Source organism: Pseudomonas sp. WS 5051 (genome assembly GCF_012985715.1).
GTDB classification, from domain to species: domain Bacteria; phylum Pseudomonadota; class Gammaproteobacteria; order Pseudomonadales; family Pseudomonadaceae; genus Aquipseudomonas; species Aquipseudomonas bubulae.
This window is the reverse complement of the sequence record NZ_JAAQWV010000004.1, coordinates 396,854-454,524: the sequence shown is the minus strand read 5'-3', so window position 1 is coordinate 454,524 and position 57,671 is coordinate 396,854. Positions and strand designations below refer to the sequence as shown.

General features: G+C 52.8%; 50 protein-coding genes, 1 tRNA gene and 5 pseudogenes (1 of these 56 cut by a window edge). 33 read left to right on the top strand and 23 right to left on the bottom strand.

Annotation, left to right across the window (positions count from 1 at the left end; translation table 11 throughout):
• Positions 1-182: 182 nt before the first annotated feature.
• A complete protein-coding gene (locus tag HBN79_RS09330) occupies positions 183-833 on the bottom strand; it encodes a GntR family transcriptional regulator (RefSeq protein ID WP_169916615.1) in 651 nt (216 codons plus the stop codon).
• Between the two features lie 84 nt (positions 834-917).
• Positions 918-1,376, bottom strand: coding sequence for an Lrp/AsnC family transcriptional regulator (locus HBN79_RS09325; protein ID WP_169916614.1), 459 nt, complete (start codon positions 1,374-1,376; stop codon positions 918-920).
• 181 nt (positions 1,377-1,557) lie between these two features.
• On the opposite strand from HBN79_RS09325, the gene metC (HBN79_RS09320) reads away from it, so the two are divergent.
• Positions 1,558-2,748, top strand: coding sequence for a cystathionine beta-lyase (gene metC, locus HBN79_RS09320; protein WP_169916613.1), 1,191 nt, complete (start codon positions 1,558-1,560; stop codon positions 2,746-2,748).
• A 90-nt stretch (positions 2,749-2,838) separates the two neighbouring features.
• Here the strand turns inward: metC (HBN79_RS09320) and HBN79_RS09315 are convergent, their stop codons facing one another.
• Positions 2,839-3,039 carry a YbdD/YjiX family protein gene (locus tag HBN79_RS09315; protein WP_169916612.1) on the bottom strand — a complete coding sequence of 67 codons (201 nt, stop codon included), beginning with the start codon at positions 3,037-3,039 and terminating at the stop codon, positions 2,839-2,841.
• A gap of 36 nt (positions 3,040-3,075) precedes the next feature.
• Between HBN79_RS09315 and HBN79_RS09310 the strand changes: the two are divergent.
• Positions 3,076-3,313: pseudogene (locus tag HBN79_RS09310) on the top strand (LuxR C-terminal-related transcriptional regulator); the annotation flags it as partial.
• A gap of 58 nt (positions 3,314-3,371) precedes the next feature.
• On the opposite strand, the gene HBN79_RS09305 reads toward HBN79_RS09310, so the two are convergent.
• Positions 3,372-3,965 carry an ACP phosphodiesterase gene (locus HBN79_RS09305; protein WP_169916611.1) on the bottom strand — a complete coding sequence of 198 codons (594 nt, stop codon included), beginning with the start codon at positions 3,963-3,965 and terminating at the stop codon, positions 3,372-3,374.
• A gap of 288 nt (positions 3,966-4,253) precedes the next feature.
• On the opposite strand from HBN79_RS09305, the gene HBN79_RS09300 reads away from it, so the two are divergent.
• The 5 genes from HBN79_RS09300 (at position 4,254) to kefC (ending at position 8,678) form a co-directional block, all read left to right on the top strand.
• Positions 4,254-4,586 (top strand): carboxymuconolactone decarboxylase family protein, encoded by a 333-nt coding sequence (locus tag HBN79_RS09300; protein ID WP_169916610.1) that lies wholly within the window; start codon positions 4,254-4,256, stop codon positions 4,584-4,586.
• A 43-nt stretch (positions 4,587-4,629) separates the two neighbouring features.
• Positions 4,630-5,754, top strand: a complete 1,125-nt coding sequence (locus tag HBN79_RS09295) for an alkene reductase (RefSeq protein WP_169916609.1) — start codon at positions 4,630-4,632, stop codon at positions 5,752-5,754.
• Positions 5,755-5,923: 169 nt separating this feature from the next.
• The gene (locus HBN79_RS09290; RefSeq protein WP_169916608.1) at positions 5,924-6,142 is read left to right on the top strand and encodes a 4-oxalocrotonate tautomerase family protein; all 219 of its coding nucleotides are present in this window, start codon (positions 5,924-5,926) and stop codon (positions 6,140-6,142) included.
• A 186-nt stretch (positions 6,143-6,328) separates the two neighbouring features.
• On the top strand, positions 6,329-6,850 hold the full coding sequence (gene kefF, locus HBN79_RS09285) for a glutathione-regulated potassium-efflux system oxidoreductase KefF (protein WP_169916607.1): 522 nt from the start codon (positions 6,329-6,331) through the stop codon (positions 6,848-6,850).
• A 1-nt stretch (position 6,851) separates the two neighbouring features.
• On the top strand, positions 6,852-8,678 hold the full coding sequence (gene kefC, locus HBN79_RS09280) for a glutathione-regulated potassium-efflux system protein KefC (protein WP_169916606.1): 1,827 nt from the start codon (positions 6,852-6,854) through the stop codon (positions 8,676-8,678).
• 38 nt (positions 8,679-8,716) lie between these two features.
• Here the strand turns inward: kefC and HBN79_RS09275 are convergent, their stop codons facing one another.
• From HBN79_RS09275 to HBN79_RS09245, 7 genes are all read right to left on the bottom strand, one after another.
• The gene (locus tag HBN79_RS09275; RefSeq protein WP_169916605.1) at positions 8,717-9,046 is read right to left on the bottom strand and encodes a thioredoxin family protein; all 330 of its coding nucleotides are present in this window, start codon (positions 9,044-9,046) and stop codon (positions 8,717-8,719) included.
• Between the two features lie 72 nt (positions 9,047-9,118).
• Complete coding sequence (locus tag HBN79_RS09270) at positions 9,119-9,814, bottom strand: DsbA family oxidoreductase (RefSeq protein WP_169916604.1); 696 nt, start codon at positions 9,812-9,814, stop codon at positions 9,119-9,121.
• A 60-nt stretch (positions 9,815-9,874) separates the two neighbouring features.
• Positions 9,875-10,498, bottom strand: coding sequence for a TetR/AcrR family transcriptional regulator (locus tag HBN79_RS09265; protein WP_169916603.1), 624 nt, complete (start codon positions 10,496-10,498; stop codon positions 9,875-9,877).
• 175 nt (positions 10,499-10,673) lie between these two features.
• On the bottom strand, positions 10,674-11,447 hold the full coding sequence (locus HBN79_RS09260) for an SDR family oxidoreductase (protein ID WP_169916602.1): 774 nt from the start codon (positions 11,445-11,447) through the stop codon (positions 10,674-10,676).
• Positions 11,448-11,543: 96 nt separating this feature from the next.
• On the bottom strand, positions 11,544-12,098 hold the full coding sequence (locus tag HBN79_RS09255; RefSeq protein WP_169916601.1) for an OsmC family protein: 555 nt from the start codon (positions 12,096-12,098) through the stop codon (positions 11,544-11,546).
• A gap of 385 nt (positions 12,099-12,483) precedes the next feature.
• Complete coding sequence (locus HBN79_RS09250; protein WP_169916600.1) at positions 12,484-13,047, bottom strand: TetR/AcrR family transcriptional regulator; 564 nt, start codon at positions 13,045-13,047, stop codon at positions 12,484-12,486.
• 105 nt (positions 13,048-13,152) lie between these two features.
• The gene (locus HBN79_RS09245; protein ID WP_169916599.1) at positions 13,153-14,634 is read right to left on the bottom strand and encodes an amino acid permease; all 1,482 of its coding nucleotides are present in this window, start codon (positions 14,632-14,634) and stop codon (positions 13,153-13,155) included.
• Between the two features lie 385 nt (positions 14,635-15,019).
• Between HBN79_RS09245 and metC (HBN79_RS09240) the strand changes: the two genes are divergently transcribed.
• The 3 genes and pseudogenes from metC (HBN79_RS09240) (at position 15,020) to HBN79_RS09225 (ending at position 17,614) form a co-directional block, all read left to right on the top strand.
• On the top strand, positions 15,020-16,195 hold the full coding sequence (gene metC, locus HBN79_RS09240; protein WP_169916598.1) for a cystathionine beta-lyase: 1,176 nt from the start codon (positions 15,020-15,022) through the stop codon (positions 16,193-16,195).
• 572 nt (positions 16,196-16,767) lie between these two features.
• Positions 16,768-17,070, top strand: a pseudogene (locus HBN79_RS09230) (transposase); the annotation flags it as partial.
• A 61-nt stretch (positions 17,071-17,131) separates the two neighbouring features.
• Positions 17,132-17,614 (top strand): OsmC family protein, encoded by a 483-nt coding sequence (locus tag HBN79_RS09225; RefSeq protein ID WP_169916597.1) that lies wholly within the window; start codon positions 17,132-17,134, stop codon positions 17,612-17,614.
• A 148-nt stretch (positions 17,615-17,762) separates the two neighbouring features.
• Here the strand turns inward: HBN79_RS09225 and HBN79_RS09220 are convergent, their stop codons facing one another.
• On the bottom strand, positions 17,763-18,128 hold the full coding sequence (locus HBN79_RS09220; protein ID WP_169916596.1) for a histone-like nucleoid-structuring protein, MvaT/MvaU family: 366 nt from the start codon (positions 18,126-18,128) through the stop codon (positions 17,763-17,765).
• 216 nt (positions 18,129-18,344) lie between these two features.
• Positions 18,345-18,992: pseudogene (locus HBN79_RS09215) on the bottom strand (restriction endonuclease); the annotation flags it as partial.
• A 224-nt stretch (positions 18,993-19,216) separates the two neighbouring features.
• Here HBN79_RS09215 and HBN79_RS09210 point away from each other — a divergent pair.
• The 7 genes and pseudogenes from HBN79_RS09210 to HBN79_RS09180 all read left to right on the top strand — a co-directional run bounded on the left by HBN79_RS09210 (position 19,217) and on the right by HBN79_RS09180 (position 26,978).
• The gene (locus HBN79_RS09210) at positions 19,217-21,514 is read left to right on the top strand and encodes an AAA family ATPase (RefSeq protein WP_169916595.1); all 2,298 of its coding nucleotides are present in this window, start codon (positions 19,217-19,219) and stop codon (positions 21,512-21,514) included.
• Positions 21,511-23,382 carry a UvrD-helicase domain-containing protein gene (locus HBN79_RS09205; RefSeq protein ID WP_169916594.1) on the top strand — a complete coding sequence of 624 codons (1,872 nt, stop codon included), beginning with the start codon at positions 21,511-21,513 and terminating at the stop codon, positions 23,380-23,382. The genes HBN79_RS09210 and HBN79_RS09205 overlap by 4 nt, the downstream gene beginning before the upstream one ends.
• Positions 23,383-23,600: 218 nt before the next feature.
• Entirely contained in the window at positions 23,601-24,566 is a 966-nt protein-coding gene (locus HBN79_RS09200) for a hypothetical protein (protein ID WP_169916593.1), read from the top strand.
• Between the two features lie 94 nt (positions 24,567-24,660).
• Positions 24,661-25,236 carry a hypothetical protein gene (locus HBN79_RS09195; RefSeq protein WP_169916592.1) on the top strand — a complete coding sequence of 192 codons (576 nt, stop codon included), beginning with the start codon at positions 24,661-24,663 and terminating at the stop codon, positions 25,234-25,236.
• A gap of 480 nt (positions 25,237-25,716) precedes the next feature.
• Positions 25,717-25,959 (top strand): AbrB/MazE/SpoVT family DNA-binding domain-containing protein, encoded by a 243-nt coding sequence (locus tag HBN79_RS09190; protein WP_169916591.1) that lies wholly within the window; start codon positions 25,717-25,719, stop codon positions 25,957-25,959.
• Positions 25,960-25,977: 18 nt separating this feature from the next.
• A pseudogene (locus HBN79_RS09185) lies at positions 25,978-26,295 on the top strand (LysR substrate-binding domain-containing protein); the annotation flags it as partial.
• Between the two features lie 383 nt (positions 26,296-26,678).
• Complete coding sequence (locus tag HBN79_RS09180; RefSeq protein WP_169916590.1) at positions 26,679-26,978, top strand: hypothetical protein; 300 nt, start codon at positions 26,679-26,681, stop codon at positions 26,976-26,978.
• Between the two features lie 172 nt (positions 26,979-27,150).
• On the opposite strand, the gene HBN79_RS09175 is transcribed toward HBN79_RS09180, so the two are convergent.
• From HBN79_RS09175 to HBN79_RS09160, 4 genes are all read right to left on the bottom strand, one after another.
• Entirely contained in the window at positions 27,151-27,519 is a 369-nt protein-coding gene (locus HBN79_RS09175) for a hypothetical protein (protein ID WP_169916589.1), read from the bottom strand.
• A 49-nt stretch (positions 27,520-27,568) separates the two neighbouring features.
• On the bottom strand, positions 27,569-27,973 hold the full coding sequence (locus tag HBN79_RS09170) for a hypothetical protein (protein ID WP_169916588.1): 405 nt from the start codon (positions 27,971-27,973) through the stop codon (positions 27,569-27,571).
• A 67-nt stretch (positions 27,974-28,040) separates the two neighbouring features.
• On the bottom strand, positions 28,041-28,769 hold the full coding sequence (locus HBN79_RS09165; protein WP_169916587.1) for a metallophosphoesterase family protein: 729 nt from the start codon (positions 28,767-28,769) through the stop codon (positions 28,041-28,043).
• Between the two features lie 3 nt (positions 28,770-28,772).
• A complete protein-coding gene (locus HBN79_RS09160) occupies positions 28,773-29,276 on the bottom strand; it encodes a hypothetical protein (protein ID WP_169916586.1) in 504 nt (167 codons plus the stop codon).
• Positions 29,277-29,525: 249 nt separating this feature from the next.
• Between HBN79_RS09160 and HBN79_RS09155 the strand changes: the two genes are divergently transcribed.
• From HBN79_RS09155 to HBN79_RS09145, 3 genes and pseudogenes are all read left to right on the top strand, one after another.
• Positions 29,526-30,020, top strand: coding sequence for a helix-turn-helix transcriptional regulator (locus tag HBN79_RS09155; RefSeq protein ID WP_262372321.1), 495 nt, complete (start codon positions 29,526-29,528; stop codon positions 30,018-30,020).
• 243 nt (positions 30,021-30,263) lie between these two features.
• A pseudogene (locus HBN79_RS09150) lies at positions 30,264-30,875 on the top strand (IS3 family transposase); the annotation flags it as partial.
• A gap of 1,469 nt (positions 30,876-32,344) precedes the next feature.
• The gene (locus HBN79_RS09145; protein ID WP_169916585.1) at positions 32,345-32,584 is read left to right on the top strand and encodes a hypothetical protein; all 240 of its coding nucleotides are present in this window, start codon (positions 32,345-32,347) and stop codon (positions 32,582-32,584) included.
• Positions 32,585-32,662: 78 nt separating this feature from the next.
• On the opposite strand, the gene HBN79_RS09140 is transcribed toward HBN79_RS09145, so the two are convergent.
• The 3 genes from HBN79_RS09140 to HBN79_RS09130 form a co-directional block, all read right to left on the bottom strand.
• Positions 32,663-33,841 carry a relaxase/mobilization nuclease domain-containing protein gene (locus HBN79_RS09140; RefSeq protein WP_169916584.1) on the bottom strand — a complete coding sequence of 393 codons (1,179 nt, stop codon included), beginning with the start codon at positions 33,839-33,841 and terminating at the stop codon, positions 32,663-32,665.
• A complete protein-coding gene (locus HBN79_RS09135) occupies positions 33,838-34,131 on the bottom strand; it encodes a hypothetical protein (RefSeq protein ID WP_169916583.1) in 294 nt (97 codons plus the stop codon). The genes HBN79_RS09140 and HBN79_RS09135 overlap by 4 nt, the downstream gene beginning before the upstream one ends.
• A gap of 419 nt (positions 34,132-34,550) precedes the next feature.
• Positions 34,551-35,924, bottom strand: a complete 1,374-nt coding sequence (locus HBN79_RS09130; protein ID WP_169916582.1) for an integrase family protein — start codon at positions 35,922-35,924, stop codon at positions 34,551-34,553.
• Between the two features lie 80 nt (positions 35,925-36,004).
• On the opposite strand from HBN79_RS09130, the gene HBN79_RS09125 reads away from it, so the two are divergent.
• Positions 36,005-36,089 (top strand) — tRNA-Leu (locus HBN79_RS09125).
• Positions 36,090-36,664: 575 nt separating this feature from the next.
• Here the strand turns inward: HBN79_RS09125 and HBN79_RS09120 are convergent.
• Complete coding sequence (locus HBN79_RS09120) at positions 36,665-37,093, bottom strand: MarR family winged helix-turn-helix transcriptional regulator (protein ID WP_095018645.1); 429 nt, start codon at positions 37,091-37,093, stop codon at positions 36,665-36,667.
• Positions 37,090-37,515 carry an SRPBCC family protein gene (locus HBN79_RS09115; RefSeq protein ID WP_095018644.1) on the bottom strand — a complete coding sequence of 142 codons (426 nt, stop codon included), beginning with the start codon at positions 37,513-37,515 and terminating at the stop codon, positions 37,090-37,092. The genes HBN79_RS09120 and HBN79_RS09115 overlap by 4 nt, the downstream gene beginning before the upstream one ends.
• Positions 37,516-40,353: 2,838 nt before the next feature.
• Here HBN79_RS09115 and HBN79_RS23970 point away from each other — a divergent pair.
• From HBN79_RS23970 to HBN79_RS09070, 9 genes are all read left to right on the top strand, one after another.
• Positions 40,354-44,523, top strand: coding sequence for a YadA-like family protein (locus tag HBN79_RS23970; protein WP_275942187.1), 4,170 nt, complete (start codon positions 40,354-40,356; stop codon positions 44,521-44,523).
• Between the two features lie 105 nt (positions 44,524-44,628).
• The gene (locus HBN79_RS09105; protein WP_095002828.1) at positions 44,629-45,519 is read left to right on the top strand and encodes a hypothetical protein; all 891 of its coding nucleotides are present in this window, start codon (positions 44,629-44,631) and stop codon (positions 45,517-45,519) included.
• 553 nt (positions 45,520-46,072) lie between these two features.
• Positions 46,073-46,936 (top strand): MurR/RpiR family transcriptional regulator, encoded by an 864-nt coding sequence (locus HBN79_RS09100; protein ID WP_095002830.1) that lies wholly within the window; start codon positions 46,073-46,075, stop codon positions 46,934-46,936.
• Positions 46,937-46,974: 38 nt separating this feature from the next.
• The gene (gene ddpX / locus HBN79_RS09095) at positions 46,975-47,526 is read left to right on the top strand and encodes a D-alanyl-D-alanine dipeptidase (RefSeq protein WP_095002831.1); all 552 of its coding nucleotides are present in this window, start codon (positions 46,975-46,977) and stop codon (positions 47,524-47,526) included.
• Positions 47,527-47,676: 150 nt separating this feature from the next.
• Positions 47,677-49,257 carry an ABC transporter substrate-binding protein gene (locus HBN79_RS09090; RefSeq protein ID WP_169916580.1) on the top strand — a complete coding sequence of 527 codons (1,581 nt, stop codon included), beginning with the start codon at positions 47,677-47,679 and terminating at the stop codon, positions 49,255-49,257.
• Between the two features lie 75 nt (positions 49,258-49,332).
• A complete protein-coding gene (locus HBN79_RS09085; protein ID WP_095002833.1) occupies positions 49,333-50,349 on the top strand; it encodes an ABC transporter permease in 1,017 nt (338 codons plus the stop codon).
• A gap of 1 nt (position 50,350) precedes the next feature.
• Positions 50,351-51,232: a D,D-dipeptide ABC transporter permease gene (gene ddpC, locus HBN79_RS09080; RefSeq protein WP_095002834.1), complete on the top strand. Its 882-nt coding sequence runs from the start codon at positions 50,351-50,353 to the stop codon at positions 51,230-51,232.
• 2 nt (positions 51,233-51,234) lie between these two features.
• Complete coding sequence (locus HBN79_RS09075) at positions 51,235-52,227, top strand: ABC transporter ATP-binding protein (RefSeq protein WP_095002835.1); 993 nt, start codon at positions 51,235-51,237, stop codon at positions 52,225-52,227.
• Positions 52,224-53,195: an ABC transporter ATP-binding protein gene (locus tag HBN79_RS09070; RefSeq protein ID WP_095002836.1), complete on the top strand. Its 972-nt coding sequence runs from the start codon at positions 52,224-52,226 to the stop codon at positions 53,193-53,195. Before HBN79_RS09075 ends, HBN79_RS09070 begins: the two co-directional genes overlap by 4 nt.
• Positions 53,196-53,278: 83 nt before the next feature.
• Here the strand turns inward: HBN79_RS09070 and HBN79_RS09065 are convergent, their stop codons facing one another.
• Positions 53,279-54,634 carry an MATE family efflux transporter gene (locus tag HBN79_RS09065; protein WP_169916579.1) on the bottom strand — a complete coding sequence of 452 codons (1,356 nt, stop codon included), beginning with the start codon at positions 54,632-54,634 and terminating at the stop codon, positions 53,279-53,281.
• A 210-nt stretch (positions 54,635-54,844) separates the two neighbouring features.
• Between HBN79_RS09065 and HBN79_RS09060 the strand changes: the two genes are divergently transcribed.
• The 3 genes from HBN79_RS09060 to HBN79_RS09050 all read left to right on the top strand — a co-directional run.
• On the top strand, positions 54,845-55,528 hold the full coding sequence (locus HBN79_RS09060; protein WP_016780653.1) for a response regulator transcription factor: 684 nt from the start codon (positions 54,845-54,847) through the stop codon (positions 55,526-55,528).
• On the top strand, positions 55,506-56,894 hold the full coding sequence (locus HBN79_RS09055) for a HAMP domain-containing sensor histidine kinase (protein WP_169916578.1): 1,389 nt from the start codon (positions 55,506-55,508) through the stop codon (positions 56,892-56,894). The genes HBN79_RS09060 and HBN79_RS09055 overlap by 23 nt, the downstream gene beginning before the upstream one ends.
• 551 nt (positions 56,895-57,445) lie before the next feature.
• Positions 57,446-57,671: the 5' end (the start) of an ABC transporter ATP-binding protein gene (locus HBN79_RS09050; protein ID WP_095039033.1), read on the top strand. 1,598 nt of this gene lie beyond the right edge of the window; 226 of the gene's 1,824 nt are visible here — the first part of the coding sequence; the start codon lies at positions 57,446-57,448; its stop codon lies beyond the right edge, outside the window.

Sequence of the window (57,671 nt, the reverse complement as noted above, 5' to 3'; positions counted from 1 at the left end):
TTGGCAAACTTGGCTTCACAAAAAAACATAGCGACCAACTTCGAAGCGCTCAACTACAGAAACTCTCACTCACTCCAAACTTCACAATAGTCAATACGCAAACAAGCAACAACACAGATAAAAAACCATAACCACCTGAGGACGTACGGAGCATGTCCGTCCTCGCAAATGAACAAAAACACTTACTCCTCCCTGGAAAATATATCTTCCAAGCGTTTCAAATGCAAAGATAAGATCTTACATGCTTGATCAATCTCGCCAACAACAACCTTCTCATAAATAGCTTGATGATCACCAAAAGATAGCAGCATATCGCCAACTGTATACTTATCAAGAATACTCAAATACCACAACACCATTACTTTTATGGTAATCGCGCTAGATGCCATAACGAGAAATTCATTCTCTGAATACTTATAGAAAACATCATGGAACTCAGCATCATACTTTAAATACCCTGTTAGATCTCCCTGCCTTACAGACTCCTCCATTTTTGAAATCACCCTAGAAAGCTCCAAACTAAATCGGGTAGAGCTATTTACATGAGCTTGCCGCAGCGCCTCGCTTTCAATGGCGTAACGCGCAAGCGTCATTTTACATATGTCTTCCTTGGTAAAAGTAAATATATACGTTCCTTTCCGTGGCTTTATAATGACCACACCAAGCCTGTTCAAAGCCTGCAGCGCTTGATGTACAGGAGCAGTGCTTATTGATAGTTTCTCTGCAAGTTCAGCCTCAGTGACTCTGGAGCCCAGCTTGAGGTGCCCTGCTATGATCATGTTCACGATCTTAAATTCAGCAATCTCTGCAAGCGACTCGAGTTTTTTTGCCATGCTCTAATACCCTTAAAAATCACAAACCAGATTATCAAAAAAACAATATAAAATACCACTTCACTAAATGCTTTCCAACTAATCTCAAAGAGGTAGCGTTGTACTCCGCTTAACTTCTCGCAACGAAAACCCTGTGTACATCTCTTTGATATTGCCCAACCTACGAATCTTAAACATGGCCAACTTATGAAACTCATCCATGTCCTCTACAACAACCTGCAACAAGTAATCATATTTCCCAGATATGTTATGACACGCCAACACATTAGGCAGCGCATCAACACCTCGCTCAAAATTATCCATCGCCTCTTCTGAGTGGCTATCAAGCGTAATACTAATAAACGCAAAGACATTTAAGCCAAGAGCCTTTCTGTTAAGGGTTGCATAATAACCATCAATAACTTCTTCCTCGAGTCGCTTAAGACGCTTCCAGCTTGCTGGTGGCGAGAGAGATACGCGCGCGGCAATTTCCGCGTTAGTCAATCGGCCATTCATCTGAATAATGCTGAGAATCGTCCGATCTACTTTGTCTAACTCAATCATGATTTTCCCTCATAGGCGAATTTAGGCATCCTCGCACAACTTTTGAAAAACTTCCATAGCATCATTTTCAGCTAATAAAATTAACCAGAATGGCTATAAATGACAAACAATCGAAAGATAGTTTCCTTCACATAAAAATATACTTAAGGTCTCGCCAATAGACTCATCGATGGGAAAATCTATGAAAAATAAAAAGGTAATACACTCTCCCTCAACTGTACTTACGCACACGGGAAGTCACCCCGAAGAACATTATGGCTTCGTAAATCCTCCAATATACCGTGGTTCAACTGTAATATTCCCCAATGTCGACTCTATGCAGCACGGTAGTCAAAGGTATCAATACGGCCGCTGGAACAACCCATCCACCGAGGCTCTCTGCGAAGCGATCACAGCACTTGAAGGAGCAACTGGAACTGTTCTCTGTCCATCAGGACTGTCAGCCTGCGTCACGGCGATACTTTCCGTCGTTGGCTCAGGCGAGCACATTTTGGTACCTGATACCGTTTATGCCCCAACACGTCACTTTTTGGAAACGGCTGGAAAACGGTTCGGGATCGAAACCACTTACTATGACCCACAGATTGGGCATGACATAAAAACCCTCTTTCAATCCAATACGAAGGCAGTGTTTACTGAGTCTCCTGGATCCCACACCTTTGAAATACAGGATATACCTGCGATTGCCGAAGCGGCCCATGACTGCGGTGCCCTAGTGCTGCTGGATAACACTTGGGCTACACCTATGTACTTCAAAGCGATCAAACACGGTGTTGACCTGTCGATCATGGCAGCCACGAAGTATATTGTGGGGCACTCAGATGCATTGATTGGCACCATCGCGGCTTCACCGCTCGCCTGGCCTCAATTAAAGGCCTACCATTTTGAATGCGGCATCTACGTTAGCCCAGATGATACAAACTTGGCTCTCCGAGGACTTCGCACGCTCGACGTTCGTTTGGAGAGACATCAACGGAATGCAACCAAAATTGCACAATGGCTCGAAGATCAAAAGCAGGTTGCACGCGTTATTTATCCTGGGCTTCCATCCCATACAAATCATGCCCTATGGCTAAGGGATTTCACTGGCGCTACTGGCCTACTGTCATTTGTAACCAAACCCGCACCTTTCGAGGCTGTCAAGGCACTACTCGACAATCTCAACTTATTCGGCCTGGGTTACTCTTGGGGTGGGTTTGAAAGTTTGGCTATCACTGTAGACCCTCGCAATATCAGAAGTGCAACACAATGGAGTGATGAGGGCCACTTGGTACGGCTGCACATCGGCTTGGAAAATCCAGATGATCTAATTGCTGACCTAGCACTGGGTTTTGAACGATTTGATCAAATGAAAAACCATATTATGCTCTAGGCATGTTTTAAAATTAATCTTTATAGCCAAATAAAAAAGCCCGATACTTGGTATCGGGCTTAACTTTATTTAGCAAAAAACATAACATTACTAACAGCACCGAGGTTGACAGTTGCCACCCCCGTAGCGAGCCTCTTGTCGCTCTCTGAAAAATCCCTCATATGACATCATCGTCTTATCAGGGTGCTTAGTCTGCATATGCTCAACGTACGTATCGTAATCGGGCATACCAACCATCAGGCGCGCTGCTTGACCTAGATACTTACCGAAACGACTCAGGTCATTGAACACGTTGAAGTCCTCTATTACGCATTGGGAATTGCTACATATAGTGCTGAAATCGCGCAAAAACTACTTCTTGACGATGGTAACTCGAACGAGCCACCCCCACGGGAAAACCAAGTTCTATATAAAATAGCTCAAGGGTTGAACAATAAGGAAATGGCTCGCGAATTGGATATTAGTGTCAGAACCGTTAAGACTCATCGTCCGGCGCAAGCTTAATATCGACAAGCCCACTGCTTTGATAAATTATGGAATAGACCATGGAATAATTCCAAGATGAGGTTATCCCTAAAATCCAACTAAGCTACTGAAAAGCCTAACCTGTTAGGCAAATAAGCTCACTGAGGTGTCTTTGATGCACCTAAACCGGCTTGTGCGTACTGCCACAACACTGGATAGAATTCCTGAAAATCTTCACTCAGCGGCTCATATAGCGCTGACAGCTCCTCGTAGACGCCAAACATGCCTTCTGGTTGGGATAAGCGCTGTGAGATGACTTTGAGTCCATGACCAATCATTGGAAAATCTTTATATGCACCAAGCCAATCTTCTCTGATTATGGACGGAACGATCTGAGCCAGACGTTCCGGTAAGGCAGGCTCGTTTTTTAAAATGACATAGACCTTTTTTGCGAAAGCCTCCAGAGGCTCATCAGCAAAGTGCTCCCAGTCGCGAGCCAAGCAATGATCAAAAAACATGTCTAGTGCAATTCCTGCATAACGACGCCTTGCCACTCGAAATCGTCCTAACGCCCTTTTGACCAATGGATGGGAGTCAGTGAACACATCAATTTGGCGATGCAACCTGATTGCCTCTTCAGTCTGTAAAGGAAAATGGCCTGCAAGCGTTCCCTTTACAAAATCCCCATAGAGACTCCCCAGGAGCTGCTGCGGCTCCTGACCGCCCAAATGCAAGTGCGCTAGGTAATTCATCAATAACCTCGTCTAACTGCATGATTTTAATAACGCTTAACACTCAAAGCCCGTCCTGCTGTCGAGCGTAAAAAACTACCATCTACTAGGATTGTAATAAATACAATCTAAAACCGTATTCGTAGAGGCTCTAGGCATCGATCTGAGCATTGAACCATCAGTGACAACATCTCTAGGGTGCCAAATTCTATCACGCCCCTTGCAAGCCTACCAACTGGATGGTAGATTTGATCCAGTTCCACATTTCCTCGCGCCACTAACCGGGCTGAACGCCCAAGTGAGAATCAAATGCAAGACTGGAAGCAGACCCGTAAAGACATCAACACTCGTTTGGTAGAACTCAACGGCTTGTCCCCGGAGACCATGAAGGGCATGGCTGCACTCGGCGCTGCCGGTAGCAAAACAAACCATCTGGATGCGAAGACTCGCGAGCTAATTTCCTTAGCAGTAGCCGTTACGACTCGATGCGATGGTTGCATTGCTTTCCACGCAGCGGAAGCCAAGAAGCTCGGTATTACAAGCGAGGAAGTTGCTGAGGCACTGAGTGTTGCCATCAACATGAACGCCGGTGCAGCACTGGTGTATAGCACCCACGTACTCGACGCGTTCGACAAGTCATAAATCAAACGCGACCTTGCTCCCTCACACGACGTCGAGAGTAATCATGAATAAGCTGTTCACACCTTACGATCTGGCCGGAACATCTCTGAAGAACCGCGTTGTCATGGCCCCAATGACTCGCACAAGGACGCTGAACAACATTCCAAATGAATCCAACGCGCTGTACTACGCGCAGCGTGCTTCTGCTGGACTGCTGATCACTGAAGGGCTGCCAATTTCCGACGAGGCTCGTGGCTATCTATATACCCCTGGGATTTATGCTAAAGAGCACTTGCCAGGCTGGCGTACAGTCACAGATGCAGTGCATGCCAAAGGGGGGAAGATTTTTGCGCAACTCTGGCACGTTGGCCGCATGTCCCATGTTTCGGTGCACGGCATAATACCAGTCTCCTCGGGTACTATCCCTGCGGTAGATACCACGGTATATGCTTGGATAGAGCCTGAAAAATCTGGCCCGGTTCAACCCTCCGCACCACGCGCATTGACAACTGACGAAGTGAAACGCGTTGTTGCGGATTTCGTGAAATCGGCTCGCATGGCTATTGACGCTGGTTTTGACGGTATCGAAATCATGGCTGCCAATGGCTTCCTGTTCGATCAATTCCTGAGCAGCGCCCTGAATACTCGTACCGACCAGTACGGCGGCTCTATCGCCAATCGCCAGCGTTTCCTGCTTGAAACCATTGACGCAATTGCTGCTGAAATCGGCGGTTCCAAGATAGGTGTACGGTTCTCGCCATTTGGCCGCCTGTATGACTTCGGCGTATACGAGGGCGAAGCAGAAACTTGGATGAGCATGGCTGATGCACTTAATGATCGCGAGCTTGCATTCGTTCACCTGAATTACCAGCCAACCATCCTAGTCGCGCAAACCCCTCCAGGGTTTGGTGCCGCATTCCGCGAAGCTTACAAAGGCACTTTGATGGCAGCCGGCGGCTTCACCAAAGATATTGCTGAGTCTGAACTAGCCAAAGGCGAACTCGACCTGATCGCCTTCGGTACTGCTTACATTGCCAACCCAGATCTGGTGGAGCGTATGCAGAACGGCTGGCCACTATCGGAAGGCGATCGCACAACCTACTACGGTGTCAGTGGTTCGATTGACAAGGGTTATACCGACTATCCGAATTACGGTAACGCGACTCAACCTGCTCCAGCTAAAGCGTAATTGCTTAAAGGCCTAGCCCACATTCATTTCTGCGTGGGCTGTCCTGTCGTAATCCGGAACCTGCCTGTCATGTCTGTTGTATCGACGGGAAAAATCCGTACCCCGAAGGTCGCGAAGATGTGGGCGTCTTCGACACTGACCCTAAGCCCTTGCATAAATGGAGCACACCATGCCGTTAGTCATCATTAAAGGTATCGAAGGCGTTTTCACGGAAGAACAGAAAGCCGAGGCGATTCACAAAGTTACGGAAGCCATGGTTTCAGTCGAAGGTGAAAACATGCGAGCTCTCACTTGGGTTCTTTTCGAAGAAGTAAAAAGCGGTAGTTGGGGAATTGCAGGAGAGCCAATAACCGCAGAAAAGGTGCTCAAGATACAAGCTGGCGAGTAAAGCGCTGCTCTGACAATCAAGCCTTTTCTGGATTTGGTGTATCTCGTTCCTTGGGACTTGGCATCTTCTCCAGGAAGGGCTTTTTCGTTCACAAAAATTAATTGGCCTCAAAGTACTGAATTTAAACCATCCTTTATGAGGGTGGGTTCTATCGCTCATCGACTAACGGACCTCCTGGAGGTCATCTTGATTCTTATCATTTATGCTCATCCCTACCCCGAAAAATCACTTGTTAATCAAGCAATGCTCGAGCGCGTATCAAGCAATCCGGACGTTGTCGTACGCTCCTTGTACGACCTTTATCCGGACTTCAATATCGACGTTGAGGCTGAACAGAGAGCAGTCGATCAAGCTCAACTGCTCGTATTGCAACATCCGATGTATTGGTACAGCTCCCCGCCGCTTTTGAAATTATGGATAGATAAAGTATTCACCCACGGATGGGCATACGGCAAAGGCTCTGTCGGCCTAAAAGATAAGAGTCTGATGTGGGCCGTCACGACGGGTGGCGAGCACGATCATTTCCAAATTGGCGACCATCCAGGTTTTTCGGTGTTGGCTCAACCCCTCCACGCAACAGCAATCTATTGCAACATGCGCTGGCTGAATCCTGTGGTGGTACACGGTGCGTATGCAGATGAACCTGACTTCATACACTCACAAATCGAGCATTATTACTCGCGGTTGGCCTCCTGGAAGGAATATTAAGATGGAGACTCACAGTCTGATTGAGATGCTCATTTACTTGGGCTCTGCTGCATTGATAGTCCCGATAGCCGTTCGATTAGGACTTGGCCCAGTTCTGGGCTATCTATTGGCCGGCTGCCTGATTGGCCCCTGGGGCCTGAAGCTTGTTACGGATGTGGAATCCATTCTGCACTTTGCTGAAATCGGCGTAGTTTTGATGTTGTTTATCATTGGTCTCGAACTTGATCCCAAACGTCTTTGGGCCATGCGCCGAATGGTCTTCGGTGGCGGTGCATTGCAGATGCTGGTCTGCGGCGCTGCAATTGCCGTGTTTTGTGCCGCACTTGGCTTGAACTGGTCAGCAGCACTATTGGTGGGGTTGACGCTAAGTCTATCGTCGACCGCCATCGCCATGCAGGCCATGAACGAGCGAAATATGACACCCACTGCCGTGGGCCGCAGCAGCTTTGCCGTGTTGTTATTCCAGGACATTGCAGCGATTCCGCTGGTCGCGATGATTCCATTGTTAGCGGCAAATGGTGGTACGCCCTCCGGCGCGGAGCTCGCGTTGTCCATTGCAAAAATCGTCGGCGCGATCGGCGCGGTGGTGCTCTTGGGTCAGTACGTCTCACGACCCGTTCTGCGCTTTGTTGCGCGCTCAGGCTTGCGCGAAATCTTCAGTGCCGTGGCGCTCTTCCTAGTGTTTGGATTTGGGTTGTTGCTAGAAGAGGCAGGATTGTCCATGGCTATGGGGGCATTTCTCGCCGGTGTCCTATTAGCAAGCTCAGAGTACCGGCATGCGCTGGAAAGCGACATTGAGCCATTCAAGGGGCTACTGCTTGGTTTATTCTTTATCGGCGTCGGTATGTCGATCGACTTTGGCACGCTGATTGATGCACCACTGAAAGTTTTAACACTGACCTTAGGTTTTATCCTGATCAAGCTGCTGGTGATCAAACTTCTTGGCCGCTTCCTGAACGTTCCTACTCAACAGCGCTCTTGGCAGGCGGTATTTCTCGGTCAGGGCAGTGAGTTCGCCTTTGTGGTATTTGGCGCAGCAACGGTTGCGGGCATCCTGGTCGACCCTTGGGGTAAAAGTCTAACCTTGGCGGTAGCACTTTCCATGTGTGTGACTCCTCTGCTGATTCTAGTGCTCAATCGCTTGGAATCAGCGCGCAAACAGGACAATCAGGAAGCTGACACCATCGACCAACGCAATCCTCGGGTAATCATCGCTGGCTTCGGTAGATTCGGCCAAATTGCAGGCCGTCTATTAATGTCCTGTGGTTTTGAAGTGGTGGTGCTAGATCACGACCCCGATCATATCGAAACGTTACGCAAGTTCGGAGTCAAGGTGTTCTACGGCGACGCGACCCGTCTTGATTTGCTGCACGCCGCTGGTGCAGCTCAAGCAGTGGTTCTGATCAACGCCATCGACAACCAGGAAGACAACTTGGCACTGACACGGCTGGCCCAAGAGCATTTCCCCGCCATGAAACTGGTAGTGCGCGCTCGTGATATGGGACACATCATTACCCTACGCCAAATGGGTATAGAGGAAGCCGAGCGGGAGACTTTTGAAAGCGCTTTGTCCCTTGGACGCAAAGCCTTGGAACAACTTGGTGTTGGGCGCTATGAAGCCCGTGAACGCGCGGATCGCTTCCGCCGATTGAACCAGGAAATGCTTGAAGAAATGGCCCGACAGCCCGAGGAGGACACTGAATTCAAGTACGACGCATACAAGCGGGCAAACGCCCTTCTAACAGAAATATTCAACGAAGACCGAGCTCATACTATCAACAACTGGCCTGATAAAAGTCGCGCCAAGCCGGAAGAGAAAGATAGCTAATCCAAGGCAGAAAAATCTAAAGCCACTTTAAGGTAGCTTTACAAGACGTCCTTTAACTCAGCCAGGATTGCTTTCTTCAACGCGGCAACAGAACGAGAGCCGGCCAAGACTAAGCGCAACCGCCCTTCGTGAAAAATCGCCAAGGATGGCACTGACCGGATCCCATACATTTGGGAAATCGTCGGCGAAACAGCTACATCGATCCTTGCAAAGGATGCGCGAGAATGCATCTTGTCTGCAAGGTCGTGAAAGACCGGCTTCATCTCTTGGCATGGTTTGCACCAAGACGCCGAAAACAGCACGACACTGTTCCCCTTTGCAACGAATCGAGTGAACTGTTCGGCTTTCAAGTCTACGATACGGTTCATTTTCACCTCACCCACGATGCAATTTCAGACACAGAAATTGCAGCACCATCAGGTGCCGCAATCTCTCTAACATCAATTACAACCATCAAGACCGCAGACTTGGCCATTAAACGACTCATCCTCACCCTTTGATTCCAAATACATTTGGTTCAGTGCTTGAAGAAAAGCTTCTTGAGACTGAGCACCCGAAACAGAGAACGAATTATTGAAAACAAAAAAAGGAACGCCTGACCCAAATTGAGCCGCCGCGCGCTCGTCGCTCTGCATCTGAAGGCGCAGATCAGGGGATGACCACGCGAGTCGAATCGACTCATCAGATACCCCAACAGACTTTGCTATCGCCTCTAGACTTGTTCTGTCAAACAGCGATTTACCTTGGGTGGTACTTTGCTCATAGAGCGCTTCCATAAGGTTTTTCTTCACGACTTCATCTTCGACTGCTTTGACTAATACGTGAGCATCCGCTGTATCACCAAACATCATGGTTTCAAAATGGTAATCAAGCCCCGTAGATGCGCCATATTGCTTAACTGTATTCATCATGGTTACAGCAGCGGCTGGACTACCCAACTTACGCTTGAGGGCTCCGACCATAGGTTCAGCAACATGGTTCGGGGCAAGACGGTAAGCTCTGACGTTAACTTGAACGCTGTCCTTGTGAGGAAAGCTTTCAAGCGCTTTCTCAAAACGACGCTTAGCGACCCAGCACCAAGGACAGACATAATCAGACCAAATATCAACTACGAATTTCTTCGGAATACCGCTCATAAATCTCTCTCTAGTGAAGGGAATAAAGGCGTCGCTATTAAGGAAAACTAAAAGCGACTATTAACAACTCGGCTGCTTGCTTTTGGTGTGTCTGATCTGACGAGCAGGCATCACGACTGATTGCTCCAGGGATTCGAGTATGTAGTCGAATCCTGCTAAGGGATCAGCTGATCTACCTAATGTCCAATCAATAAGGCACTCCCCCTCTAACACACTCAAGAGCATGAATGCATAGGATTTAGCTGGCTTGGAAAGTATCCATCCTTTCTGAATGGCTACCTCGCTAATGGTTCTCTGTAGCCAGTCAAGTTGTGTCTCAAAAAAAACTCGAGTCAGCACTTGAAGTGATAAGGGTAGCGCTGCCATTTCTGCCGCCAGTGCACCACACAACGGTAGAAGCCCTTCATTCCCACTATCGACGAATAGACGGGAGAAGGCTCGAAGCCGCAACATAGAGTCTTCATCAGCGTCTTCAATTGACAGAATAGTCGCATCAAAGCGAATGATAGAGTCTTTAATCAACTCTTGACCAAGACACTCTTTGGTCGGAAAGTGGTGATGAATGCTGGCTTTTCTAATGCCAATCGTCGTGGCTAGATCTGCATAGCTAAATGCTGAGTAGCCCTTAGACCTCATCTGATTTTCCGCGACTTTTAACAGCGCTGCTCTTGTCGAACCTGACATTGAAAAACTCCTGCGCCCAGAACTAAGCCGCCCTACACCAAAAGCTGGTAGTTGAAGCCAGCTGGGCCAGTCAGATAGCCGTGAATAATCACTCGAGCCATTACACCTCCCAGCACTCTTGGTGATGGAATGGGAGTCGATTTTGGCAGCTCCCATCAGACAGCGTTAGCTGAAATCAGGCACGAACGGCCATGATTCCCGCATCCACGTCCCAGATAGCACCGGTCACCCAGGATGTCTTATCCGACAACAGGAACACGATAGTGTTGGCCACATCTTCCGGAACGCCAACTCGGCCCAGTGGGTGAAAATCGTTCAGAGACTTCATCGCTTCTGGGATTGCCTCTTTGTCCATGAAGCCCTCATAGATAGATGTGTGAACAATTCCTGGAGAGACGGCGTTTACGCGGATGCCCGAGTGAGCCAATTCAATCGCAAGGTTGCGGGTCAGCGCATGCAGACCTGCTTTAGCCATGGAATAGGCAGAGGACGGCGAACCTGCCAAAGCAGCCTGTGCGCCGATGGAGCCAACGTTGACAATTGACCCTTCCCGCTTGGCGGCGAGCATGTTCTTGACCACCGCTTGGGTGATGAAGAACGTTGCACGATTAATAGACAGGTACATATCGTACTCAGCCTCGTCGTGCTCAGTGAAAGCTTTGGGAATGAAAATACCAGCGGAGTTAACCATCAGGCTGATATCGCTATGATTTGTGTTGATTTCGTTACGAACGAAATTCATACCCTCTTCTGTCATGAGGTTTGCGACTATCACTGAAACCGGGCCAAGCGGGCTCAATTCGCTACGGACGGCGTCTGCCTTGTCTTGCTTGCTACCCGTCAGCACCACGCTGCCACCCGCTTTCAGCACCATACGAGCAGTTTCCAAGCCCATTCCGCTGGTACCACCGACGACAAGCAGTTTCTTACCTTTGAAAAAATCGTTCATTTCATGCTCCCGGTAACTAGATTACGAAAACCGTAGCGCCAGAGAAAACTCCTCAACTGGCGCTTTTAGGGTTCAGCAGGTGTCAAACCCTAAAAATCAGTCTTCTAGAACTTCGAGCGTTGGCACCATACGAATGGCTTTAGAAAAGTTGGCATAGTTGACCGATGTCTTGATCACATTCTTATGCAGCTCTTCCACACGCTCACGGGATGCGTCGGTGTGCAAACGAATTACAACACTTACTTCGTCGTAGCCTGGGTTAACGTTCTCGTCCAAACCCAGAAAACCACGTAGATCGAGGGTACCGTCAGTCTCAATTTCCAGACTGTGGATCTTGATACCCATCATTGCAGCGTTGGCCGCGTAGCCTACTGACATACAGGCATTGAGGGCCGCCATCAGCAGTTCCTGAGGGTTCGGCGCAGTATTCTGGCCAAGCAACTCATTTGGCTCATCGGCGACGATTTCGAAATCACGTGAATAGGTCTCACCGGCGAGGCTGTAGCGGCTGACTTTTGCCACAGAGCGTGTTTGGCCTTTCCACTGAGTCTTGACGTTAAAGCTGGCGTGCCGCTTGGAAGCATCCTCAGCAACGCCTTGGGCAAACTGCTGCAGTGCGGCTACATCAATACCATTCAGATTATTTGTCATTTGGTAAATCCTCTGTGGAGCGCATTGTTTCGTGTGGGTTTGTTTGCGACAAAACAATCCTACCAACTGGTAGGTTGGCTTGCAACAGAGTTTTTGGAAAAATAATCCCTGCGCTAGAGATCTTGATGACACCAATGCCTCCAAAGCCCTATGAAACAAGGCGCGCATCGATACGCTACCTGTCAGAACAGACAGGCAGATACGGAGCTTCACCAGGCTAAAACGCCATGAGCTTTGTATTCGAGCGGGAAGATTCAACCTATGCAGAGAAAATCTACAGAGTATCGGAGACGTTACGAGATGGGGCCCATCTAAAAGATGGGCAAAAACAATGACTTAAGAAGAAATCCGGAAAGGGATCATCAAATCGTATTCTAGATAGAAATTACGAAACGATAATTTTCTGCAAAATAAAATCAAACCCAGATTGGTCGACAACCTTATCGTTGAACGCCCAAGAAACGAAGCTACTACCTTCAAGCAAGCTCAAAATAGCACGTGAAATTTCTTTAGGATTAAGGTCTGCCTTTATAACGCTCTCACCCTGCCCCTTCGCAATATTTTCCTCCAACCATGAGATATGTATTTCGAAAAACTTTCTAGTCAGTTCTTTGAGACTATCAGGCAAAGCAGACAGCTCAGCTGCAAGTGCACCGCACAGAGGTAGCATCCCATTTTTCGAGCTATCAACAAACAGAGATGAAAATGCTTTCAACCGGATGATGGTATCGGAACTCTCCTCGTTAATCAGATCTAAATTTTTAGTAAATCTAAAAAGATAGCTCTCAATAACTGCAATACCCAACCCTTCTTTTGTAGGAAAGTGATGATGGATACTGGCTTTTTTAATACCAATTTCTTGAGCTAAATCAGCATAGCTAAATGCAGAGTAGCCTTTGGTACGTAGCAATAATTCGGCAGCAGTTAAAAGGTCTGAACGCGTGCTCATAAGCTTACCTAAATGTTTGATACAGGCATATTAGCCGTCTTAGCACTATGGTTCAACTCAAAGCGATGAGAGAACGCCGCGAGACGTGCTCTCATCGCTAATAAGCTAGGCCCCTACGTGACTAGGTGTACCCGCTCCTTCTAAGTCCTTTTCTTTTGAGCGAACTGCCCTCGACCAACCAAGCATCAATGCTCCTGCGACTAAAGGTATAGAGAGGACAGTATAAGTACCATTTGGATAGTCGAGCGCCAAGAGAACCAATACTACGAGTAAAAAACCGAGCGTCAGCCATGAAGTAAACGGCGCTCCAGGCATTTTGAATGAGACCATTTCCACCTCGCCCCTCTTCACTGCACGGCGATACATAATTTGAGAAAGAACTATGAAGGCCCACGTAGAAAGTATCCCCAGAGAGACCAAATTCAGTAAAAGCTCAAACAATTGAGAGGGAATGAGGAAATTCAAAATAACACCAAATACGTTAATGCCCATGGTAACCAAAATCCCCATATAGGGCACACCTTGAGTACTCATGCGCTTAAACATTTTGGGTGCAGATCCGCCCATAGCAAGTGATCTCAACACACGACCCGTAGCATACAATCCTGAATTGAGACTAGAAAGTGCTGCCGTCATTACAACAATGTTCATGACGGAACCAATTCCTGGGATACCAAGTGCCTCAAAAAACGTGACAAACGGGCTAACATTTGCACTGTAGGCAGTCCAAGGTAATACCGTAACAAGCAAGAATACGGAACCAACATAAAAAAGGCTAATCCTCCAAATCACACCATTAATTGCTTTTGGAATCACTTTTCTTGGATCTGCCGTTTCTCCAGCTGCTGTTCCGACCAACTCTATGCTTGCATAAGCAAAAATGACACCTTGCACGATGATAATCGCTGGTAATATTCCATGAGGAAAGACCCCACCGTTATCTGTTATCAAATGAAAGCCTGGGATATGACCAGCCACTTCATGACCCGTTGCAAAAAAATACGATCCAACTATCAAAAATATGCTAATTGCAGCTACTTTTATCACAGCAAACCAAAATTCCATTTCACCAAACCATTTGACACCAACCATATTCATTAGCGTCACTACGCCTAAAGCACTCAATGCAAATAGCCACTGAGGTACATCCGAGAACACACTCCAGTATTTCATGTATATAGCAATAGCAGTAATATCAACCACACCAGTTAATGCCCATACAACAAAATACATCCAACCCGCAACGAAGGATGCACGTTCCCCCATAAACTCTCTGGTATAGGACACAAAACTTCCACTACTTGGGCGATGCATAACCAGTTCGCCAAGGGCCCTTAGTATAAAGAACGCAAATATGCCACAAATTAGATACACAACTGCAAGTGCTGGCCCCGCAATTTGCAACCTAGCACCAGCACCTAAGAACAAGCCAGTTCCGATCGCACCTCCCAAGGCCATCATTTGCACATGCCGTTTTTTTAAATGCTTCGAATACCCACTATCTTGAGAATCGAGCCAGTTCGATGCATCATTTTTTTTGTCACTGCACTGAGTTGCTGTTAGGGATTCTATTTTTTGTTTTTTCATACTTCACCCAAGCGATTTATCTGCAGTTTTTATTATCCATAGCAATTCTTAACTTCTAATCCTTTTACCAACGAGATACGGAAATCGGCGTGTACTTGCGTAGCAGCAATAGCACGAAGCCATCCACTCCCAATTCAAAATCCTACACCGAGCGTCGATGCGATACCGACCAGATAGTAGAGTTTTGAGTCGCAAAAAATCTACCATCCACATGGTTGGCGTGTAAACTCTATTTTTTAAAATATCCTAAGACCATGTTCTATATGACATTTATTTATAGGCCAACCTAGTAGTAGACATTTAATAAAAATAGCTTTTTAATCCTAACCCTGCGTCACTTCTGTCCGCACCAAGCCACCAACCGCTGCAGGAATTGGATGCCCGTATGAAAAAATATAAAAACGTTCAAACCTTACTCGCCCACGCGTCTATCGAGCCTGAGCAGCATCATGGATTCGTAAATGTGCCGGTTTACCGAGGCTCAACCGTGGCTTTCCCTTCGAGCGCATCTATGCGCGAGGGGCGCCAAAAATACATCTACGGCCGATGGAACAACCCCTCCACGGAGGCACTTACTCAGGCCCTTAAGCAGTTAGAGCATGCTGAAGGCACAGTGCTTTGCCCATCAGGGCTATCTGCCTGTACGACTGCCATACTGTCGGCAGTTGGAGCAGGGGATCACCTGCTAATCGCCGACAACGTATATGCACCAATTAGAGCCTTTTGTGAACAAGTGGGTAATCGCCTTGGAATAGAGGTATCGTTTTACGATCCTACAATAGGTGCCGGTGTAGTAGATTTTTTTAAGCCAAATACAAAAGCCATCTATACGGAATCCCCAGGCTCATTGACTCTAGAAATACAGGACATACCAGCCATCGCTAAGGTTGCCCATGAGCATAATATTTTGGTCATTGCTGACAACACGTGGGGAACTCCCCTTTACTTTCCATCGCTCGAACTAGGTGTCGATCTTTCCATCATGGCCGCCACCAAATATATCGTCGGCCACTCTGATGCCGTTCTCGGTACTGTATCAGCCTCCAAGCGTGCATGGGAAAGCCTCAAAAAATTCCACTTCAACATGGGATTGTTTGTTAGCCCTGATGATGTAACCTTGGCACTTCGGGGAATGAGAACGTTAGATATTAGGCTTGAACGCCACTATAAAAATGCGACAACAGTAGCCAAATGGTTGGAAACACGCGATGAAGTTGAAGTAGTCTATTATCCAGCATTAGAGTCTCATCCTCAGCATCAATTATGGAAAAGAGACTTTAGAGGAGCCTCGGGCTTGCTGTCCTTCGTGACCAAACCTTCTTCACAAGCTGCGGCAGACGCGTTATTGGATAGCTTATCGTTATTTTCAATTGGCTACTCTTGGGGTGGATTTGAAAGTTTGGCTATGATTGCAGATCCCAAAGCCATCCGAAGTGCGACATCCTGGGAGATTGATGGGCACCTTGTACGACTTCATATCGGCCTTGAAGATCCATTTGACCTGATCGAAGATCTCGAAAAAGGTTTTGAAGAATTTAATTCTCTACGCAACAAACCATAATCCACTAATTGCTAGGTTAACCCTTTACAGGGTTTTCCTAGTTTGCCGGATGCAAAATTTCAGTCTTTGAAATTAGTCTTTGTCGCTGCCTGTCAACCCAAGTGGCGTAAGCCTCCGGCCAACTCACCTTCCTGACCACGACGCCAAAGGCGATGGCGCCCAACTAATTTTAGTGGACACCATTTCTAGTCTTTTAAGCTGGTCTTTCATGCAGCCACAACGCCTTTAGTACTTCAAATCCTTCAAAGCCGGATTCATTCAAGAGAGCTCCGAACCTGGCGCCTCGATTGCCATCGTCGCGCTGGGCCACAATCTCAACGCAAATCTCGTCCATAATTGGATTCGGCTGCAATCGCAAAAACCATTGCCCTGCAGCCTGCCTTGATTCCCCTGAAATTACCGTCGTCGAAGTCACGAACGGATATTACTGGAGCAACCATCTGCTTCGAAATCCCATATCCACGCGGTGCCTTCAAAATTAACTGATCAACCGAAAGCGCGGCGGCCTATGCGACCTTTCTGCGAGACTTGTAGAGATGATCCCCGACGCCATAAGGCTCGCCACCGAGCCTATCAGCAGAGCCTTGGATTACAGCCTGAAGCGCTGGACAACGCTGTAGCCCTACCTCAATGACGGGGCCGTACACATTGACAATAATTGGGCCGAGAACCAGATTCGACCGTGGGCCTTGAGTCGTCAATACTGGCTCTTCGCAGGGTCACTACGCAGCGGCAAACGGGCGGCGGTGATCATATGCCTGATCCAGTCGGAGCGACTCCACGAGCATGATCCGTATGCTTATTTGAAGGACGTCCTCACTCGCCTGCCTACGCAACGGGTCAGTGAGATTATGGAACTGCTACCTCGTCGCTAGGTGCTTGCTCAATGAGTCCGTTTTTTAATGGACTTTTCGAAAACTATCCCAGGAGGGAGCAATGGTAGATAAAGCGCACGAGTACGAAGTCCAGGTAACTTGGGCCGGCAACAACGGGACAGGAACGTCATCTTATCGGGGTTACAGCCGGGCGCACTTAATCGCAGTTAACGGCAAAACTCCAATCGAGGGCTCATCCGATCCCAGTTTTCGAGGAGACCCTACGCGCTGGAATCCCGAGGAATTGCTCTTGGCATCCTTATCTGCGTGCCACAAGCTTTGGTACCTTGGCCTTTGCGCTGAGGCCGGGGTCGTTGTAGTGGCCTACGAGGACAACGCTCAAGGAACAATGGTCGAGGAGAGCAACGGCGCTGGTCAGTTCACCTCAGTTATTTTGAGGCCCAAAGTGATCCTGGCATCGGGGTCTGAGATCGAAAAAGCTCAGATGCTGCACAAAATAGCTCATGAAAAATGCTTCATTGCTCGTTCGGTAAACTTTCCAGTCAGCCACGCTCCCGAAATATCGATAAGGCCAGCCACTTAGTTAACCAGAGATGGTGTCCGCATAGTCGAGCACCATCTCATAGTCTACGTAACTGCTTAGAGGAAATTGCCGGACGCTTACGACTCGGATTCTTAGCTCTACACTGCAAAAAAGGCCCTTAAAGGGCCCTTTTGCACTCAAACCAGAATCACTTGGCTAACCAAGACTCAACGGTGTCCGAGCCGTACTCTGCTTTCCATTCCTTCAACCCTTTGTGATTCCCACCTTTGGTTTCGATGACTTCACCAGTGTGAGGGTTTTTGTAGACCTTAACCTGACGAGGCTTACGAGAGCCGGATTTAGATTCGGCTACTGGAGCGCTACGGCCAGCCTGAGGATCCAGCAAGTTGATTACGTTAGACAAGCTGTAACCGTACTCAGCAAGCAGAGCGCGCAGCTTCGTTTCGAACTCTATTTCCTTTTTGAGGCCTGCATCCCCTTTCAGGGTTTCTAGGGCTTGTAGTTGCTCGGCTAGGTGTTTTTCGAGCTGGCGAAATTCGGCGAGTTTTGACATGCTTAGTCTCTACGTAGTTAGTCCCCTAACAATACACCAAACTCTAGAGTTAACCGTAAATCGTTTAGTTATAAGATTCATGAATGAGCGATCACAAAGACCCGCACTGAGGAGTCTAGGTTCGCAACTTTAATTTATTCGTGTCCTGTCAAAAGCGAAGTATTGAGACCAACCTTTTGAGGCATGGCGGTGTCTACGGAACCTGGCGCGATTCAGTACGCCAGATGTGGAGGCTGCTTGGGGATTGAATTGGACATTGGGAAATGGAACGTCATTTTCCCAGAGGTGGTAGTAGAACAAGGCCAGGTCAGACCTGAACGTTGTCCCGGCCTCTTCAATCCAGGAACGTAAGGTGTCGGCAAGATCAGCTCGGATGTGGCGGGTCAACTCTCTCGAGAAGCCCAGGTAGGCAGAGTTGAATGCTGTGGTTTGCAGCAGCTTGTCCAAAAGAGATGGAAGCCCTTCAAGCTCGTCAAAACCTTTGCGAATCAAGACCTCCCTGAATAGCTCTCTCTCGCTGTACACACCATCCAAACGTGGGCCGGGCACGCCTGCGTCATCGCTGCTACCTGCGCTTTCGCGAGTCGTGTGAATGAAGTTCGTAAAGTATGGCTGCTTCAGCTCCGCGTATTTTCTCAATACGTTGTTCAGAAGATCGTTCAGTTGGGCTTGCTCTTTCTTCTTACCGAAGAAATCTTGAATCAAGCCTTTGGATCTGTATTGAAAGTCGGGATAAAACGAAGGATCCAGTGGAGTGAGGTGCCGCAACGTGAGCTCTGATGACGGCGAAACTTGGGAGCTCATGCACCACGGGCATGCTGTCTCGAAGGTAGTCCTGTTGCATCCGTTGCATTGGTAAATCATCGTTTCCGTTCCTTCCCAAGTCATCGCGCGCCTTCACGCACATCATGCTAGCGACCATAGCTCAGTGCCATCACTCAGTCCACGAGCTTGTTTCCACTGCACGCAGACGCACCAATGATGGCGAAATACCACCACGGCGATTGGAGTGCCGGGCCGGCTAAGCTAGAGTTCCAGCATCTATCAGCCGGACGCTCCGTTGTTGAGCAGTCATCAGGGAAGAGACTATGCAAATTCAGCATCTGGAAATCGCGAACTTCCGCAAGCTCCTATCCGTACGAGTCGACCTCGCAGCCGAGACCACACTCCTCGTTGGAGCCAACAACAGTGGCAAATCATCTGCGATGCTGGCCTTGCGCAAGTTCCTACTTTCGAAAGCGTCGATTTTCAGATTGCAAGATCTTACTCTGAGCCATCTCGCCACAATCGATGCCATTGGTGAAGCTTGGGAGGCTGCAGATGATAGCTTCCCCATCCCAGTCGCAAATGAATGGGCTGATTGGTTGCCAACGCTAGATATTTGGCTTGAAGCAGCTCAGGGCGAGCTTCATCACATCCGAGATCTCATACCGAACTTCGCCTGGAAAGGCGGCCATGTCGGTATGCGGTTCCGGCTGGAACCAGATGATATGCCAACGCTGTTTGTCGATTACCGCAAAGAGCGGGCACGAGTGAGGGAGCTTCAGCAGGAAATTCAAAAACAGGCAGCGCTAGGTACGCAGCCACCATCGCTTCCGCTCTGGCCGCAGAGCTTGCATGATTACCTGAATCGGCGAATCGGTAAAACCTTCAAGATCCGATGGTACCGACTTGATCCAGGCCAGCTAAAAGCTCCAGATCCTGCAACTCGTAAAGCTAACCCGCAACCGCTTGCGGCCACTGCAACGCCACTCGAGCGCAATCCCCTAACAGACCTGATTCGAGTCCACGAGATCAATGCTCAACGCGGCTTTGGTGACAGCGCTGACGAAGGCGTCCTAGAGGGAGGACATGGATCGGGCAGGAAGCTCTCGGAACAATTGCGAGCGTACTACAGCAGGCATCTCGATCCAGGCGATAGCCCAGATATTTCAGATTTGGAGGCACTCAGAGCAATTGAGGCAGCTCAAACCGCCTTTGACACTCGCTTGAGCACGAGCTTCGCGCCTGCGCTCAAGGAAGTCGCCGGCTTGGGCTATCCGAATAATTCCGACCCATCCATCCGAGTTTCCACCCGCCTCGCCCCTACGGACGGGATGAACCACGAAGCAGCGGTGCTGTTTGAATTGGATTCCGTTGGAGGAGCCCCTGGAGCACCGCCTCTTAGGCTTCCGGAGACGTCCAACGGGCTCGGCTACCAGAACCTCATCTCAATGATATTCCGATTGATGGCATTTCGAGATGAATGGCTGAAGAAGTACAGAAGCCCTGAAGAGCAAAGCGCTACTGGTGTTGAGCCTATACATTTGGTTCTAATCGAAGAACCGGAGGCCCACCTACACGTCCAGGTTCAGCAAGCATTCATAAAACACGCCTACCATGTGCTGTGCAGCGACCCATTGCTAGTGAAGTATCCGAACCTCAGGACACAGCTGATGGTGAGTTCCCATTCCAGCCACGTAGCTCATGAGATTGACTACGAAAACTTGAGATACTTCCGCAGACTTCCGTCCGGCATGGCCGGGATATCAATCCCAGTCTCTACCGTTTCGAACCTAAGTACAGTGTTCGGCGAGTCCAATCAAACGAAGGAATTCGTTACCCGTTACCTTCGGGCCCAACATGCCGACCTGTTCTTTGCGGATGCGGTGATCCTTGTTGAGGGGGCCGCTGAGCGCATGATGCTTCCACATTTTTTGAGGCAGCACTTTCGTTTCCTAGACCAGTGCTACATCACCATTTTGGATATTGGGGGAAGCCACGCGCATCGGCTCCGGCCCCTGATCGATGCGTTGGGTATTGTCACTCTGGTGATAACTGACTTGGACGCGGGTCTCCTACAGATCGGCAAACCTGTCGAGCGGAAGAAAGGCCAAACCACTAACAACCCAACCGTGCGCCATTGGATGCGAGCAGCAGGCCTTGGACATGATGTGGACTCATTACTGGATCTGACCTCCGACAGTAAAGCTCAGCAAATTGACGAGCTGTTTTCGATCAGGATCGCTTATCAGACGCCCATTACTGTCCGCTTACCCAAAACTGGGCTAGAGGTCGAAGCATTACCAAATACCTTTGAAGACAGCCTTGTCTTGAGCAACACAGAGCATTTTGCTAACAAAGCGGGACGCGGGCTGATGCGATCTTTCGCCAAGGCGCTACGTGAAGCAGAAACATCCTTAGAGCTTGGCACAGAGCTGTTCACCAAACTCAAGGATGGTGATAAGGCAGAGTTCGCACTACACGTTCTCGGCGATTCTGATTTCGCCAAGTTGACGGTGCCTACTTACATCCATGAAGGCTTGGCGTGGTTGCAGTCCAAGCTCGAAAGAAAAAGCAAAGAGCTACTGGTCATCCCTTCAGCGATTGTCGAGGTGACACCATGAGCCGGCAGCCGGAAGCTACTATGGATGATGTTCCAGATGCCGATCAGATCATTCAGGACTGTCTGAATCTCGACCATCCGAAGAGTTTTTTCCTATACGCCGGCGCTGGCTCTGGAAAAACCCATTCGTTAGTCGAAGCCGTGAAAATTCTAAAGAATAGGGAACGGCAACGACTGACTTTTGAAGGACGCCAAATCGCGATCATCACCTATACCAAAGCGGCGTCCGAGGAAATTACCCGCCGTCTTGAACACGACCCACTGGTGGTTGTGTCAACCATTCACGCCTTCTCTTGGCGGATGATTCAGGGCTTCAATGATGACATTCGTGAGTGGCTTCGGGTCAAGCTCACCCAAGACATTGGTGAGCTCAATGAGAAGCTTGGAAAGGCTCGAGGGCAAAACAAGACATTTCTAGCAAATCAAGCTTCAAGGGATAGCAAAGCTCGTCGCCTCGATTCCCTGGATGAGATATCCACATTCATTTACAGCCCTACCGGCGACAATCGCGGTAGGCAAGCCCTAAACCATAGTGAAGTCATTCAAATGGCAGCTGCTTTTATCCAGTTGCCTCCATTGCTGAATATTATGGCGGATTTGCACCCTGTACTCTTGATCGATGAGAGCCAGGATACCTATGGGCCTCTCATGGATGCTTTTCTGCGAGCACAATCCCTCATCCCTGACCGTTTCTGTCTCGGGCTTCTCGGCGATACCATGCAACGCATCTACAACGATGGGAAGGTGCGCTTGGAGGAAGCGATCCCTCCAGATTGGGCGGTGCCCGAAAAACGTATGAACCGTCGCTGCCCAACAAGGGTTGTTGATCTTATCAATGTAATCCGTGCGGGCGCAGACAATCATCAGCAGAAGCCAAAGCCGGACGCCATAGAAGGCACGGTTCGAATGTTTTGCACCCAACAGACACCAGGTCAAAGCTTCGGGTTGGAGGAAGACATAGCACAGCGCATGGCAGCCATCACCGGCGATACTCAGTGGGCAGCTGGTAAGGATGGAAGAAAGACCCTCATCCTTGAACACAAGATGGCCGGACGTCGAATGGGGTTCGAGGGTGTGTTCACACCTTTGTATGGGGTTGAGCACCTACGAACCGGGCTGTTGGACGGAACACTGCCAATCTTGAAACTGTTTTTCGAACGGGTGGCCCCTATTCTTCAAGCTACCAAAATGAACGATTTCAGTCTCATGGAAGCTGTGCGGCTTCAGTCGCCGCTTCTCGACCCTAAATCCATGAAAGAGGTGCCTGACCAGTTAGCCTTGCTTGAGAAAGCAGGAGACGCTACTGAATCGCTGTGTGAACTATTCAATGACAACGACCCCCTGATAGGAGACGTCGCTCAAGTCCTACTCCAAACAGGCCTGCTGGATCTCCCAGACCGACTTGTAGCAGCTCTATCGCTGGGCGCTACGACTGATGCCCCTCCAGACACATCGGATCGTGATGCATTAGAAACCCATGCATACCAGACTCTACTAGGGCGTCCCTTCTCGGAAATGGCTGCGTTCGCTGGTTATACCGATGGGCTTTCCCCCTTCGACACGCACCAGGGTGTAAAGGGGCTGGAGTTCCCCAGAGTCATGGTCATCCTCAATGACGAAGAGGCAGGTGGTTTCCTTTTCAGTTACGACAAGCTCTTGGGTGTCAAACCAGCTTCTGACAGCGACGTAAAAAATCAACACGAGGGCAAAGATGATTCCTTGGCTCGCACTCGTCGCCTGCTGTATGTCACGTGCAGCCGGGCCGAAGAAAGTCTCGCGATTGTGGTTTACACCGCTCAGCCTGGGATAGCTAAGCAGCGAGTAATCGAGGCAGGATGGCTCAAGCCCGACGAGGTCGATCTTCTGTGAAACTCACTACCAACGACATGAATTGTTTGACGGATGTACTGAAGAGACAAGTGGCACAGGGCATGGCTTCAGCTAGGTGATTAGACGACGCAAACCTGCTTTCGGAAAGCTAGGCGCAGTCGAAGCATTCCAATGGATGTTTGACCTGCGCTGATCCAAAATCTGACAGTCTTCACAGCGTAATACGCTTACTACTTTTCAGGATTGAGACAGCGTTGATGCGATTTTTTTTGGATACAAACATCTGGAGTTACATCGCAAATGAGGATGCTGGCAGCGAACTTGCCATGCGCGCCCGGGCAGCAGGAGTTGAAATTGTCGTTTCTTCCGCTGTGGTGGATGAGGTACAGCAACTGCCGGTGCCGGACGCCCGCCGTAAGGTAATCCGGCTTCTTACAGAAAATGATTGGAAGCGCCTGATGCCGGAGGTGTTCAGCGAATGCTCTGAGGTCAAAGCAGAGATAATCAGGCTGCGGCCGGAATGGGTCATAGCCAAGCCGAACATGAGGGAGTTCAACCGAGTCAGATATGACTGGGTAAGGCGTACCGGTGGCTTCTGGGATCGTGCACGCAGGGAGATTGATTCCCCTCCAACGAATGAAAGCGTTCGACGGGAGCAAGAAGAGAACCTGGCTGTCGAGCAGTCATTCGCCATCAGAGAACGGCTGAAGAAAATCAGGCCTGGCAGTGAGACACATCTACAGCATGTCGGACACATCCCAGAAACCGGCACGCCAGGCTGGACGGGAAAGCCTGTGCACTACTGGCGCGTGCCCAGCCTGCATATGTTCAAGTCCGAACTGCAGATTTACGAGAGTGCGATCAGAGAGTGGCTCGACAGCGAGATTGACGTGCCCGCCATGCTTTCATCAACCGAGTCGATGAATCGGCTATGGCTGCATGAACTCGATCCCGCAGCGGTCCCGCGGCAATGGCTACGCGGGTCGTTCGAGTTTCTTCAAGCATGGCACAAGGTCACCACCGGCACGCCGGGCGACTCTCGTCTGGCGACGCACTTGGTTGACGCGGAAGTCATCATATCGGCGGATAAGAATTTCGTCCGGTTTGCAGAACGCTGTAGAGAAGAAGCGCCATTTAAGATTGGCAAGACTCTGCTTGCGAAGGCTAATCGCGCAGGTGTCGATGAGGTACTGCAATGGATTTCCAACGCAAACACACTATGACGTCCTGTCCCGAGCGTCCGGTGTAGATTTCTAGCTCTGCTGCGGGGATTCAGGCCCCGTCATCTTTCTAATCTGCTGTAATGAGGTAACCATTGTGACTGCCCCCCATGAACTGTCTGGCGACGAATATCAGCTTGAGGACTTTCTGCGAAGACAGCGTGCGGACTTCGACGAGCGCAGCTATTGGCTTCAACATTCGCTGGGCGCAGAAAGTCATTGGCTTTTCATCCAGGCGTATGACGCGCTGAAGCATGAGCTCTACCTGCCAGCTTGCACTGGATTTCTCACCGGAATCGAGGGCTCGCTTCGCAATACGATGGCTCAAGTGAAGATCCCTGCACGAATCGACAACGTTGACGATATCTCGCTGCTCAGTAACTCACTGCTGCGCCAAGCTAGGGCCAACGGCATGTCAATCGACGCCTTAGCATTTCCAGGTGAGCAAGATTTCGAAGCCAATCTGCCTACCCGCCAGAATGTTGAACTCGTCAGGGTTCGGCACACCCTGTGCCACGGCAACATTCTTGAGTATGTCCGTGCGCAAGATGATTTGCCGCCATTCTTCACACCTGAGTGCTGCCGTGACCTTGCCAATAAGCTTCACATGATCTCGCGTAACTGGGTGGCGAACCTTGGCGAGTACAGAAAGCAGATTGTCGGCCCGCAATGATTCATCTTCCAGGCCCGGCCTCTTTTGGCCCGAAGGAGCGACCTCTTCATTGACGCCACTCCACACCGCAACTTAGCGTTAGCAAGCAATGACTCAAGCTCAGAATGATTTGAACACAACCTCCCCTCTCACCGCCCGCAAGGTCTGCCAGATACTGACGGACGTCGCACTCGGTAAACGCATCATGACACGAAGATCCGTGCAGTCCTGGAGCGAGATCTATCACGGCCTCATGGCTGTGGAAATTGATGGCTGGCGACTCACACTCTTAAATGACTGTGACACCCTGGACTACTGCGAGTACTGCAGGTCGCCTGATGGTAGAGTCGGAACACTTGAACTCTGGCTGCGCGACGGATTTGATCCTGTCGAGCTAATGAGTTCCAGGGAGCGTGAACGGCTCGAACAGCTGCTCGCCGCGCTCTGAGCCTGCACGCAAAGCACGTTACCATTGCCGACTTTAAGCTATGGAGACCACACGTGAGAAAGCCACCGATAAAAATCATGATCGAAGAATGGGATGGTGACGGTGCAATCCGAATTCCCGATGAGGCGCTACAGGAATTGGAGCTAGACGTCGGCGACGCGGTGTATTTGATAGAGGAGTTTGTCGGCAATACACGCTGCCTTGTCCTATCAAAAACGCCTCAGATTGCAGATCGAATAGACGAGCTCACTGAAGCCTGGGATAGCGGACAGCTTGGTAAGGCCCAGGACAAATGAGACAGCCGTAATGTGCTTTCGAACTTCCAGCCCACGCATTGGAGTCTCGACGGAGAACAGTTGATCCTGGAGCCGATTCCAAAGCTGCGGTTCTCTTCGCTACTTATGGTTCGCGATGCGGCTATTGCCGGTGGTGGCGCCGCCCTCATTCCACAGTCCATTGCCTGGAACCAGCTTGCGCGTGGGGAGTTAGTTCAGTGGGGCACGGTGTTGGGTGTTGAACCAAGGCTTTGGGTCTTGCATACATCCAGGCGCCTTACTGCTCCCAAGGTTCGCGCATTCGTCGATTTCATGTGCGCTAAATATCCAGATATGTCCCTCATTCTAAAGGGATAGCTCTCTTTCACCCTGAGTCATACGCCCGCTTTTGGTCGGATAGGACTTGCTACGGCTATGAAAGAGCCAACCGCAGAATCGCAGGCATCGTAGTCAGTATCAAAATTATGGACATAGAGATGTTGAAGGCTAACGAATAACTGGGGTCGTCGGGGTAGATGTCCTCTAGGCTGAGGTATCCCATATCGAACTCCTAGCTAAGAATTTACTCGTTACATAGTACTGCCTGTACTCTCCACAAAGCTCAAAGACGCCACCGATAGCGTGTAACAACATTAAATTCGGCCCTTCGCGTCAGCGCCTACAAAAAACCAGCCAGCAGCAGGCGATATAGTGTGCGCATGATAACTTCAGCTCAGACATCACTGTTCTGAGAACCCAACTTGAGCACAGCCACCGTACACAACGATTTCAATACACTGATCAACGCCCCAAAATTTTCGGACGACCCGGTTGGTCGGCGTCAAATGAAGCGGTGGCAGATCATCGCGGAAGACATCTACAAAAGCACTTCAGCAGAGGCGTTGCTCGAAGCTAGAGGCAGAGCTGAAGGCTACATCCATGGCCTTGTGGACGCTGGGCACTTATCAACGAGAGACACCGATCGTGACCACCTCATTTTAAGCATTGTCCAACGGAGACGTGAGTTTTTGCAGAAACTGCTGAACGAGTTCGGTTACTGAAGAAGGGCTAACTGTGAATCCGTCCGATGAAAAAATGGGCTTCACTGGATAGCGGCAGTTTGAAGCGCTCCACACGTCTAACTCGGAGCGCTGCTGATCAAAACCGTAATAGCCATCCAGCGCTCATCAGCTGCCATGCAGTCATACCGCCACTACGCCAGAGATTAAGTATTCAATCTTCTGATTTGAGACGATCACCCCATCGAATCAATTCAAGAAAATTACGTCGCCCACCGCCGCGCTTGAAGCTACCAACAAGGTAATTTCCCTCCCCCGTTTCCAAAAGCCAGAAGCGTCCTTCTTTCCATGCCCTATGAATTTTTGTCGTGCAAATGATTCCGCCATTGGCTGTTCGATACACCTCGTCTTCCTGAAGGTGATCGAAGAACACGCCAAGGCACCTGTTGTCTATGATCACCGCATCGCTGATAAAAGCCGTAATGGCCACGGTGTATTTTCGAAGACTTGCCTGTACAAGACGGCTCAGCTGAAAATCACTGAGATACTTACTATGAAATTCAACTTCAATGATTTCAGGCATCCGGCCAAAGCTCCAAAAAGGGTCATTATGTATTTGTGCTGACCGTTGCCTACCCGGCCTTCATGGAAAAAGCAGCGCCAATGCTTGCCTCTTTTTTCAGACCTGAACCTAAAAGAAGGTAGACGGTACTGTTGGTTTCAAACATGCAGCCTTCAGTGAAGGATTTTCCGAAGTTACTGCGTACCCACATACCGGATTGAAAGCGACCTTTACTGTCAAGCACGACTTCGTGAGCGAAAAGCGTCATGGGAAATAGACCGAGGCTCGTAAGCTTTTCCCTTTCAACCGGCGTCACAGTGAGGTCGATCAAGATCCACTGTTTCACCACACAGAATGCTTTGCCTGGGAATGTCTTTGCAGCCAAAGAGATCAAGTCTTCTTGTGAGCCTTCCCAGCCGACAACCTCCTCTCCAGCGCCGTACAAGAGTTGCGAGACCTCTTCCAATGTCACCATCAAAAATCCTCCATCCCGTTGAGCTCGGCCAGCCACGCGAACGTGTCCAATAGCCAATCACTGACAATCAAAGCTTGATCAATAAATCAGGATCAAAGCCCGTATTCTGCCCCGGATAACCGCGTGGATTGGACACCACTCGACACCCTTCCTTTAAGAAGTCCGCCGCAACGTGGGTATGCCCATAAACCCAAAGATCAGGCTTACTAAGTAACTCTGACCAATCGTTCGCATACGCTGCAGCCAGATGTCCAGGGTGATCGTCACCCAGGTGATCCAACACTGGTGCATGGTGTGTGACCACCACTGTTTTGCCGTCGAAAGGTCTATTAAGCTCTTGGGTTAGCCATAGGTGAGCTCTCATTGACTTAGCGACTAGGTCGTCTGGACGCAAGCGCCTGTAATCCAAGTCGGCTCGAATAGTCAAGAAATCGTTCATCGAATCCCAAGCAATTCTCTTTGCCGCAACCACATCACCCGTAGACGAATAATCCGTCCAGGCAGTTGTGACCAAAAAGCGTGTGCCATCGAGAATGAGCATCTCGTTTTCGAGTACATGCACATGGGGCAATGTAGCGTCTTTCATCTTTCGCAGTGTGTGACCTATGTGCCCGCCGTAGTACTCATGATTACCGCATACATAGATCACTGGGCATTGAAAAACCTCGCTTGCCCATTTCACGCCCCGCGATTTGATATCAATGTCGCCGGCGAGAATTACTACGTCCGCGTCGCTTGGGGCGGGATCGAACCGAGCGAACTCGAGGTGCAGGTCTGAATAGATTTGTAGCTTCATGGATTAACCTGCTGCCGTTGTAGTGGCGGAGCGATTCGGGGTTTGATAGTTGGTGCAATGGAAATGCTTCCCGGCGGCAGTCATGGCGTCGTAGATCGTTCGAATATTTCTGAGCAGGCATGCGTCGATCACGCCGGGCGAGCTGCTGTAGATTGCTCCGCTATCGACTTTATGAAGCAGTACGCACTCACCGCTTCTGTCGTAGCCGACGATTGCACTGATCAACTTTTCCATACGCTCTAAAGGACTCCCATTCATGCAAGGGGGAGTCACAATCTGAACCACCTCAATCTTGTGCTCTGGGCTCTGCTGCGAGAGTAGGTGTGTCAGCATCGAAGGGTCTGATGGCATCATTTTTTTGAACCGAGGCTTTGCTCCTTCACAAATGCGAAAGCGCACGTGATACCAGAAATCCTCGGTGTCTCGTTCGATCATCCGCCAAGCCGTGCGGCCAGGCCCAGGGAAGCCCGGTAAGCCGACCATACAAGACTCATCTGAAATAAACATGATGCTGATTTCCTCGTTTGCGGTGCTGCAATTCGAAAGGCGGCGCCCAAGTTCGCAAGCAACCAACCTCAGCGATAATTCCTTTAAATTGACAAATATGGACTAAACCGCTGCTGACGACGGAGCCCAACCATCGGCGCCAGTGCAGTGCGGTGGTAGCTACTCACCTGAAATTCACAATTACGCACTATATTACATGGATATGAATTGTTCAATGTGGCCTTATCCTTCCCTTTACGGGAAGCACCCATGCCTTCGAGATCAACGCTGGCAGCGATCCTACGCTCGATCAGAACTGCTCGAGGTCTGTCTCAAGAGCAACTAGGTGGCGCAGTGGAAGCACGGCATTTGCACAATGTCGAGCACGCGAAGACCAACATCACACTCGACATGCTCGAGCGCATCAGCGCGCGACTGGAAGTCGACCCCATTGCTTTATTGGCGATGGCATCCATTTACGAGCGTCAAGAATCTCTCACTTCGTTCAATGCCCGTCTGCTGGCAGAGATGAACAAGCTTGAAGCGCTAGGGGTTCTCTCTGGTTTACCGAGCCATTTCGAAGGCGGTGGTTTAGTAACAGGCAAAGCCGGCAAGCGACCTATCCCGGCAGATAGAATTCAGGCTGTGCTTGCCTGCAAAGCTGAAGGAATGACGCAGAAGCAGACATCTTTAAAATTAGGGATGGCTGCTTCAACCGTTCATAAAATCTGGCATTCAGATTCTGGATCCGCCGCCAGTCAATGAGTCTAAGTACCTCGCGGTCTAGCTCTAGCGGTGGCTTCCACAGCCGGCCACTCTTAGGCAGCACTGTTGGATTCTACTCGATGAGGTCTCACGCATGCTCACCAAGGGGCAACTGTCGGGATGCGACATCCCATCCCCCAAGCCTCCCGCCGCGCATGCACGGAAAACTAGTAACCCTGTGCCCAAGGGCGGCTGCCACTTTCGCACCTCCGCGTGTGAATCAGAACCGGCTATCGCTCACTGCTTATGCGTCTTGAAGGGCTGCGCTCTTGGACAGGGTATAGACGTAGTCCTGGAAAGTACGGCGGTAAGCCAGCGGTCGCCGCACCCAGTTTGCTGAGGCGCCAGTTCGATGTCAGAGAACCCAACAAAGTTTGGGTCACCGACATCCGTACGTATGAGGGCTGGCTGTATTTGGCTGTGGTGCTGGATCTGTTTTCTCGTCAGGTTGTTAGCTGGTGAATGAAGTCGCAGATGACCGGTGATTTGGCAATTGATGCGTTATTGTTGGCGGTTTGGAGGCGTAAACCGAAACACAAGGTGATGGTTCACTCCATCCAAGGCAGCCAGTACAGCAGCTCGGATTGGCGCAGTTTTTTAAAAGCGAACCATTTGGTTGCCAGCATGAGTCGTCGAGGCAACTGTCATGACAACGCCGTGGCCGAGAGCTTTTTCCAGCTTCTAAAGCGGGAACGGATCAAGCGGAAAATCTACACCACGCGGGAAGATGCACGTAGTGATGTGTTTTATTACATCAAGATTTTCTACAACGCGAAACTTCGTCATGGTTTCAACAATCAGCTGTTGCCGGTAGAGTTTGAAAAGCGTTACGCAATGAGCTTTCAGGGGGTCTAAAGAACCCGGGGCGATTCAAACCGTCAAGATGAGTGCTGATTCAACCCCAGACATAGTCAACCTCATAACTTAATCATGGCGAGTTATCAAAAAACATTCCGGCAGCGCTTACCCGGGGGTTAAGAGTGTTCGCGGCATCCTCTACTCGCCATGCATAAATTGAATACTCACGGGGGGAGCACTATACCGCTGGCTCTCCTTGCCTGAATTATAAATACAGGATTCTTCGTCAAAAACCCTATCATTGCATCATGCCTTAACCCTCATTAAGGACTTCATATCAAATCAATATCATGCGAAACACACCCTGTTACAATTCAATAATCAGCCAATATCACATCCACTGCTCGGTAGATCACTAAAAACCCACAATACTGTCAAATTAGAATTAGAAATATATCATTTTGAGGCCTTGACAACTTTTTTAGCTGTTTTTAAAATACTTAAAAAGCAAACCATTCTTCTCTTTCTGAACGCACTTCAATATAAAACTGCAGAAATTATAGAAATCAACTTTCATCTTCCTTGTGCTTTTCCTAAAACTTGTACATGGGCTGGATTTCAGAGAATCGCTTATTCGGCCGCAGGCCGGCTAGCTTATCTTTTGATCTCAAATGAAAGCGGTAATTTTTTGGGATAATTACGTCTAGATTTTGGGAATCGGCACACCATCAAAATGTCTGGTTTGAGGACAGCCTCACTGGCGAACCTATGTTGAACAGATGTAGCGGTGCCCTCTGCCCCGGGACAATCGATTAGCGTATCAGCTGGTTGCTCCACTCTGCTCTACTGCACGTCAGTTTCAGGTTGAGTTTCAATATCGTTCTCACGGCCATCCAGTCAGCTACTCCAGTACATTCTGCCATCCATTCCAGATTCAGCCGGACACACTTAATGAAGGCCGTAGTTCAGGATTGATTCGCCACCATCGACCGTTTTTTTCGTCACCGCCTCCTCAGCCTCCCCTCATGATCTGCGGCAAAAACTGGCCTAATTAGCGTCAATCAAATACCCAGACTCTGCCAGCCTAACGCTGGGACTAGGAAGGTGACCTGTCTAGACGCTCACGGACAGCGCTGCACCCATAAACATTAGCGCGACCAAAATTGTTGAGGCCGCGGACACTTGGACGATCGAGCTAGATTTTCGTCGGGAGGCTACGTAGCGGAAAGCGGGCGATAGCGATCATGAGGTTGTCCAATAACCGCTTGAATGGGCATGATCCTTGCTTGGCTAGCCTACGCAAAGTGACGATAAAAAGGCTGTATTAAAATAAGCCATGCCAACTCACAGAGCCATGATCAAATCAAGGCAGCTAAAGGTTACCAGATAAAAACCGAAGCCCCGAAACGGGTGAAATGGAGCGTAGGTGGTGTCGAGCAACTCTACTGGCCGGCTCAAAAAGTCGAAAAAATCAGTTTACTGCTGTCGACATCAGCGCGCCAACTAACGGTGCTGGCCGGCTCACCATGATCCAAGACACTTTTTTTGAGAGTTTTTACGCTGCTGGATCTGCGGCTCAATGGAAGAAATCGTCTTTCGAACCAGTCGATGTCACGCGCTACGACATGATCGAAACCCCTGCAATCCTGACACCGCGCATCGTCGTACTTAAAGTCGGCGGTCTGGTGCGTGCTGCCAGCTTTTGTCTTCAACAAAAAGCTCACCTACGTTTTCCTAGATCTTGGATTGGTTGCGTTTGGATGTAGTCATCGCCACTTTGAAGGCTGAAAACGTACCCAGCAACGCGTTGACCGGGTACGCCATCACCAATAACGAACCGAGCATTATGGATGCAGTGAATCAAACTCGTACTCCATTGGCTTTTTGGCGGGTAGAACCAGAGGCTGGCCTGGGATGTACTCGACATAATACTTGGATGGCCTGTTGTTAGCGCCCTTTAAGGTCAGATCGATACCTAGCAGCATTTCCAGGGCTTCTAGGATCGCTTTGACGTCTCTGTCGAGTCTCCAGTTGTTTGATTTGACTTTGATCGGGATTCGTCGCGCGCCGCCTTCGAATAGGAGGTAGAAGTACCGGAGTCGCTCAGATCTTTGATGTTCGTCCTGATCTCTTCGAACAATTTCGACCTGAAGCTCTGAAATGGTTTCGGGGTCATAATGTATTCCTTCCTGTGTAGTTAGTTTGTGCCAAGTCAATCTTGAGCGCTTGAGCTGTCTACCACTGATGTGTTTGCCGTCAAATTCGAACGAGATCCCTTTGGGTTGGCCATCGTCGTTCAGCGTCAGTTTGATGTAGACCTTTTGCTTTCTCAGCGCCCGGACGAAGTCGAACATGTCGCCATCCTGGGCGTTCGTGGCTTCGATAGCTCCAGCGATCTTGGTGATCATCTTGTGCTTCAAAGGCAGGTCGTTGTCGCGAATCGATGCTTGGAGCTCGGCATGGGTGATCGAGACGCCCCAGGTGCCCTTCGGCTTAGGGGCTTTGCTCAGGTTGAAGCGGTCTTCGATACCCGACACTGACTCCAGGCTGATTGAGCGTTCGTTGCTGTCCCTGACCATGGAGAAGTCATCATTGAGCCGGATGCGATTTGCGACGATGTGGACGTGTTGATGATCCTTGTCCTGGTGCATTACAGCGACGTACTGGTTAGTCTCGTCAAAGCTCAGATCAGTCATGTATTTGGTGACCGCCTGACGCCATTGTGGAGTTGTCAGGGACTCTCCGGGGCGCAGGGACAGCATTGCGTGGAAGACCGGTTTGATGGCTTTCTCAGAGTCGATTGAGAAGCGGCGAAGGGTCTCAATCTGGTCGAACTCTTTGATAATCTCCGCGAGGTCTGCTTCGTTACCCTGAAGGACGCCTGGCAGTGGATCTTTGCTCATGGTGTTGAAGCTGATCGTACGGATTCCGCTGATCCCGTGGTCGTGCTTTGTGCAGCCGAAGATGTATCGAATGCGGTTCTTGAAAGAGCCTGCTGACTTCGGAAAAATCTTGCCGATCATTGAACACCCCCGAGGTTTACCTGGGCGATGTACTTCACTTTTTCAAGGAGCTCACTGCCGGGGCGGTCGGCGTTGATCAGCGATGCGAGATTCATGAGCTCCCTGGCGATCTGGACGACATCCTGGGTGACCTTGGGCTTTACATGACCGTTAGCAACGAAGTCACGGATAAAGGCACCTGCGGACTTGTAGCCTGCCTCGTTCATTTTGGAATTCAGGGTATCTAACTCAGACTTGTTAAGTCTAAAAGTTATCCGGGTTTCTTTATTTTGCTTCTCGATGTTCTTCATCTTGGCTTACCTATTATTGTTTTTATTGGTTAGCTTTTATCAACGCAACACCCGAAGGGATGTGAGTAGTCGCTTATTGCCTGCCACAGACACAACTGGCTATCTACTGATACAAGATTATTGTGCCGGTGGAGTTGTAGTAGGTGGAAGTATTTTCGAAAATATAGTGATGTATTTTCGGTTGTATGAATGTTCGCTGTGGGTGAGTGCAAAATCGCAGTATGGGAGTGCGGGTATTGGCTACCTCGCACTATATAAGAGTATTTTCGCAGTAAGTGAGTGCGGATTCACAGAGGGAGAGTGCGGACATGGTTGGATGTCGCAATATATGATTGCGGATTCGCAGTATGGCAGAGTGATTTAGCAACTGAGCGCGCGGAATAATCTAAGGCGTGACTAAGTTAGTCTAGATGGTTTTTTTAGGAGTGTGCTACCAGCTGATCCATTGCTTTTTGATCGAGCGGGGCCAAAGTTTCCAGCAATCCTCGGCAAACAACATCTTTTCCAATTTTAGACATTGTATGAATATCGCTTTCCACAAGTGTAATTGCGTTCCTGATTTCCGAGAGATAATCGGTTTTATACCCATCCGTCACATCCACGGATCGTCCCTTCCCACCATGGTTAGATAGAACCTTAGTATAATACTGACCAATACGAGCTTTTTGAGCTGTCGAGATAAAACTAGCTCGCATAATTTTCCGGGGTAGGCTTGTACCAACCTTTTTCTGAACTCTAATCAGAAAATCCCTGACACTGGATTCACTGATTTTTTCTTGCGAAACTCCGGAGAAGACGTATTCGCTTATTGAGTGCTTCATTGCATAAAGGAGTTGGCAATACGCACTGTCACTTAGTACCAAGTGAAATTCCTCTCCATTTTTCAGGGAGTCAAGTTCGTTGAGTTTTGTCCGCGCCGAAAAGATGATTGATCTAGTCGGGTGGTGTATATCCGTCTTGCGAATTTTTGCAATCTCCCCTGGCCGCACTCCGCTAAAAAGCATAAAGAGGACAGCGGCTGAAACGGTTTTAAAAGATGTTGGCACATCTCGCATCGGCTGCTGATCAGCAATAGCTAGGCACTCTGCAATAAACCCCCCAAGCTCATTAGGATTTATGCGTATCTTTGATCGCTTATTTTCGTGCCAGATTTTTAGCGTAGTCATGATGTCAACTGGATTGTATTCAACCAGCCTTTTTGAGCCGCTATCGTAAAAGGCTATGGCAAACGAAAAGATCGAGCCGAGCAGGGATAGTGTCTTGTTAGCCGTCCTCTCCCGTGGCGGGCCAAGTGTCCCATCCTTTTTTGGCAACGGTTTAGTCACCTTTGCGTGCAGGGCGGTCACATCTTTAGCGGCTATTGTGCGCAAAGGCCTGCCGGACAAATTTGGAGCAATGTGATTTTTAAAAGTCTTGCGATAGTCGTCGATGGTGCACTCAGTGAGCTTCGCTTTTGCGATCAGCATGTCCTCGAATGCGCTCTCGACAGTCACTTCCTCTTGCAAGTCTTTCGTGGTTTTTTCCTCCAGCATCGCTTCCAGGTTCGTGTACACCGACAGGGCTTCGTCGCGAATCATCGGAATTTTTGTAGTGCGTTTGTCGAAAGCACCCAGCTTAATCCTGTGGTCTCGCCCTTTGATTTTGCGCACCACAAAAAAAGTTTTACCGCCTGCTTTGGTGACCCGGATCGCCAGACCTTTGATTTCCGTGTCGTACACTAGGATGTCGGATTTGCCTTGCGGGCACGTCAGGTCGTCCAGCGTGGACTTAGTAAAATTAATTTTCAAGGCCATAACACGTCGTTTCCCTGGTTAAGTGATTGATTTTGACTTTGTTTTGGGGTTAAATCGTCGCCTGCTTTACCGCAACATCAGCCCCGATGGTGAAATTGGTAGACACACCGGACTTAAAATCCGTCGCAGAAATGTGTGCCGGTTCGACTCCGGCTCGGGGCACCATCTAGCTTCATCCCGCTCAATCAAAAAACACCCCTATTTGTCCCCAGCGTCTACCGAGACCTTGGTGTTTTTTGCTGTCTGCGATTTGGTATGCAGCACCTTAAAATTGGTAGCCGGCTTGGGAGCTATTTGGGAGCTGGCGTGGGAGCTCTGCTGGTAGCTTTCGCCATTCCAGGCCTGCCGAGCTCAGCTTTCACCCGCTCTTTAATGCAGCTAAGAATGTCCGTAAGTTACTGTTTTAACAAGTTTTTAAGCCTATAAGTACGGGCAAAAGCCGGCCTCAGCGCTCAACTGCTTTTGTATGCTGGCGACGGGTAAGATGACTTAAAATCCCCCGTTCGTAAGGACGTGCCGGTTCGATTCCGGCTTCGGGCACCAAACAAATCAAGGGCTTGCATGCGATTCGCGTGCAGGCCCTTTGTTTTTTCACCGCAAAAAAACAGACCGCTCCGCGATTCTGTTTTTTACCCCTTCTCTGTCTTCCTGCCAAAACGGGCGTCATTCTCCTGCGCAAACACAAAGCCCAGCACTAGGCCGGGCTCGGGGGTTATCACACCTGATTTCCAGACAGGTAATCAGGTGTTGCGCGTTAGAAAGAACTCTTTGTCGAAGCCTTCAACAATCGGCATAGCAGCACGCAATCGTCGGTGGCCCTCTTCGCTAAGTGACACCAGATTTGCGCGATGATCTTGCGGGTTCACTTGCTTTTCAATAAGCCCGTCCTTACCCAGGCGGGATATGATTTGCGAAATATGCATGCGATCCATACCGGTAAAACTGGCGATTCCATGCTGAGTCACCTGCTCGCCCTCTCTAGTCAGCCAACCACTTACAGCCAGGATAGCGAACTGTGGCTGGGTAAGCCCCAAGGGCTTCAAGCGGACATTAAGTTGACGCTGCCAGTCCAAAAAGTCGCGCCAGAGTCTGAATCCAGGGCTGTCGCTTGGCCCCGCGAAGGCAGAACCACTCCAGTTCTCCTCGACGCCGTCCTTGCTCACACTCATAGGGAGCTTGCCCGGGCTTCACTGGACTTCTTAAGCCCCTGCATCGTATTGGGTAACGCTGCCTGGATGGATCTACCTATCAGGTATCGAAACAGAAAGCTCAATGGCCCGGAGAATTCAACCCAGTGAGTTGCGACAGTGCCCCCCTCTTTTTCCGTGAGCAGGTGCCCGAATTCCATGCGACATAACGGCAAACGGCTTTGCGCCGAAAACGACTTTTCTTCGGTCATCTCAACAATCTGAATGCCAGCCTTGGGCCCTACCCTGGGTTTAAGCCAACCTTTGGCTCCCAACTTGAGACCGCCAGGCAAGCTGGCACTACTCACTTCTGGGTCCCAGTCAGCCCACCGTCCCGCATCCCTATACAAGCGGAACACTTGCGCGGGGGTCGATCTGATTTCAATAGACTCTTTGATTTCCATGGCCTTTGCCTTGCGTCTGTAGGGTCAAAATAATTGTAAATGCATTTACAATATAAAACCACACACCAGCAACGGCTGGTAAAAATCGCTACAAACACGATCCTCTTAGGACTCAGCTCCAGAGTTGGACTCCCTGCTCATCACCAGTCAGCACCAACGGCAATACAATAAGCACACCGCCGAGATACGACTCAGGCTCAGTGGCCAGCTGGGGCATACAACGGTCGTGATGACCGAGATTTACATCCGTCAAAGGGGCGGCAAAAAGGCAACCCAACCAAATGATTTTTGACGGGCATTCTTCACAGCAATTATTTTTGATCACGTAGAAGCAATGGCCTTCAGGGTCCTGGCACCGTCTCGCTGCGAAACATACACAGACACAGATCTAACCTACTGTTTTTAAAAAATAAATTTTTTGAATTAAAATCCCCCGTTCATAATGACGGGCCGGTTCGATTCCGGCTTCGGGCACCAAACAAATCAAGGGCTTGCATAAGACTTCTCGTGCAGGCCCTTTGTTTTGTTCGCTGCGATTTTTTCGGGTTATGCCATCGTTCATTGTTTCGAGTGGTTGGCGAGGTCTTCGCTTGACTGCCACCAATCGAGAACTGCTTGGTGTCGGGTCATGTTCAACGTCACTCCCTCAGCGAGCCAAACCCCCAGCACAGCAACAACCATTCCACTCCACGCCATGCCATGCCATGCCAACCCTGGCATGACCTCATCGAGCAATTAGTTCGCCATTACCGATGCCAATAGCGGCACCATGAAGAACAACGCCGACACCCGCGCTGCCTGATGAGAGCGGGCCATAGTCAATAGACTGAAAGTGCTGTCAGCCGATATTGCGCTATGAACTACAGCATTCAGGCGAAACATTTCTCCGCCGTTGAATGCACTGACGCTACTCACGACCACCCACATATGCTCTTCGTCAGTAAACATCGAAAAGAAGGCAACTACCCTTGCAGCAGGGACTTCAACGCAAGCGCATGAGCAACCTGTACAGAACCTATCCCCCGCTCGTTCAGACACAGGCTACACCAGCAAAAACATCGTGACCGGGCAGCGCCCTCTGGTTCTTTTCGCCATGCCATATTTATTATATTACTACTGACCGCCATAACAACAATGCAAATTAAAAGCATCAAATTAAAGATCACCTATATTAAAACCGACATACAAAAACCACCCCACACCTCGCCTCATCACCTGAGAACCCACACTACAAGGCCGAGCAATTGCATTACCAGGACTGCACATGCGCGACCACTCAAACTGCAACAAGGCGCCACTAGCCTGCTACCAGCCACGCAGAAACACATCAGATTAAACAAACCATATAACAACTATCGTCAACACCCACCTGCTGCGCTGACTCATACCTAAAACCTCATAACATTAAGATCGAATTGATATTTCACCGTCTTCTACTACAAACGCCCCTTCACAACGACAGCCAAGTGGTCTGGACTTTACATTAAGAGACATAACGTGCACCCACCGAAAACCATTAAAAATAAGACAAAAATGATCATTTTCAATCTCTTGAGCAGCCATACAACCACTCAAAACTTACCCAACCGCAATCCTGCCAGCGCAGGACGCCCCCCCTTTTAATTACACATATACTTTTTAAAAACAATCAGCCCACCTCATTACTCGCACGAAAAACATCCGAACACTAGTTACACAACTTGAAATAACCTACAGCCGTACTACTTTAAAAATATGAGCCATCAAGACTACCTACTCACTGCTGGGCTGCCATGGTTTCGTGCGCGACTTATAGCTTAAATATCAGTAACGCGCTCGCACTGTTAAAACCGGATCCAATAACACTGTTTGATAGCAACATCTACCTCCCCTCAAGAGGCCTCGGACAACATGCACACCCCTTATTGTGCCGGAGCAACTAGCATTTGGCTTGCGCACAACAAAGCCCCGCCCGCTCGTCACAAGCGCCCTGGTCTTTAACCAACACTCAGATACCGCATGCAAAGGCGGTAGTTTCTGATGCACATCATATTCTTTCATCAGAGGTTGGCGTACATCCCGCCATAAACAATCATGAACAAGATTTTTTCTGTGGTATGGAATTACTCCTTGGGCAGTTGGGTAGTCACTAGTGAGTTTGCGCACAAGAAAAATAAAAGCGGACCTTGCAAGGGCATAAGAACATTAGTGATTGTTACTGTTGGACTGTCATTAGGGCTGCTACCCACATTTGCCTTTTCCAGCACGGCAATATCGGGAGGCGTGATCAGTAACAGTTCGGCAACAGGTAATGGTGGTGCGCCGGCGACCGTAGACTTCTATTCCGTAGCCATTAGCGCCGCCTCTGGCTCCACTGCCAGGAACAGAAGTGTTGCGATCGGTGAGGCTTCCGTTGCAACAGGCGACAGCTCTGAGTCATTCGGGCGACTTGCCGTCGCTACCGGCACTTCCTCTGTTGCTATCGGATTATCTAGTAATGCTTCTGGCACTAACTCTGTCGCATTGGGCGAAACCAGCAATGCCTCAGACTTGGGAGCCTCCGCCCTGGGTGCTGAAAGCGTTGCCAACAGCCAAAATTCGACAGCTGTGGGTACTTCCAGTCAAGCTTTAGCCATAAACGCTACCGCGCTTGGTTTCAATAGCAGGGCCTCTGGTGCAAGCTCTATGGCCTTAGGCGTCAGCAGCACTGCTTCAGGTATAGCCTCCGTAGCCCTGGGAGCTAGCACGATAGCGTCTGGCCAAGACGGCATTGCTATCGGCAGCACTTCACAGGCAACCGCTGCCAGCTCCCTGGCTATCGGCTCGAACGCAAGAGCTACCGCAACCGGGGCAATCTCCATGGGTAGCGGCTCTCTGGCTAACTCGAACGATAGCGTCGCAATCGGTACCTCGGCGCAAGCCACTGGCGGCAAAGCCGTATCCATTGGCGCAGGCAACACAGCCACCGGCAACGGCGCTGTCGCCATCGGTGACCCTAACACGGCAACCGGCACCGGCGCAGTCGCCATGGGCGCCGACAATACCACCAACGGCCAGGGCAGCGTGGCCCTGGGCAATGCCAATACGGCAACAGGCCAAGGTTCCGTGGCGCTGGGTAATAGCTCCCAGGCCAACAGCGCCGGTTCCATTGCCCTGGGCGATGCAGCCACTGTGGTCAACGCCGCTACCCAAGGGTTGGCACTGGGCTCAGGGGCAACATCCAACAACATCGGGGCCGTTGCACTCGGCGCCAACAGCACCACGGCGGCGGCAGTCGCCACCACGGGGGCAACCATCGGCGGCGTCGCTTACACCTTTGCCGGGGCAGCACCCGCCAGCGTGGTCAGTGTCGGCAGCGTTGGCGCAGAACGGCAAATCACCAATGTGGCTGCTGGTCAGGTCAGCGGCACCAGTACCGATGCCATCAACGGCAGCCAACTGTTCGCCACCAATCAACAGGTCACCACCAACACCACCAATATCGCCAGCAATACAACCGCGATCAACACCCTCAATAGCGGTGGAGGCATCAAGTACTTTCACACCAACTCAACACTGGCCGACTCCTCAGCGACAGGTGTGGATGCCACAGCGACGGGAGCAAATGCCCAGGCCCTCAATGCCTCGGATATCGCGCTTGGTGCCAACACCACCGCCAGCGGCGGCAACTCCCTGGCGGCCGGTTCGGGGGCAAGTGCCACCGCAGCCGGAGCGGTGTCCCTGGGTAACGGTGCCACATCCAGTAACGCCGGTGCCGTTGCACTCGGCGCCAACAGCACCACGGCGGCGGCAGTCGCCACCACGGGGGCAACCATCGGCGGCGTCGCTTACACCTTTGCCGGGGCAGCACCCGCCAGCGTGGTCAGTGTCGGCAGCGTTGGCGCAGAACGGCAAATCACCAATGTGGCTGCTGGTCAGGTCAGCGGCACCAGTACCGATGCCATCAACGGCAGCCAACTGTTCGCCACCAATCAACAGGTCACCACCAACACCACCAATATCGCCAGCAATACAACCGCGATCAACACCCTCAATAGCGGTGGAGGCATCAAGTACTTCCACACCAACTCAACACTGGCCGACTCCTCAGCGACAGGTGTGGATGCCACAGCGACGGGAGCAAATGCCCAGGCCCTCAATGCCTCGGATATCGCGCTTGGTGCCAACACCACCGCCAGCGGCGGCAACTCCCTGGCGGCCGGTTCGGGGGCAAGTGCCACCGCAGCCGGAGCGGTGTCCCTGGGTAACGGTGCCACATCCAGTAACGCCGGTGCCGTTGCACTCGGCGCCAACAGCACCACGGCGGCGGCAGTCGCCACCACGGGGGCAACCATCGGCGGCGTCGCTTACACCTTTGCCGGGGCAGCACCCGCCAGCGTGGTCAGTGTCGGCAGCGTTGGCGCAGAACGGCAAATCACCAATGTGGCTGCTGGCCAGATCAGCGGCACCAGTACCGATGCCATCAACGGCAGCCAACTGTTCGCCACCAATCAACAGGTCACCGCCAACACCACCAATATCGCCAACAATACAACCGCAATCAACACTCTCAACAGCGGTGGAGGTATCAAGTACTTCCACACCAACTCAACACTGGCCGACTCGTCGGCGACAGGTTCGGATGCCACAGCGGCAGGAGCAAATGCCCAGGCCCTCAATGCCTCTGATATCGCCCTCGGTGCCAACACCACCGCCAGCGGCGGCAACTCCCTGGCAGCCGGTTCGGGAGCAAGTGCCAGCGCAGCCGGTTCTGTGTCGCTGGGTAACGGCTCGCTAGCCAACTCTGCAGATGCAGTAGCCATCGGCACCTCGGCACAGGCTACAGGGGGCAAAGCCGTGTCCATCGGCGCAGGCAATATCGCAACCGGTAACGGCGCCGTGGCCATCGGTGATCCCAACACTGCAACAGGTACCGGCGCAGTCGCCATGGGCGCCGACAACACCGCCAATGTTCAAGGCAGCGTGGCCCTGGGTAATCTCTCCCAGGCCAACGAGGCAGGTTCCATTGCCCTGGGTGATGCGGCCACAGTGGCTGTAGGCGCAACACAAGGGCTGGCTCTGGGCTCCGGCGCAACATCCAGTAACGCCGGTGCCGTTGCTCTCGGCGCCAACAGCACTACTGCCGCAGCAGTCGGCACCAGCGGGGCAACCATCGGCGGTGTCACTTACACTTTTGCCGGTGCCACACCGGGCAGCGTGGTCAGCGTCGGCAGTGTCGGGGCAGAACGGCAAATCACCAATGTGGCTGCTGGTCAGATCAGCGGCACCAGTACCGATGCCATCAACGGCAGCCAACTGTTCGCCACCAATCAACAGGTCACCACAAACACCACTAATATCGCCGGCAATACAACCGCGATCAACAGTTTCAATAGCGGCGCAGGCATCAAGTACTTCCACACCAGTTCAACCCTTGCTGACAGCGCGGCCACAGGCCTGGACAGCATCGCTATCGGTCCTCAAGCACAGGCCAGTGCTGCTCAATCCTTCGCCGCCGGTGCCGGAGCTCTGGCAAGCTCTACGGGTAGCGTGGCACTGGGTAATCTGGCCAGCGTATCGGTAAACGGAGGGGTTGCATTGGGGCAGGGATCGGTATCGGACCGTGCCATCGCACCGGCAAGCGGCGCCATCCCGGCAGGCAGCAGCACCTTAGCCTACGACACGACGGATGCAACATTGTTGGGTGCGCTCTCGCTGGGTTCAGCCGGTCAATATCGTCAACTGATCAATCTGGCGGACGGGACCAGTGCCCAGGATGCCGTGACCCTGCGTCAATTGGGCGGAGCCGTCGGCTCACTCAGTTCCACCGGCAGCATGTTCTTCCACGCCAATTCTGTTAACCCGCAGGACTCATTGGCTATAGGCCAGAACGCCATCGCCGTAGGGCCTGCAACTGTCGTCAATGCTGACAACGGTATAGGGATGGGTAACAACGCCGTGGTCAGCCAGGCGGCAACTGGCGGGATTGCATTGGGCGGTAACAGCCAGGTGTTGATGGCTTCCGGGGTTGCCATCGGTACCCAGGCCCAGGCCCAAGGTGAACAGTCAGTAGCGCTGGGAGCCGGGGCTGTAGCCAGTCATGCATCAAGCGTTGCCCTGGGCTCGGGTTCGATCACTACCGTCGGCGCACAGGCGGGATACACCGCTACGGGCCTGACTACATTGCAAACATCCGTGGGGGAAGTCGGGGTAGGTACTGCGCAGGGCAGTCGCCAGATTACCGGTGTAGCAGCAGGTTCTGCACCCAACGATGCAGTCAATGTCAGCCAGCTTGGCGGTGCCATAACACAGGCCAATCAGTACACCGATACGGCGGTCAACAACATAGGCGGGAATGTCTCACAGGTCCTTAACGACGTCACTAATATCAAGAACGGAACGGAAGGCATGTTCCAGGTCAATAACACCAGTGCATTGCCCACGCCTGCGGCCACAGGTACCGATGCGGTGGCGGGCGGTGCCGGCTCGCAAGCTTCCGCCAACAAAAGCACGGCCATTGGTACCAGTGCCAAGTCCGGCGGGGAGCAAGCAGTCGCGGTGGGCAACGGAGCAACAGCTACAGCTACAAACAGCGTCGCACTGGGTGCTAACTCGACAGCCACTCGCGACAACAGCGTTTCGGTAGGGGCAGCAGGCAGCGAACGGCAGATCACCCATGTCGCGGCAGCAACCCAGGGCACCGATGCGGTGAATTTCGATCAACTCAACAGCATTTCGGCGAACACCACCAACAATGCCAACAACTACACCGACCAACGTTTCTCGCAGCTCAATAGCGACCTGAAGAAACAGGACCGTGTCTTGAGCGCAGGGATCGCCGGGGCCATGGCCATGGCCAGCCTGCCACAGCCTTACGTTGCTGGCGCCAGCATGACAGCTTTGGGCGCTGCCACCTATCGTGGGCAAGGAGCGCTGTCGTTCGGCGTGTCGAGAGTCTCCGATAACGGCCACTGGGTGGCCAAGCTCCAGGCCAGTACCACTACCCAGGGCAATTTTGGGGTCGGTGTCGGTGTGGGCTACCAGTGGTGAGCATGAACTGAAGCAGTTACCAACGACGGTCAACACCCGTCACTGCCGCCCCGGCACGGCTCCATTGGTGCCGGGGCGTTAATCCAAAAAAACAGGGCGAATACCATGTCATTGCTCAAAACAACCGGATGGGTTATCTCATTGGCGCTGATGGCAGGCTGCGACGGCGCTCCACAAATTTTCGCCAACAGGGAGCCGCATGGCGTAATGCTCCCGGCACTGCCAATAATCCAGAGGGCAGTCATGGGGATGGTTCCCATGGTCGAAGGGCAGCGTAACGATGTGATGATGCACCATGTCTGCGCAATGGCTCGCGGTGAAAGTACCGCGCATCAAGTTGCTGAAACCTTGAAAAAACAGGGTGTCGATCTGAGCATAACGCCAGCAAAGGGCGATCCATTATCATTGCTGGTGGATCCGGACATGTCTCACCGGGCGACCGCATGCGCAGCCTACATTGCAACTTCGCCAATGGTGCTGCCAAGAACCAGCGATTTCATGGTTGAAACGGTTAACGAACAAACGCGGGAAAGACACCCGAGAACGATGCATATAGACCCACAAAAACTGAACACCTACCTACGGGTACAATTGGCAATCGCCAAGTCCGATGCAGACGTATTTGCCCTTATTGCAAGTCAATTGGCACAGACCCCAGGCTTGACCCTGGATCAATACAACCAGCGTGCCAAAAGCCTGTTTACAATCATTGCCCCCGGGTACTTGCAGCGGGTCAAGGAGTTATATACCAACGCCAAGAATGATCAGTATACGTTGAAGGAATACTCTGACACCGGTTTCAAGTTTACCTCCAGCAGCGGACATTCATTTGAGTACGACTACAACGGTTTGAACCTGAGCTACAACCATATTCCCTGGTATGGAGCTGGCCAGTTGCTGGGTAAAACCTACTGGCTGGACGTGGCGTACTTTGATCCGGCATTGGTAGCAACGTTAAAAACGTTGCCGGGCACAACCACAGCAGTCAAACCTTGAGCGCATCTGCAACCTTAGTCCTCTGTGGGAGCAAAGTAGCTCCCACAGTTCAGACAAACAACATTACGCCTGTTAGTGCCTGGCCATTTCCTGCAACAGACGACCATCTCCGGCGAAAAACCCCCGTCATTTGCAACCCCACCCGCATCCCCCTCACCTGGCAGGCTGGCAGGCTGATCGCTGGCAAATCTGTGAGGTTCCAGCCGTGGTGTGACTGAGTACCGCGGGCGCACAACGATGTCCTTCTCACCCACCCACACCTCGCGAACATCAATCGCCATGGCGGTGCTCGGCACGCCGGGCAAAGCCAGCAAGTCAAAACCTTTGAACAAGCTCGCCATCTTGGCCACATGGCCTGGCATGAAAGGGGCATCGCGCTCTGACTGCCAGGCGAGCCCCGAGGGTGCTCGTTGCAACCGTTAAAAACACGCCATTGCTGAAAAAACGCAACCCGCAGAAAAGACATTGTGTTGTTTCGAAAACAAATGTTATGTTGCTAACAGAAGGCGAGAAAATGACACGCCGATAACAATCACATGCTTGGCGTGCTCCTATGTCCCCGGAAAAGAACAGTTTTCTTCAGTTGCTGGAACATGAGTTCTCCAACCTGACCCCCACCGGTAAGCGCATCGCCAGTTATTTGCTGGGCAATCCGCAGCAGTTGCCGTTCGAGTCTGCCGACAGCATTGCCCAGCAGGCCAGCACCAGCGGCATTTCCGTAGGCCGGTTCTTGCGCTCGCTGGGTTATCAGAACCTCGATGAGGTCAAGCAGAGCCTGCGCGGTGACGCACCCGGCTCCTGGCTGATCACCGACCGCATCGGCGCCTTTCGCGCCGAAAACACCAACGACGATGCCCTAGAACGCTCCATGCACCGCGAAGTCGAGGCCATCCAGCAGGTTTACGGCCTGGCCCGCAGCGACGCTTTTGCCGGTATCGTGCAGCGCATTCATCAAGCCGATGCGGTGTTTATCCTCGGCATCCAGTCCACCCGCGGGATTCTCACCGCGTTTCACAGCCACCTCGAATACATCCGCCCCAAGGTCTATTACGTTGACGGCCTTTCCGGCATCTATGCCGAAACCCTGAACTCCGGCTTTGCCAACCCCTACGCGATCATTGCCGATTTTCGCGCCTATTCCAGCGTCACCCAGACCTTCTGTGACGCCGCCATCGACAACGATTTACCACTGGCCCTGATCACCGATCTGCAGTGCCCATGGGCCCGGGACTACCCGACCCTGGATCTGTTGCAGATCAAGACCGATGTTGGCCAGTTCTGGGATTCACCGGCCCCCCTGGCGTGCCTGCTTAACCTGTTGGTGTCGGCCGTCGCGGAAAAATACGGCGAGCATCTGGATGCACGCCTGGCCAAAAACCGTCAGTTGCAAAAAGCTTTCGGCCAGTTCGAAGGCTGAGCCCCTCGCCCAAAACAAAACAGCACTGGAGTGTTTGTGTGAACCAAAGCGTTGCAAGCCCGAGCCCGCTCGTTGATATCGATGCCGAGCAGTACCAGGTACAGATCGAGATGATCTATGCCACCGCCGACAACCTGGCCGGCAAAGTGATCTACCCCAACGCCCGCTGCCAGCTGCATCGCGATGCCGCCCAGTGCTTGCGCAAGGCCGTCGAGCTGGCCAGCCTGGCGGGTTTTACCCTGCGTATCTATGACGCCTACCGACCGCCCTATGCACAGTTTTTGTTATGGGAAGCCCTGCCCAATGGCGACTACGTGCGCGACCCGCACCTGGGCTCCCATCACAGCCGCGGCGTCGCCGTGGACCTGACCCTGGTGGACAGCGACGGCCAGCCGCTGGACATGGGCACCGCCTTTGACGCGATGCAAGACCAGTCCCATCAGTTCTACCCCGACCTGCCGGTCAACGTGCAGCGCAATCGCCTGCTGCTGCTGGGCATCATGCTGATCGCCGGGTTCCACGCAATTGCCACTGAGTGGTGGCATTACGAGTTGCCCAACGCCGACGACTACCCCCTGATCAACGAATGATACGGCCCACGAAACCACAGAGTTTCGAGGCCAGCGCCACTGTTTGAAGACAACAAGAAAACGCTGCACACCTGCTTGACCTGCTACTGCCCGGTTATAGATTCCAAAAATAAACCTACTTCCAGACATCAAATGTTGAAGGAAACCGGCATGACCCTCACTGATACCGTGACCCGCACCACCGCTTCACGTACCCGCTCACTGCTGCCTGGCCTGCTCTGCGCCGCCCTGAGCCTAGGGGCCTGGCAAGCCGCAACCGCGGCCACCGCTCAGGACACGCTGATTATCGGCAAGCCTGCCGACCCGCAGACCCTGGACCCGGCCGTGACCTTCGACAACAACGACTGGACCATCACCTACCCGTCGTACCAGCGACTGGTGGGCTACAAGACCGACGGCGAAAAAAGCAGCACCGAAGTCCAGGGTGACCTGGCCGAAAGCTGGACTGTGTCGCCGGACAACCTGGTCTGGGAGTTCAAGCTCAAAACCGGCAACAAGTTCGATGACGGCACCGAAGTCGACGCCAACGCCGTCAAGTTTTCCTTCGATCGCCTGATGACCCTCAAGCAAGGGCCGTCGGGTGCATTCCCGGAAGACATGGTGGTCGCAGTGGTTGATCCGCAAACCGTCCGCTTTACCCTCAAAACCCCGTTCGCACCGTTCCTGTTTACCCTGGCCCACAATGGCGCGTCCATCGTCAACCCGCTGGTGGCCAACAAGGGCGCTGAAGCCAACGCCTGGCTCTCCAGCCATACCGCAGGCTCGGGCCCATACCGCCTGGCCAGCTGGCAGAAAGGCCAGTCCCTGACCATGGAACCCAACCCCCACTACGCCGGGGCCAAGCCGGCGTTGAAAACCGTGGTACTGAAAATCATCGCCGAGCCTTCGGTACGCCGCCTGCAACTGGAGCGCGGTGACCTGGACATCATCGAAGACATGCCTGAAGACCAGCTCGGCTCACTGGCCAGCAAGCCAGGCGTGGTGGTCAAGGAATACCCGTCGCTGCGGGTCACCTACCTTTACCTGAACAACAAGCAGGGCCCGTTGACCAACGTCGATGCGCGCCGGGCCATCACCGAGGCCGTGGACTACAACGGTATCGTCAAGGGTATTCTCAAGGGCAAGGCCGAATTGCTCAACGGGCCGATCCCGGACGGCATGTGGGCCTACGACAGCTCGCTGCCCGCCATGAAACAGGACATGCAGGCCGCCGCCGACAGCCTGGCCAAAGTGCCGAAGAAAATCACCAACCTGAGCTACATGTACTCGGACAAGGACGCCAACTGGGAACCGATCGGCCTGACCCTGCAAGCCGCGCTGATGCCCCTGGGCATCAACCTCAAGCTGGAAAAGACCGCCAACGCCACCCTGCGCGAACGTGTTGGCCAGGCCGACTATGACATCGCCGTCGGCACCTGGAGCCCGGACTTCGCCGACCCCTACATGTTCATGAACTTCTGGTTCGACTCAAAAATGCAGGGTCTGCAGGGCAACCGCTCGTTCTACAGCAACCCCCAGGTCGACACCCTTATCCGTGAAGCGGCAACCACCAGCGACACGAGCAAGCGCACCGAGCTGTACCAGCAGGCGCAAAAACAAGTGCTCGCCGACAGCGCTTACGTTTACCTCTTTCAAAAGAGCTACACCCTGCCAATGCGTGATTCAGTCAAAGGCTATGTGTTCAATCCCATGCTTGAGCAAGTGTTCAACCTGGGCAGCATGAGCAAGTAAAGCTGCTGCTGCGTGCGCGCCGGCAATGGCGCGCACGGTTGTGGATTTCTGTCGTTAGAGTGACTGAGGTGCCCTATGGCCTTCCTGACGTTGTTGCGCAAGCGCCTGCTTGGCCTGTTACTGGTCGTGTTCGGTGTCTCGCTGATTACCTTTACCATTTCCCACCTGATTCCCGGCGACCCTGCCCGGCTGATCGCCGGTGACCGGGCCAGCGATGCGCTGGTGGCCGGCATCCGTCATCAACTGGGCCTGGATTTGCCGCTGTACCAGCAATACGGCCGTTACGTGCTCGACCTGGTGCAGGGCGACCTGGGTACCTCGATCCGCACCAATCGTCCGGTGCTGGAAGACTTGCAGGCGTTCTTCCCGGCCACCCTGGAACTGGCACTGGTGGCGCTGTTTCTGGCCATCCTGGTCGGCGTGCCGCTGGGTGTGCTGTCGGCGGTCTATCACAATCGTGCCATTGACCAGATCGCCCGCACACTGGCCGTGACCGGCATCTCGACCCCGGCGTTCTGGCTGGGCCTGGGCGCCATCGTGCTGTTTTACGGCCACCTCGGCTGGCTGCCTGGCGGCGGGCGTTTGTCCGAAGGTCTGACGCCACCGTCGACAATTACCGGCTTCTACCTGATTGACGCATTACTGGCGGGTAACTTCAGCCTGTTTGTCGATGCACTCAAGCACCTGATCCTGCCCGCAGCCACCCTGGGCTTTGTGACCCTTGGGGTTATCTCGAGGCAAATTCGTTCTGCCATGCTCGACCAGCTGGGCGAGGACTATATCCGCACCGCCCGCGCCTATGGCTTGTCGAAATGGACCGTGATCCTGCGCCACGCCTTGCCCAACGCACTGATCCCTTCGGTCACGGTGCTTGGGCTGACCCTCGGCGACCTGCTCTACGGTGCAGTCCTGACCGAAACCGTATTCGCCTGGCCGGGCATGGGCGCCTATGTGGTCAAGTCGATCCAGTCCCTGGATTTCCCGGCGGTGATGGGCTTCGCCATCCTGGTGTCGTTTATCTATGTACTGCTGAACATGGCCATCGATCTGCTGTACCGCGTGATCGACCCGCGCATCGGCGAGGTGAATTGAAATGTCCGTGCCTTTGACCGCAATACCGCGCCCGCAATGGCGTGAAAAATTCACTTACCTGACCTGGCAGATCCGCCGTAGCCCGCTGACCATGGCAGGCCTGCTGATCACCCTGATGGTGGTGATGTGCATGATTTTCGCCCCCTGGCTGGCCAGCCATGACCCCAATACCCTGAACCTTGCCGAGCGCCTGGCGCCGCCTTCCGCCGAGCACTGGTTCGGCACTGATGAAGTGGGCCGCGACCTGTTCAGCCGGGTACTGTACGGCAGCCAGCAATCGGTGGGTGTCGGTCTGTTCGTGGCCTTTGCCTCATGCTTTATCGGCGGCCTGCTGGGCTGTTTTTCCGGTGTAATAGGCGGACGCTTCGATGCCCTTACCATGCGCCTGATGGACATCATGCTGTCGGTGCCGTCGCTGGTGTTGATCATGGCCCTGGCCGCCGCACTGGGCGCCAGCCTGTTCAACGCCATGCTGGCCATCACCCTGGTGCGGATTCCGTCCTATGTGCGCCTGGCCCGCGGCCAGGCCCTTGGCATTCGCCAGATGGGCTACGTGAAGGCCGCCGAAACCTTCGGTGCCCAACGCTGGCACATGGTCCACTGGCATGTGGCGCGCAACGCCATGCCACCCTTGCTGGTGCAACTGAGCCTGGACATCGGTAGCGCCATTCTCATGGCTTCGGCACTGGGCTTTATCGGCCTGGGCGCGCAACAGCCCACGGCGGAATGGGGCGCGATGGTCGCCACGGGGCGCAATTACATCCTCGACAACTGGTGGTACTCGACCTTTCCGGGGCTGGCGATCCTGATCACCGCCACCGGTTTCAACTTGCTGGGCGATGGCGTGCGCGATCTGCTCGACCCGCGGCAACAGGGGAAATGACCATGACTCATTCGCAACCGGTACTGGCCATCGACAACCTGAGCCTTGAGTTCCCGGCCTACAAGAGCAGCGTCAAGGCGTTGAACGGCGTGTCGCTGCACGTCAACCCCGGCGAGATTGTCGGTGTGGTCGGCGAGTCCGGCTCGGGCAAATCGGTGACCGCCATGCTGAGCATGCGCCTGCTGCCCGAACGCAGCTATCGCATCACCTCCGGCAGCCTGAGCATGCTCAACCGCGACATGCTCAGCGCCCCTGAAAAGGACCTGCTGAAAATTCGTGGCCGCGATGCGGCGATGATCTTCCAGGAGCCCATGACCGCCCTGAACCCGACCCGCCGCATCGGCCGACAAATGCTCGATGTCATCATCCACCACCAGAAAATCAGTGCTGCCGCGGCCCATGCCAAGGCTGTCGCCCTGCTGCGCGACATGCATATCGCCAGCCCCGAGCAGGTGCTGGAAAGCTACCCCTTCGAGCTGTCGGGGGGCATGCGCCAGCGGGTGATGATTGCCCTGGCTTTCTCTTGTGAGCCACAACTGCTGATCGCCGACGAACCCACCACTGCGCTGGATGTGACCGTGCAACGCCAGGTGCTGCTGTTGCTGCGCGAAAAGGCCCGACAAAAAGGCACCGCCATTCTCCTGATTACCCATGACATGGCGCTGGTGTCACAGTTCTGCGACCGGGTCTACGTGATGTACACCGGCGCGGTGGTGGAACAGGGGCTCACCGCCGATGTCATGAGCCACCCGCAACACCCTTACACCCGTGGCCTGCTCAGCGGCCTGCCGGAGATGGTCGAGCCGGGGCAACCGCTGCTGACCATCCCCGGGCAAGTACCCAACCTGGCACGCCTGCCCACCGGCTGCACGTTCGCCGAACGCTGCGTGCATGCCATGCCGGTGTGCGGTGAACGCCCGGTGCTGACCGCCATCAACCGTGACGAACAACGCAAAACCGCGTGCTGGTTGCCACAACAGGAGCTTTCGCAATGAACAGCGCACTGATCTACCCCGTCAAGCAGAGCGGCCCCGAGATTCTGAAACTTGCCGATGTGCGCGTGCGCTTCCCTGTCAGCAACGACTGGCTGGGACGTCCCCGGGGCTATGCCCACGCACTCAATGGCATCGACTTGCAGGTACGGGCCGGTGAAACCCTGGGCATCGTCGGCGAGTCGGGTTGCGGTAAAAGCACCCTGGCACAATTGCTCATGGGCCTGCTCAAACCCAGCAGCGGCGAACTGAGCTGGGCCAACGGCAGCAAGGGCGAAGGCAGCAGCAACGTGCAGATCGTGTTCCAGGACCCGCAATCGTCGCTCAACCCGCGCCTGCCGATCTGGCGCATCATCACCGAACCGCTGTACGCCCGCGGCATGCGCTCGCGCGAACAAATGCGCAGCATTGCCGCCAAAGTGGCGGCTCAAGTGGGCATTCGTCCGGAATATCTGGACCGTTTCGCCCACCAGTTTTCCGGCGGGCAACGTCAGCGCATCGCAATTGCCCGGGCACTGTCATCAGACCCGGACATTATCGTTCTCGATGAGCCAACATCTGCACTGGATATCTCGGTGCAGGCGCAAATCCTCAACCTGCTGGCCGAACTGCAGCAGGCGCGCAACCTCACCTACATACTGATTTCCCATAACGTATCGGTGGTACGCCATATGGCCGACCGCGTGGCGGTGATGTATCTGGGGCAAATCGTCGAACTGGGCAACGCCGCCCAGGTGCTCGATCAACCGCGCCATCCCTATACGCGCCTGTTGTTTGAAGCGGTACCGCGCCTGGGTGTGCCCTTGCTGGCCGAGCAGGTAGCGGCGCCCACCGAACTGCCGGGCAACCGCAAACTGCCCGAAGGCTGTTTCTTTCTCGAGCGTTGCAGCGCCAGCCGTGAAGGCTGCAAGCAACCACAGGTGATGCGCGGCGGCGAGCACCAGCGGGTGCGGTGCCACGTTATGGGCTGAAACCGCTTTGCGGGCAGGCTCGCCGAACCGGCATGGATGCCGGTAGCGCCGGATATAGAACCGGTATCCGGCTTGGCCACAACTCAAACCAGCCGTTGTATCTGCTTATGCCGCCACACGAGTCGGTAATAAGCCATCTGTAGCACCAGCATGGCCACATAGGTCACCGGGAACGCCATCCATACGCCTTGCAGGCCAAAGTGCGCATCCAGCATATAAGCCGCTGGCAGCTCGATGCACAGCACGCAAAAAATCGTGATCGCCATCGGCACCAGCACCACGCCACTGGCCCGCATGATCCCGCCGATCACTGCCTGGAAGCCAAACACCAGCACGCTCCACAGCATGATATGCAGCAAGTGCTCAGCCCGTACCCGCGCCTCGACATCGGTGATGAACAGGCCCAGCAACCAGTGCGATAGCACATAACCGAGCACCACCAGGGCACCGGTCAGGCACAGATTGATCAGCAAACCAGTGCGCAGGATCGGCCCGATACGCTCGATGCGTCCGGCACCAATGGCCTGGGCCCCGAGGATCGAGGCGGTAATGGCAATCGACAGCGCCGGAAACTGCACATAATTAACGATCTGGGTCACTGCGCCATAGGCCGCCGTAGCCTGGGAACCGTGACTGTTGACCAGCGCCAGAATCACCAGTTCGGACAGCGACAGCACCACCATCTGCACCCCGGTTGGCAAGCCGATGCGCAGCACCTTGCCCAGGATCTCGCGGTTCAGGCGCAGCGCGGCCCACAGTTCACGGTCAGGCGCCATCACATGTTTTTTATGACGCAAGCGCAGGACCAAAAACAGCATTGCCAGTACGTTACCCACCAGCCCTGCATAGGCCGCACTTTGAATGCCCAAAGTTGGCAAACCGCCCCAGCCCAGGATCAGCGCAGGGGTCAGCAGCAACCCCACCACCGTGGAGACCATCAGCGCCAGCAACGGCGAAACCGTATCGCTGACCCCACGCAAAATCTGGGTAAAGAGGATAAAGACCAGCAGCAACGGCATGATCAGCATCATCACCCGGGCATAGCCGACGGCCTCTTCCAGCACGTCAACCGGGGTGCCCAACGCCAGCAGGGCCGGGCGCGCCAGCAGGCTGCCCAGCACCGCGGCAACCAGGCCGATCACCGCGCCAAGGGTCAGGGTTGCCCCGGTGATCTGCTTGACCAGTGCGGTTTCCCGCGCGCCCCAGGCCTGTCCGATCAGCACCGAGGCACCGGCGCCCAGACCGATGACCAGGGCGATAAAGAAAAACACGATGGGAAACATCCCCGACACCGCAGCCAAGGCCTGGGTGCCCAGCAACTGGCCAACGTAAATCCCGTTGAGGGTGCCGGAAAAGCTCTGCAGGAAATTGGACAGGACCATCGGCGCCAGGAAGATCAGGTAGATCTGCCATAGCGGCCGTTGTGAAGGGGTTTGCATGGAAAGTGAGTCCCGGAAAATAACGACGTGGGGTTATACCGCATATGTAACTTAATATTGAAGCCAATCCGCCCTCCTCCAAAGCCCCGGGCAATGGCCTTAGATCTGACTTTTCTAACAGCTGGCTGAACATGAAGAAATATTAAGAAACGTTTCAGCTTTTTCGAGGCAAAATGTGCTCACCGATAAAAAAGACCATCAGGTGGCGGTATGACCCGTATTTTGACCATTGAAGACGATGCCGTAACGGCGAAAGAAATCGTGGCGGAACTGACCAGCCACGGCCTGGAGGTCGATTGGGTCGCCAATGGCCGGGAAGGTCTGGTGCGCGCAGTCAGTGGCGACTACGACCTGATCACCCTCGACCGCATGCTTCCCGAACTGGACGGCCTGGCGATTGTCACCACCTTGCGCACCATTGGCGTGAGCACACCGATCCTGATGATCAGCGCCCTTTCCGATGTCGATGAGCGCGTGCGCGGCCTGCGGGCCGGGGGCGATGACTACCTGACCAAACCCTTTGCCAGCGATGAGATGGCGGCCCGCGTGGAAGTACTGCTGCGGCGCAAAAGCCCGGCCGACAAATACGAAACCTCGCTGCGCGTCTCCGACCTGGAGCTCAACCTGATTACCCGCGAAGCCAGCCGCAGCGAACAACAGCTGAGCCTGCTGCCCACCGAGTACAAGTTGCTGGAATTCCTGATGCGCAACACCGGGCAGATCCTCTCGCGCATGATGATTTTCGAGGAAGTCTGGGGCTATCACTTCGACCCGGGCACCAACCTGATCGATGTGCACATCGGTCGTCTGCGCAAAAAAATAGATCCGCCGGGCCAGGTGCCTCTGATTCGCACTGTTCGAGGCTCGGGTTATGTCATTGCCGAACCCCTCTAAGGGCTGGCGTTCTTCCAGCAGCCGGCTGCTGGCGCTGTACAGTTTTCTGTTTGTGGCCTGGAGCTGCATCCTGATGGGAGTGCTGTATTACGAAGTCTCGGACTACCTGGGCAACCTGGCCAGACACTCGCTGATGCAGCGCCAACACCTGTTTGCTCGCTTTGAGGGTGAGCAACTCGACGAAGCGCTGGCCACCAGCATGACGTTCGATTTGCGTACAGTGGATGCCTATGGCCTGTTCGATGCGCAACACAGGCCGTTGAGCGGCCCGATCCAGACCATCCCTGCCGGGTTGCCACTGGACGGGCAGATCCATGCCTTGAGCACCTGCATTGACTCCGACGACCCCAATCTACCGCAAGACAGCTGCGATGCCGTAGCCACGCACACCAATGACGGGCGCTGGCTGGTGCTGGTGCGCGATAACGGCTCATTGTTTGCCGTAACGCGGATTATTCTGCATGCGCTGTTCTGGGGTGTGTCGCTGACCATCATCCCCGGTATTGCCGGCTGGCATTTGTTGCGCCGCCGCCCGCTGCAGCGCATCCGGTCGATTCAGGCCAGTGCCGAAGCAATTGTCGCCGGCGACCTGACCTACCGTCTGCCGCTGTCCAACCGCCGTGACGAACTGGACATGCTGGCCGCCATCGTCAACGCCATGCTCGATCGCATCGAACTGCTGATGCACGAGGTCAAGGGTGTGTGCGACAACATTGCCCACGATTTGCGCACCCCGCTCACCCGCTTGCGCGCCCAGCTGTACCGGATGCGCCAGCAAGCCGTCGAGGGCTCGGCCGAGGCGTTGCAGCTGGACGAAGTGATCGGCGAAACCGACACCCTGATGGCACGCTTTCGCGGTTTGTTGCGCATCTCGGAACTGGAAGATCATCAGCGTCGTTCCGGTTTCCTGCAACTCGACCCGTTGCCTCTGTTGCAGGAGCTGTACGATTTTTACCTGCCGCTGGCTGAAGAGGGTCAGGTGACGTTGACGCTCGAAACGCCAGCGGCCTTGCCTGGCCTCACGGGCGATCGGGCTTTGTTGTTCGAAGCCCTGTCCAACCTGCTGAGCAATTCGATCAAGTTCACCCCGCCCGGCGGCGAGGTGATCCTGCGGGCGACCGACGACAATGGCAGCCCGCTCATCGAAGTGCTCGATACCGGCCCCGGCATCCCCGAGGCCGAACGGGTGGCGGTGTTCCAGCGCTTTTACCGGGTTGATGACAAGCACAGCGGCTTTGGCCTTGGCCTGTCCATCGTCGCCGCCATCGTCAACCTGCACGGCTTCAGCCTGGAGGTGAACAACCGCGAGAACGGCGGCGCCCGGCTGACCCTGCATTGTCGCCAGAGCCTGATCAATCCCGGCTGACCGCGTTGCCTTTAATCGCGAGCAAGCCCGCTCCCACATGGACGATGCACATCCTGTGGGAGCGGGCTTGCCCGCGATTGGGGGGCACCACGGTGCTCCCGCAAAAAAACAATCCTCTGGCTCGATAGACACAACTTGGCACACTTTTTTCTTGTTATTTGCCGTTCGCAGTTTTTTCTCTGGAATCACAGCTTCCAGGGGGTGTAACCGCACCAGTTGCGAACAAGGGCGGTATAGCCGTCCATATTCAGTGCAAAGACCGACCAAAAGTCGCGTCAATGACCCGCTGTCATAAGGAATAACAACGATGTCTGATGTGTGCACGCCAACCCTCTCCCTGCATTCCCCCTATTTGTGTGCCTTGCGCCTGCGCGGCCAGAACGCCTGTCCAGGCACTGACACTTAGTCTGCCCAGCCTCTGAAGCCCCGCCTTGTGCGTACGGGCGACGGATAGCCACCTCCTGTTTTTCTGCGTACCCCCTGCTTGGCCGCCCTTTAAGCAAGTGCGGCAGAAGCGGCTCTTTTGGCATTGTTTACAAGACAGGTATGTCATGTCCGAATTTGACGCTATAACCGTTCCTCCCAATCGGCCGTGGGCCCTGGTATGGCATTACATCCGCCTGTATCCGCGCTGGTATTGGGGTATTACGCTGCTGCAAGTCGGCGCGGCGATGGCTGCCACGTTGATGCCCTACGCCATTGGCCGCATCACCGGCGCGGTCAGTGAAGGCGCCTGGCAACAAGGCGACCTGTTGCAGGCCAGCCTGCCCGCCCTGG

Coding starts and splice junctions, on each gene's coding strand:
- HBN79_RS09330 (WP_169916615.1), bottom strand. CDS start 833: ATGGCAAAAAAACTCGAGTCGCTTGCAGAGATTGCTGAATTTAAGATC.
- HBN79_RS09325 (WP_169916614.1), bottom strand. CDS start 1,376: ATGATTGAGTTAGACAAAGTAGATCGGACGATTCTCAGCATTATTCAG.
- metC (WP_169916613.1), top strand. CDS start 1,558: ATGAAAAATAAAAAGGTAATACACTCTCCCTCAACTGTACTTACGCAC.
- HBN79_RS09305 (WP_169916611.1), bottom strand. CDS start 3,965: ATGAATTACCTAGCGCACTTGCATTTGGGCGGTCAGGAGCCGCAGCAG.
- HBN79_RS09300 (WP_169916610.1), top strand. CDS start 4,254: ATGCAAGACTGGAAGCAGACCCGTAAAGACATCAACACTCGTTTGGTA.
- HBN79_RS09295 (WP_169916609.1), top strand. CDS start 4,630: ATGAATAAGCTGTTCACACCTTACGATCTGGCCGGAACATCTCTGAAG.
- HBN79_RS09290 (WP_169916608.1), top strand. CDS start 5,924: ATGCCGTTAGTCATCATTAAAGGTATCGAAGGCGTTTTCACGGAAGAA.
- kefC (WP_169916606.1), top strand. CDS start 6,852: ATGGAGACTCACAGTCTGATTGAGATGCTCATTTACTTGGGCTCTGCT.
- HBN79_RS09275 (WP_169916605.1), bottom strand. CDS start 9,046: ATGAACCGTATCGTAGACTTGAAAGCCGAACAGTTCACTCGATTCGTT.
- HBN79_RS09270 (WP_169916604.1), bottom strand. CDS start 9,814: ATGAGCGGTATTCCGAAGAAATTCGTAGTTGATATTTGGTCTGATTAT.
- HBN79_RS09265 (WP_169916603.1), bottom strand. CDS start 10,498: ATGTCAGGTTCGACAAGAGCAGCGCTGTTAAAAGTCGCGGAAAATCAG.
- HBN79_RS09260 (WP_169916602.1), bottom strand. CDS start 11,447: ATGAACGATTTTTTCAAAGGTAAGAAACTGCTTGTCGTCGGTGGTACC.
- HBN79_RS09255 (WP_169916601.1), bottom strand. CDS start 12,098: ATGACAAATAATCTGAATGGTATTGATGTAGCCGCACTGCAGCAGTTT.
- HBN79_RS09250 (WP_169916600.1), bottom strand. CDS start 13,047: ATGAGCACGCGTTCAGACCTTTTAACTGCTGCCGAATTATTGCTACGT.
- HBN79_RS09245 (WP_169916599.1), bottom strand. CDS start 14,634: ATGAAAAAACAAAAAATAGAATCCCTAACAGCAACTCAGTGCAGTGAC.
- metC (WP_169916598.1), top strand. CDS start 15,020: ATGAAAAAATATAAAAACGTTCAAACCTTACTCGCCCACGCGTCTATC.
- HBN79_RS09225 (WP_169916597.1), top strand. CDS start 17,132: ATGGTAGATAAAGCGCACGAGTACGAAGTCCAGGTAACTTGGGCCGGC.
- HBN79_RS09220 (WP_169916596.1), bottom strand. CDS start 18,128: ATGTCAAAACTCGCCGAATTTCGCCAGCTCGAAAAACACCTAGCCGAG.
- HBN79_RS09210 (WP_169916595.1), top strand. CDS start 19,217: ATGCAAATTCAGCATCTGGAAATCGCGAACTTCCGCAAGCTCCTATCC.
- HBN79_RS09205 (WP_169916594.1), top strand. CDS start 21,511: ATGAGCCGGCAGCCGGAAGCTACTATGGATGATGTTCCAGATGCCGAT.
- HBN79_RS09200 (WP_169916593.1), top strand. CDS start 23,601: ATGCGATTTTTTTTGGATACAAACATCTGGAGTTACATCGCAAATGAG.
- HBN79_RS09175 (WP_169916589.1), bottom strand. CDS start 27,519: ATGCCTGAAATCATTGAAGTTGAATTTCATAGTAAGTATCTCAGTGAT.
- HBN79_RS09170 (WP_169916588.1), bottom strand. CDS start 27,973: ATGGTGACATTGGAAGAGGTCTCGCAACTCTTGTACGGCGCTGGAGAG.
- HBN79_RS09165 (WP_169916587.1), bottom strand. CDS start 28,769: ATGAAGCTACAAATCTATTCAGACCTGCACCTCGAGTTCGCTCGGTTC.
- HBN79_RS09160 (WP_169916586.1), bottom strand. CDS start 29,276: ATGTTTATTTCAGATGAGTCTTGTATGGTCGGCTTACCGGGCTTCCCT.
- HBN79_RS09155 (WP_262372321.1), top strand. CDS start 29,526: ATGCCTTCGAGATCAACGCTGGCAGCGATCCTACGCTCGATCAGAACT.
- HBN79_RS09145 (WP_169916585.1), top strand. CDS start 32,345: ATGATCCAAGACACTTTTTTTGAGAGTTTTTACGCTGCTGGATCTGCG.
- HBN79_RS09140 (WP_169916584.1), bottom strand. CDS start 33,841: ATGATCGGCAAGATTTTTCCGAAGTCAGCAGGCTCTTTCAAGAACCGC.
- HBN79_RS09135 (WP_169916583.1), bottom strand. CDS start 34,131: ATGAAGAACATCGAGAAGCAAAATAAAGAAACCCGGATAACTTTTAGA.
- HBN79_RS09130 (WP_169916582.1), bottom strand. CDS start 35,924: ATGGCCTTGAAAATTAATTTTACTAAGTCCACGCTGGACGACCTGACG.
- HBN79_RS09120 (WP_095018645.1), bottom strand. CDS start 37,093: ATGAGTGTGAGCAAGGACGGCGTCGAGGAGAACTGGAGTGGTTCTGCC.
- HBN79_RS09115 (WP_095018644.1), bottom strand. CDS start 37,515: ATGGAAATCAAAGAGTCTATTGAAATCAGATCGACCCCCGCGCAAGTG.
- HBN79_RS23970 (WP_275942187.1), top strand. CDS start 40,354: ATGGGTAGCGGCTCTCTGGCTAACTCGAACGATAGCGTCGCAATCGGT.
- HBN79_RS09105 (WP_095002828.1), top strand. CDS start 44,629: ATGTCATTGCTCAAAACAACCGGATGGGTTATCTCATTGGCGCTGATG.
- HBN79_RS09100 (WP_095002830.1), top strand. CDS start 46,073: ATGTCCCCGGAAAAGAACAGTTTTCTTCAGTTGCTGGAACATGAGTTC.
- HBN79_RS09090 (WP_169916580.1), top strand. CDS start 47,677: ATGACCCTCACTGATACCGTGACCCGCACCACCGCTTCACGTACCCGC.
- HBN79_RS09085 (WP_095002833.1), top strand. CDS start 49,333: ATGGCCTTCCTGACGTTGTTGCGCAAGCGCCTGCTTGGCCTGTTACTG.
- ddpC (WP_095002834.1), top strand. CDS start 50,351: ATGTCCGTGCCTTTGACCGCAATACCGCGCCCGCAATGGCGTGAAAAA.
- HBN79_RS09075 (WP_095002835.1), top strand. CDS start 51,235: ATGACTCATTCGCAACCGGTACTGGCCATCGACAACCTGAGCCTTGAG.
- HBN79_RS09070 (WP_095002836.1), top strand. CDS start 52,224: ATGAACAGCGCACTGATCTACCCCGTCAAGCAGAGCGGCCCCGAGATT.
- HBN79_RS09065 (WP_169916579.1), bottom strand. CDS start 54,634: ATGCAAACCCCTTCACAACGGCCGCTATGGCAGATCTACCTGATCTTC.
- HBN79_RS09060 (WP_016780653.1), top strand. CDS start 54,845: ATGACCCGTATTTTGACCATTGAAGACGATGCCGTAACGGCGAAAGAA.
- HBN79_RS09055 (WP_169916578.1), top strand. CDS start 55,506: ATGTCATTGCCGAACCCCTCTAAGGGCTGGCGTTCTTCCAGCAGCCGG.